49 protein-coding genes, 1 other RNA gene and 3 pseudogenes are annotated in these 57671 nt (G+C 70.7%); 42 read left to right on the top strand and 11 right to left on the bottom strand.

From position 1 onward, the window contains the following. Both M3Q23_06065 and M3Q23_06070 read left to right on the top strand, forming a co-directional pair. On the top strand, window positions 1-952 hold a 952-nt coding region (locus M3Q23_06065; GenBank protein ID MDP9341661.1), incomplete at its 5' end, for a hypothetical protein. A gap of 11 nt (window positions 953-963) precedes the next feature. Next, window positions 964-1479, top strand: a complete 516-nt coding sequence (locus M3Q23_06070; protein MDP9341662.1) for an acyl-CoA thioesterase — start codon at window positions 964-966, stop codon at window positions 1477-1479. Between the two features lie 16 nt (window positions 1480-1495). Here M3Q23_06070 and M3Q23_06075 read toward each other — a convergent pair whose 3' ends face one another. The 4 genes and pseudogenes from M3Q23_06075 to M3Q23_06090 all read right to left on the bottom strand — a co-directional run bounded on the left by M3Q23_06075 (window position 1496) and on the right by M3Q23_06090 (window position 4900). Continuing rightward, window positions 1496-2206: an anti-sigma factor gene (locus tag M3Q23_06075; protein MDP9341663.1), complete on the bottom strand. Its 711-nt coding sequence runs from the start codon at window positions 2204-2206 to the stop codon at window positions 1496-1498. Window positions 2207-2227: 21 nt separating this feature from the next. After that, a complete protein-coding gene (locus M3Q23_06080) occupies window positions 2228-2722 on the bottom strand; it encodes a sigma-70 family RNA polymerase sigma factor (GenBank protein ID MDP9341664.1) in 495 nt (164 codons plus the stop codon). After that, window positions 2667-2864 (bottom strand): annotated as a pseudogene (locus M3Q23_06085) (hypothetical protein). Before M3Q23_06085 ends, M3Q23_06080 begins: the two are co-directional and overlap by 56 nt. Window positions 2865-2959: 95 nt before the next feature. Further along, window positions 2960-4900, bottom strand: a complete 1941-nt coding sequence (locus M3Q23_06090; protein ID MDP9341665.1) for an acetate--CoA ligase — start codon at window positions 4898-4900, stop codon at window positions 2960-2962. Between the two features lie 48 nt (window positions 4901-4948). Between M3Q23_06090 and M3Q23_06095 the strand changes: the two genes are divergently transcribed. Then, window positions 4949-6379: an LCP family protein gene (locus M3Q23_06095; GenBank protein MDP9341666.1), complete on the top strand. Its 1431-nt coding sequence runs from the start codon at window positions 4949-4951 to the stop codon at window positions 6377-6379. A gap of 24 nt (window positions 6380-6403) precedes the next feature. Next, window positions 6404-6817: pseudogene (locus M3Q23_06100) on the top strand (NDP-hexose 4-ketoreductase). A 255-nt stretch (window positions 6818-7072) separates the two neighbouring features. Here the strand turns inward: M3Q23_06100 and M3Q23_06105 are convergent. Together M3Q23_06105 and M3Q23_06110 are read right to left on the bottom strand one after the other, a co-directional pair. After that, complete coding sequence (locus M3Q23_06105; protein MDP9341667.1) at window positions 7073-9301, bottom strand: methyltransferase domain-containing protein; 2229 nt, start codon at window positions 9299-9301, stop codon at window positions 7073-7075. Between the two features lie 37 nt (window positions 9302-9338). Next, window positions 9339-9887, bottom strand: coding sequence for a hypothetical protein (locus M3Q23_06110; protein ID MDP9341668.1), 549 nt, complete (start codon window positions 9885-9887; stop codon window positions 9339-9341). Between the two features lie 313 nt (window positions 9888-10200). On the opposite strand from M3Q23_06110, the gene M3Q23_06115 reads away from it, so the two are divergent. The 9 genes from M3Q23_06115 to M3Q23_06155 all read left to right on the top strand — a co-directional run bounded on the left by M3Q23_06115 (window position 10201) and on the right by M3Q23_06155 (window position 19412). Next, window positions 10201-11166 (top strand): dTDP-glucose 4,6-dehydratase, encoded by a 966-nt coding sequence (locus tag M3Q23_06115; protein MDP9341669.1) that lies wholly within the window; start codon window positions 10201-10203, stop codon window positions 11164-11166. Continuing rightward, window positions 11163-12002 carry an NAD(P)-dependent oxidoreductase gene (locus tag M3Q23_06120; protein ID MDP9341670.1) on the top strand — a complete coding sequence of 280 codons (840 nt, stop codon included), beginning with the start codon at window positions 11163-11165 and terminating at the stop codon, window positions 12000-12002. The genes M3Q23_06115 and M3Q23_06120 overlap by 4 nt, the downstream gene beginning before the upstream one ends. Continuing rightward, complete coding sequence (locus tag M3Q23_06125) at window positions 11986-12915, top strand: ABC transporter permease (GenBank protein MDP9341671.1); 930 nt, start codon at window positions 11986-11988, stop codon at window positions 12913-12915. Before M3Q23_06120 ends, M3Q23_06125 begins: the two co-directional genes overlap by 17 nt. 2 nt (window positions 12916-12917) lie before the next feature. Continuing rightward, window positions 12918-14099 carry an ABC transporter ATP-binding protein gene (locus tag M3Q23_06130; GenBank protein MDP9341672.1) on the top strand — a complete coding sequence of 394 codons (1182 nt, stop codon included), beginning with the start codon at window positions 12918-12920 and terminating at the stop codon, window positions 14097-14099. Between the two features lie 3 nt (window positions 14100-14102). Beyond that, the gene (locus M3Q23_06135) at window positions 14103-15092 is read left to right on the top strand and encodes a hypothetical protein (GenBank protein ID MDP9341673.1); all 990 of its coding nucleotides are present in this window, start codon (window positions 14103-14105) and stop codon (window positions 15090-15092) included. Between the two features lie 134 nt (window positions 15093-15226). After that, the gene (locus M3Q23_06140; GenBank protein ID MDP9341674.1) at window positions 15227-15601 is read left to right on the top strand and encodes a hypothetical protein; all 375 of its coding nucleotides are present in this window, start codon (window positions 15227-15229) and stop codon (window positions 15599-15601) included. Window positions 15602-15609: 8 nt separating this feature from the next. Further along, window positions 15610-16503, top strand: a complete 894-nt coding sequence (locus M3Q23_06145) for a glycosyltransferase family 2 protein (GenBank protein MDP9341675.1) — start codon at window positions 15610-15612, stop codon at window positions 16501-16503. Further along, complete coding sequence (locus M3Q23_06150; GenBank protein ID MDP9341676.1) at window positions 16500-17543, top strand: NDP-sugar synthase; 1044 nt, start codon at window positions 16500-16502, stop codon at window positions 17541-17543. The genes M3Q23_06145 and M3Q23_06150 overlap by 4 nt, the downstream gene beginning before the upstream one ends. A 486-nt stretch (window positions 17544-18029) precedes the next feature. Further along, window positions 18030-19412, top strand: a complete 1383-nt coding sequence (locus tag M3Q23_06155; protein MDP9341677.1) for a SpoIID/LytB domain-containing protein — start codon at window positions 18030-18032, stop codon at window positions 19410-19412. A 3-nt stretch (window positions 19413-19415) separates the two neighbouring features. Here M3Q23_06155 and M3Q23_06160 read toward each other — a convergent pair whose 3' ends face one another. After that, window positions 19416-19763, bottom strand: a complete 348-nt coding sequence (locus M3Q23_06160; protein MDP9341678.1) for a DUF5654 family protein — start codon at window positions 19761-19763, stop codon at window positions 19416-19418. 191 nt (window positions 19764-19954) lie between these two features. Here M3Q23_06160 and M3Q23_06165 point away from each other — a divergent pair, with 191 nt between their 5' ends. Continuing rightward, entirely contained in the window at window positions 19955-21331 is a 1377-nt protein-coding gene (locus tag M3Q23_06165; GenBank protein MDP9341679.1) for an NCS2 family permease, read from the top strand. 70 nt (window positions 21332-21401) lie between these two features. Here M3Q23_06165 and M3Q23_06170 read toward each other — a convergent pair whose 3' ends face one another. Genes M3Q23_06170 through M3Q23_06180 form a run of 3 tightly spaced genes read right to left on the bottom strand, consistent with a single transcriptional unit; the run spans window position 21402 to window position 24978 of the window. After that, window positions 21402-22703, bottom strand: a complete 1302-nt coding sequence (locus M3Q23_06170) for a coenzyme F420-0:L-glutamate ligase (protein ID MDP9341680.1) — start codon at window positions 22701-22703, stop codon at window positions 21402-21404. Further along, complete coding sequence (gene cofD / locus M3Q23_06175; protein MDP9341681.1) at window positions 22700-23638, bottom strand: 2-phospho-L-lactate transferase; 939 nt, start codon at window positions 23636-23638, stop codon at window positions 22700-22702. The genes M3Q23_06170 and cofD overlap by 4 nt, the downstream gene beginning before the upstream one ends. Further along, complete coding sequence (locus M3Q23_06180; GenBank protein MDP9341682.1) at window positions 23635-24978, bottom strand: adenylate/guanylate cyclase domain-containing protein; 1344 nt, start codon at window positions 24976-24978, stop codon at window positions 23635-23637. The genes cofD and M3Q23_06180 overlap by 4 nt, the downstream gene beginning before the upstream one ends. Before the next feature lie 62 nt (window positions 24979-25040). On the opposite strand from M3Q23_06180, the gene M3Q23_06185 reads away from it, so the two are divergent. The 22 genes and pseudogenes from M3Q23_06185 to prfB all read left to right on the top strand — a co-directional run bounded on the left by M3Q23_06185 (window position 25041) and on the right by prfB (window position 50146). After that, window positions 25041-27554 (top strand): bifunctional FO biosynthesis protein CofGH, encoded by a 2514-nt coding sequence (locus M3Q23_06185; GenBank protein ID MDP9341683.1) that lies wholly within the window; start codon window positions 25041-25043, stop codon window positions 27552-27554. Between the two features lie 257 nt (window positions 27555-27811). Next, window positions 27812-28027 carry a WhiB family transcriptional regulator gene (locus M3Q23_06190; protein MDP9341684.1) on the top strand — a complete coding sequence of 72 codons (216 nt, stop codon included), beginning with the start codon at window positions 27812-27814 and terminating at the stop codon, window positions 28025-28027. 22 nt (window positions 28028-28049) lie between these two features. After that, the gene (locus M3Q23_06195) at window positions 28050-28298 is read left to right on the top strand and encodes a hypothetical protein (GenBank protein ID MDP9341685.1); all 249 of its coding nucleotides are present in this window, start codon (window positions 28050-28052) and stop codon (window positions 28296-28298) included. Window positions 28299-28429: 131 nt separating this feature from the next. Next, window positions 28430-31591: a glycosyltransferase family 2 protein gene (locus M3Q23_06200; GenBank protein ID MDP9341686.1), complete on the top strand. Its 3162-nt coding sequence runs from the start codon at window positions 28430-28432 to the stop codon at window positions 31589-31591. Window positions 31592-31598: 7 nt separating this feature from the next. Continuing rightward, window positions 31599-32978: a DUF5719 family protein gene (locus M3Q23_06205; GenBank protein ID MDP9341687.1), complete on the top strand. Its 1380-nt coding sequence runs from the start codon at window positions 31599-31601 to the stop codon at window positions 32976-32978. A 145-nt stretch (window positions 32979-33123) separates the two neighbouring features. Next, complete coding sequence (locus M3Q23_06210; protein MDP9341688.1) at window positions 33124-34251, top strand: L,D-transpeptidase/peptidoglycan binding protein; 1128 nt, start codon at window positions 33124-33126, stop codon at window positions 34249-34251. A 188-nt stretch (window positions 34252-34439) separates the two neighbouring features. Continuing rightward, entirely contained in the window at window positions 34440-34631 is a 192-nt protein-coding gene (locus M3Q23_06215) for a hypothetical protein (protein ID MDP9341689.1), read from the top strand. 101 nt (window positions 34632-34732) lie between these two features. Then, window positions 34733-36097, top strand: coding sequence for a phosphomannomutase/phosphoglucomutase (manB, locus tag M3Q23_06220; GenBank protein ID MDP9341690.1), 1365 nt, complete (start codon window positions 34733-34735; stop codon window positions 36095-36097). After that, the gene (locus M3Q23_06225) at window positions 36094-36264 is read left to right on the top strand and encodes a Trm112 family protein (protein ID MDP9341691.1); all 171 of its coding nucleotides are present in this window, start codon (window positions 36094-36096) and stop codon (window positions 36262-36264) included. The genes manB and M3Q23_06225 overlap by 4 nt, the downstream gene beginning before the upstream one ends. 18 nt (window positions 36265-36282) lie before the next feature. Then, window positions 36283-37365 (top strand): bifunctional phosphoglucose/phosphomannose isomerase, encoded by a 1083-nt coding sequence (locus M3Q23_06230; GenBank protein MDP9341692.1) that lies wholly within the window; start codon window positions 36283-36285, stop codon window positions 37363-37365. Continuing rightward, a complete protein-coding gene (locus tag M3Q23_06235) occupies window positions 37362-38228 on the top strand; it encodes a purine-nucleoside phosphorylase (GenBank protein ID MDP9341693.1) in 867 nt (288 codons plus the stop codon). The genes M3Q23_06230 and M3Q23_06235 overlap by 4 nt, the downstream gene beginning before the upstream one ends. 7 nt (window positions 38229-38235) lie before the next feature. After that, window positions 38236-39492 carry an adenosylhomocysteinase gene (gene ahcY / locus M3Q23_06240; protein MDP9341694.1) on the top strand — a complete coding sequence of 419 codons (1257 nt, stop codon included), beginning with the start codon at window positions 38236-38238 and terminating at the stop codon, window positions 39490-39492. 45 nt (window positions 39493-39537) lie between these two features. Continuing rightward, a complete protein-coding gene (locus M3Q23_06245; protein MDP9341695.1) occupies window positions 39538-39936 on the top strand; it encodes a class II aldolase/adducin family protein in 399 nt (132 codons plus the stop codon). Then, complete coding sequence (mtnA, locus tag M3Q23_06250; GenBank protein ID MDP9341696.1) at window positions 39933-40973, top strand: S-methyl-5-thioribose-1-phosphate isomerase; 1041 nt, start codon at window positions 39933-39935, stop codon at window positions 40971-40973. Before M3Q23_06245 ends, mtnA begins: the two co-directional genes overlap by 4 nt. Then, on the top strand, window positions 40970-41638 hold the full coding sequence (locus M3Q23_06255; protein MDP9341697.1) for a hypothetical protein: 669 nt from the start codon (window positions 40970-40972) through the stop codon (window positions 41636-41638). The genes mtnA and M3Q23_06255 overlap by 4 nt, the downstream gene beginning before the upstream one ends. A gap of 142 nt (window positions 41639-41780) precedes the next feature. Beyond that, the gene (locus M3Q23_06260; protein ID MDP9341698.1) at window positions 41781-42518 is read left to right on the top strand and encodes a ComF family protein; all 738 of its coding nucleotides are present in this window, start codon (window positions 41781-41783) and stop codon (window positions 42516-42518) included. Window positions 42519-42744: 226 nt separating this feature from the next. Continuing rightward, window positions 42745-43113: a ribosome-associated translation inhibitor RaiA gene (gene raiA / locus M3Q23_06265; GenBank protein MDP9341699.1), complete on the top strand. Its 369-nt coding sequence runs from the start codon at window positions 42745-42747 to the stop codon at window positions 43111-43113. 35 nt (window positions 43114-43148) lie between these two features. Next, complete coding sequence (locus tag M3Q23_06270; protein MDP9341700.1) at window positions 43149-43877, top strand: response regulator transcription factor; 729 nt, start codon at window positions 43149-43151, stop codon at window positions 43875-43877. A gap of 119 nt (window positions 43878-43996) precedes the next feature. Beyond that, a complete protein-coding gene (gene secA / locus M3Q23_06275) occupies window positions 43997-46666 on the top strand; it encodes a preprotein translocase subunit SecA (protein MDP9341701.1) in 2670 nt (889 codons plus the stop codon). Between the two features lie 116 nt (window positions 46667-46782). Then, window positions 46783-47448: pseudogene (locus tag M3Q23_06280) on the top strand (zinc-ribbon domain-containing protein). 159 nt (window positions 47449-47607) lie between these two features. After that, the gene (locus tag M3Q23_06285; protein ID MDP9341702.1) at window positions 47608-49008 is read left to right on the top strand and encodes an AAA family ATPase; all 1401 of its coding nucleotides are present in this window, start codon (window positions 47608-47610) and stop codon (window positions 49006-49008) included. 30 nt (window positions 49009-49038) lie between these two features. Continuing rightward, window positions 49039-50146, top strand: a protein-coding gene (prfB, locus tag M3Q23_06290) for a peptide chain release factor 2 (protein ID MDP9341703.1) whose coding sequence is annotated in 2 segments (ribosomal slippage) — window positions 49039-49104 and window positions 49106-50146 — 1107 coding nt in all. Because the reading frame shifts where the segments join, the coding sequence is not laid out codon by codon here. Between the two features lie 6 nt (window positions 50147-50152). Here the strand turns inward: prfB and M3Q23_06295 are convergent. After that, window positions 50153-52648 carry a YfhO family protein gene (locus M3Q23_06295; GenBank protein MDP9341704.1) on the bottom strand — a complete coding sequence of 832 codons (2496 nt, stop codon included), beginning with the start codon at window positions 52646-52648 and terminating at the stop codon, window positions 50153-50155. 307 nt (window positions 52649-52955) lie between these two features. Here M3Q23_06295 and M3Q23_06300 point away from each other — a divergent pair, with 307 nt between their 5' ends. The 6 genes from M3Q23_06300 to ssrA all read left to right on the top strand — a co-directional run bounded on the left by M3Q23_06300 (window position 52956) and on the right by ssrA (window position 57397). Continuing rightward, window positions 52956-53858 carry a transketolase gene (locus M3Q23_06300; GenBank protein MDP9341705.1) on the top strand — a complete coding sequence of 301 codons (903 nt, stop codon included), beginning with the start codon at window positions 52956-52958 and terminating at the stop codon, window positions 53856-53858. Then, complete coding sequence (locus M3Q23_06305) at window positions 53858-54781, top strand: transketolase family protein (protein MDP9341706.1); 924 nt, start codon at window positions 53858-53860, stop codon at window positions 54779-54781. The genes M3Q23_06300 and M3Q23_06305 overlap by 1 nt, the downstream gene beginning before the upstream one ends. 102 nt (window positions 54782-54883) lie before the next feature. Further along, a complete protein-coding gene (gene ftsE, locus M3Q23_06310; GenBank protein MDP9341707.1) occupies window positions 54884-55570 on the top strand; it encodes a cell division ATP-binding protein FtsE in 687 nt (228 codons plus the stop codon). Next, on the top strand, window positions 55560-56438 hold the full coding sequence (gene ftsX, locus M3Q23_06315; GenBank protein ID MDP9341708.1) for a permease-like cell division protein FtsX: 879 nt from the start codon (window positions 55560-55562) through the stop codon (window positions 56436-56438). The genes ftsE and ftsX overlap by 11 nt, the downstream gene beginning before the upstream one ends. Before the next feature lie 18 nt (window positions 56439-56456). Continuing rightward, on the top strand, window positions 56457-56927 hold the full coding sequence (smpB, locus tag M3Q23_06320; protein ID MDP9341709.1) for an SsrA-binding protein SmpB: 471 nt from the start codon (window positions 56457-56459) through the stop codon (window positions 56925-56927). Between the two features lie 118 nt (window positions 56928-57045). After that, window positions 57046-57397: a transfer-messenger RNA gene (ssrA, locus tag M3Q23_06325) on the top strand. The last annotated feature ends 274 nt before the right edge of the window (window positions 57398-57671 follow it).

The following is a 57671-nucleotide window of genomic DNA, read 5'->3' on the forward strand; positions in this document are numbered from 1 at the left end:
GGCCCGGCGCGCCGCGCTGGACGCGCAGGTGGCCGGCCTCCGGCAGGAAGCCGATGCGCTCGCGGAGCCGTTCGGCGGCGAGCCGCCCGACGTCGGGGCCCTCCGCGACGCCGTCCGCCGTGTGGCCGAGCTGTCCCACCGCGTCGCCGAGCTCCGCGCGGAGCGCCGCCGCCTGGATCAGGAGACCGTCGACCTGGCCCGGATCGAGGAAGCGCTGGCCGAAGCGGAGGAAAAGCTCGAGGCGCTGGCCGCCGAGGCGGAGGGTCTGTCGTTCGACGCCGAGGAGTTCGCCCAGCTGACCGCGGAACGGGACGACGCGGAGGGCTCCCTCGAAGCCGCGCAGGCGGCCGAGCGCGACGTGCAGGCCGTGCTCCGCGAGGCGGAGAAGGCGGTGAGCGTCCTGGAGGGCCGCCTGTCCGAGGCCCGGGAGACCGAGCGCCGGGTCGGCGACCTCCGAACCGAAGCTCGGTACCTGGAACGCACGGGCATGCTCCTGGACGGGTTCCGGGACCACCTGGTCACCCGAGTGGGGCCGGAGCTGTCCCGGGAGGCCGAGATCCTGTTCCGGGACCTCACCAACCACGAGTACGACGACCTGCGCATCGACGACGAGACCCTCTCCATCCAGATCGCCGACGGCGAGGCCTACCACCCGATCGAACGGTTCTCCGGCTCGGAGACCGACCTGGCCAACCTGGCCCTACGCGTGGCCATCTCCGCCCATCTGTCCAGGGTCTCGGGGGCCGACCTCGGAATGATGGTCCTGGACGAGGTGCTGGCGTCGCTCGACGTCGAGCGCAAGGACCTGTTCGTCCAGGCCATGGGCCGTCTGTCGAACCACTTCCACCAGCTGTTCGTCATCACCCATGCCGAGCAGGTGAAAGACCAGTTCCCCGCGGCCATCGAGGTCCGCAAGGTGGGCCGGCGGCGCAGCCAGGCCGCCCTCGTCTAGCATCCCCTGTCGTGGAACCGGACCTCACGCCACGCACGGTTGCGCACTCCGAGGTCATGCTGGTCCAGCAGATGACCCAGCTGGAGGCGAACCTCCTGGGGAACGTGCACGGCGGCGTGATCATGAAGCTCGTCGACAACGCCGGCGGGCTGGCCGCCATGAAGCACGCGGGAGGCCCGGTGGTCACCGCGTCCCTCGACGAGATGGCGTTCATCGAGCCGGTGTTCGTGGGCGACGTGGTGACCGTCCGCGCCTCGGTCAACGACGTCGGACAGACCTCGATGGAGGTGGGCGTGCGCGTGGACGCGGAGAACTACATCGGGACCCGCAAGGTCCACACCTCCAGCGCCTACCTCGTGTACGTGGCCCTGGACGGTGCGGGCCAGCCTCGCCTCGTCCCGCCGCTGGTGGCCGAGACGCCGGTACAGCAGCAGCGCCAGCGGGAGGCCAAGCTCCGCCGGGAGGCCCGTCTGTCCCGCAACGAGGCCATCAGGAAAGCCCGGGCCAACGAGGGCGAGAGGGCCTGAACGAAGGACGAACCGTTCATGCGGTGATCGGCGCGACGAATACTGGCGTGGTGGTGGGCTGGGGGGCGCCGGGCGCCTGCTCCACGGTCACCGCCATCTGGTTCGCGCCGGACAGGTCGAGCGCCAAGTGCACGATGGCCTGCGTCCCGGACGGGGTGAACGTCCCGCTCGGGGCCGGCGGGTTGTTCCCCCGGAACGTCCACAGCTCGTAGACCTTGCCGGACGGGGGCGTCGGAAGGCCGGATCCCACCACGAAGGCCGAGCGCTCGCCCGGACGGTACGCCAGCGTCAGCGCGCCCTGCCCGGGCCCGTGGAACTGCACGATGCGGGGACCCTGGGCCAGGAACGCGGCCAGCGCCGCGGTCTGCCCGTTCTGGCGCGGGGCGAACAGGTAGCCGCCCAGCCCGCCAGCGAACAGCAGCACGGCAGCCGCTGCGGCCGCCAGCCACCGCCGCGGGCCTCCCGGCCGAGAGACCGCAACGGCCGGCTGGAACGCCCGCCCCATGACCTGGTCCTCGAAGCCTTCCCGAACCGGAGACGGAACGAGGGCGAACGCGAGCCGGCCGGCGACCTCGTGGGTCTCCACCTCCATCCGGCGGCACTGCTCGCACGAGGCGCCGTGCTCCGCCCACAGCTGATCGAGCTCGGCGTCCTGGCCCGGGCTCGATCCGCCGAGGGCCTGCGCGGCCACCAGCTCCTCGATCCGCTCGTGCACGTTCATCGCCATCGGGTCGCTACTTTCAAGTCCTCATCGTTCCATCCACATCAGCGCCGCCCGGAGGCGGCGCATCCCGAGCAGGCACCTCGACTTCACCGTACCCAGCGGCAGCGCCAGCCGGGCCGCGATCTGTGTTTGCGACAGCCCCCCGAAGTACATCAGCTCGATGACCTGCCGCTGCTCGCCCGGCAGGTCCTCCAGCGCGCCCCGGACGGCGGCGCGTTCCTGAGGAAGGCCGATCTCCTCCACGACCACCTCCCCGGGATCCTCCGGCGGCGGCCCGGGCAGCGCGACGGACTCCTCGGCCCTTCGCCGCTGCGCCTCCTCCCGCCGCACCAGGTCGACGGCCCGGTGGTGCACCGTCGACATCAGCCACGCCCGGACGGACCCCCGCTCGGCGTCGTATCCGGCGGGATTCCGCCACACGGACAGGAACGCCTCCTGCACGGTGTCCTCCGCCAGGTGCGGCTGGTGCAGGACCCGCCGGGCCAGGGACAGCGCCGTGGGGGAGTACCGGCGGAACAGGCGCCGGAACGCCTCACGGTCGCCGCTCCCGATCCTGCGGATCAGGTCGCGGTCGCGCGCCTCCCCCAGGTCAGCGGTCGCCATGGCCGGGACCGGGATGCGTTCGCTCGACGCGCGGTGCACGAGGTGGAGGTGGTGGCCCAACGGGCTCCTTCCTGCTGCGATTCCATGGAGATTCGCAACACGAGGGGCCCCGGATCGGTCCGGTGAGGCTGATGGTGCGGGCGGGCAGGACGCTCATCCGGCCTCGAGGCTGGCGTGGATCTTGTCCACTGAACCGGGGTTCTCCAGGCTGGAGAGGTCGCCCGGGTCCTGGCCCAGCACGGTGGCCCGGATGGCCCGGCGCACGATCTTGGCGGACCGCGTCCGGGGGAGCTCGTCCACGAACACGATCCGGTCGGGCTTGAACGACTTTCCGAGGTGGTCCGCCACGACCCCCTTGAGCTCGGCGGCGAGCTCCTCGGAGGCCTCGGCGCGGGGCTTGATCACCACGAAGCACCAGATGGACTCGCCCTTGACCTCGTGGGGGACGCCGACGGCGGCCGACTCCGCCACCGCGGGATGGTGGGCCAGCGCGCTCTCCACCTCGGCCGGCCCCAGGCGCTTGCCGGCCACGTTCATGGTGTCGTCGCTTCGCCCGTGCAGGAACCAGAACCCGTCCTCGTCCACCGTGGCCCAGTCCCCGTGCATCCACACGTCCGGCCACCGCGACCAGTACGTCCGCAGGTACCGGTCCGGGTCCTTCCACACTCCCCGGGTCATGGCGGGCCACGGCTTCTTGCACACCAGCTCGCCGACCTCTCCGGGGCCCACCGGTTTCCCATCAGGTCCCCACACGTCGACGTCCATGCCCAGCGCGGGACCCCGCAACGTGGTGGCCTTGAGGTCGGTGATGGGCAGCGGGGACAGGAAGCATGCCCCGACCTCGGTCCCCCCGGAGATGTTGATGATCGGGCACCGACCCCCGCCCACGTGCTGCAGGAACCACAGGTAGGGGTCCGGGTTCCAGGGCTCGCCGGTCGATGCCAGGATCCGCAGGCTGGACAGGTCGTGCTTGCGGACGTGCTCCTCGCCCTCGGGGATCAGGGCCCGGACCAGCGTCGGCGAGATCCCGAGCGTGGTGATGCGGTGCCGCTCCACGATGTCCCACAGGCGATCGGGGGCGGGGTAGTTCGGCGCGCCCTCGAACAGGAACACCGTGGCCCCCAGCGCGCCGGCTCCGACGATCTCCCACGGCCCCATGATCCAGCCCAGGTCGGTGACCCAAAACAGGATCTCGTCGGGATGCAGGTCTGTCTGGTACGCGACCTCCTCGGTGATCTTCACGGTGAAGCCACCGTGGACGTGCACGGAGCCCTTGGGCTTCCCGGTGGTGCCGCTCGTGTAGGCCAGCAGCAGCGGGTGCTCGGGGTCGAGATGGCGGGTCTCGAACCGCTCCGGCTGCCGCGCCAGCAGCTCGTCCCACCAGACGTCGCGCCCTCGGTTCCAGGCAACCTCGGCGCCTAGTCTGGGCCAGACTACTACGCGCTGGACCGACGGCGACTCGTCAGCGGCCTCGTCCGCAACCGCCTTCATGGCCACCGCGGTGCCCCGCCGGAGCGACCCGTCCGCAGTGATGAGCACCTTCGCGCCGGCGTCCTGGAGGCGGGTGGCCACCGCGTCCGCGGCGTACCCCGAGAAGATCGGCACATAGATGGCCCCGAGCTTGGCGCAGGCCAGGGTGGCCGCGACGGTCTCGGGAGCCATCGGCATGAAGATCCCGACGGTGTCCCCCTCGGCCACTCCCAGTTCGGCCAGCCCGCCGGCCAGCCGGTCGGCCATCTCCCGCAGCTCGCGGTAGGACACCGCGCGCACCCCGCCGTCCTCGCCCTCCCACAGGACCGCGACCTTCTCGGGAGTCCGCTCGGCCCACCGGTCCACGCAGTTGTGCGCCAGGTTGATCGACCCCCCCGTGAACCACCTGGCCCACGGGATGCCGTCCGTGGCGTCGAGGACCCGTTCGTACGGCTGGTAGAACTCGATCCCGAGGTCCTTCACCACGGCGTCCCAGAACCACTCGACATCGTCCTGGGACCGTTTGACCAGCTGGTCGTAGGTGGCGATCGCGTTTGCGCGCATGAACCGCGTCACGTTGGCCCGCTCGACGTACTCCTCGGTCGGACTCCACACGATCGTCATCGACTCGGACGCTCCCTGCCACGCGATCCCGGGTACCCTTGCCCTGGCGTGGCAAAGACTATTGAACACCGCCCCGAGACGGCCCCGCAGGCCCCGCGCCGCGGGCCCCGCCGGTGGCCCCGGGTGCTCTTCCTCGCGGTGTCGTCGGTGCTGTCGATCGTGCTGGCCGCGGGCTCGGTCTGGGCGATCCAGTTCTACAAGCACGCAGACAGCACGCTCGGGCATGTGGGCCACGACGCGAAGTCCAGCGGAGAGGACACGGTCATCCACGATCGCCTCGGCCGCTGCGCGAAGGGAATCTGCAACTACCTCGTGCTCGGCAACGACTCCCGAAAAGGGTTGTCCAAGGACCAGCAGTCGATGTTCGGGAACCAGCAGACGGTCCCGGGCCAGCGGTCGGACACGATCATGCTGGTGCACGTCGACGCTCGCCTGCAGAAGGCCGTTGTGCTCTCGTTCCCGCGGGACCTGTGGGTGGACATCCCGAACCAGGGATTCGGGAAGATCACCTCCGCCTACGAAGGGGGGCCGATTCGCGTCGCACAGGTGGTCAGCCAGCTCACCGGTCTCGAGATCAACCACTTCCTGTCGGTCAACCTGGCCGGGTTCGAGAACGTGGTGGACGCGCTCGGCGGCGTCCCGATCTGCATCGACCATCCGCTCGTCGACACCCAGTATTCGGGGCTCAACCTCCCTCACGCGGGCTGCTACAACCTCAGCGCGTTCCAGGCCCTTGCGTTCGTCCGGGCCCGGCACGTGCAGTGCGAGAGCGGGATACCGGACTTCAACCGGATCGGCCGGCAGCAGCAGTTCCTCCGCGCCGTGTTGGCCAAGATCCTGAGCCCGGGCATGGTGTTGAAGGCGCCGGGGCTGGTGGACAAGGTGGCGGCGAGCCTGCTCGTCGACCGGCACATGAACCTGGCCGACATCATCTACCTGACCCGCCAGCTCCAGGGGGTCTCCACGGGCGCCGTCGACTTCCGTTCCGTTCCATCGGTCCCGTCCACGGTGGACACCTCGGCCGGCGTGGTCGACATCGTCAAGCTCGTGCAGCCGGATGCCTCGGAGCTGTTCCAGCGGCTGAGTGAAGGCAAGTCGCTCGGGAACCTGGGCAAGTCGCTCCAGCTCACGCCGCCGTCGCCGGCCACCATCAAGGTTCGTGTCTTCGACGACGCGTCGGCGGGTGCAGCGTTGAAGGTGCAGGACTTCCTCACGAAGTCGGGGTTCGACATCCAGTCGCTCGCGAACTCCAACACGCTCGGGGTCTCGGGCCCGGTGATCCTCTACAAGCCGGACACGCTGGCCCAGGCCGAGGTCGTCCAGGGGTTCCTGACGGGGGTTCCCGTGAAGCAGGCGCCGAAGGGGGCGCTCGCCGAGGCCGACGTGGCCGTGATCATCCCGGCGTCGTACGCCGGTTCAGGGGTGGCCAGCCCTAACCCGACCGCCACGCCATCCAACCCGGGCGCCGCCTGCGGGTAGACGCCGAGGCGTATCCTCGCCTCGATGTTCGAACGATTCACGGATCGGGCGCGACGCGTGGTCGTCCTCGCGCAGGAAGAGGCGAGGCTGCTCGGCCACAACTACATCGGGACCGAGCACCTGCTGCTCGGGCTGATCCAGGAGGGCGACGGCGTCGCCGCGAGGGCGCTGGAGGCCCTCGGGGTCGAGCTCCAGGCCGTGCGCCGGCAGGTGGAGGAGATCATCGGCCGGGGGCACGAAGCCTCCGCCGGACACATCCCCTTCACCCCCCGTGCCAAGAAGGTGCTCGAGCTCGCCCTTCGAGAGGCGCAGAAGCTCGGGCACCACTACATCGGCACCGAGCACATCCTGCTCGGGCTGATCCGGGAGGGCGAGGGGGTGGCGGCGCAGGTCCTCGAGAAGATGGGTGCCGGCCTGAACGTGGTTCGGCAGAAGGTGAAGGGGCTGCTGGGCGCTGAGGCTCGCCCCCTCGTGGAGGGTAGTGTGGCCTCCACGGCCGGCGAGGTGGAGGCCGGGGAACACACCAGTACGCCGAGGTGCTCGCGGTGCCAGGCCGACCTAGCGGAGCACCTCAGGTTCACCGAGCTCACGGTCTCGGAGCACCAGGGCGAAGGGACCCGAGACGTGGTCGTGTCGTTCTGCGACCGCTGCGGGACCGCGCTCGGGGTCTGGGGCGCCTGACCTGAAGCAGGCTCAGCTCTTCGGCCGGTGCACCAGCGCGGCGCAGAGCACGCCCTTCGCCGCGGGAACGCCGTCGCCGTAGGACAGCAGCCCCATGGTCCGCGGGTCAGGCACGGGTTCCCAGCCCTGCTCGGTGAGCTTGAAGTGCTCCTGCTCGGCGGCCGTCATCCCCGCCCGTTCGAGCAGCTCGTTCCACGACTCGAAGTCGTACTGCTTGAACCAGCCGCGCTCCTCGCGCCGCCCGAAGGGGACCGAGATCAGGAGCCGTCCGGTCGGGGAGAGGATCCGGGCCAGCTCCGCGAGCGCGACCGCGTCCTGGCCGTGCTGGCGTCGCTCGAACGGCAGGCCGTACTGGGTGTTGTCGTGGCCAATGTGCTCGAGCGTGGAGATGCACAGGACCATTTCGAACGCGCCGTCCCGGTAGGGAAGGCGGCGGATGTCGGCCCGGGCCCGGTGCATGTCGGGGACGAAGGCGGTGGCCAAGTCGACCCCGTGCAGCTCCGGAACTTCCAGGTCGAGCAGGGCGGACAGGTACTCGCCGGAGGCGAAGGCGTAGCCGACGTCGAGGACCCGCCGCTCGTCGCGGACCCGCGACAGGACCCACGGGATCTCCACGACCCGTTCGGTGGTGTCGGGTGGGAGCGGCGACCCCTCGCGGACGGTGAACGGCTCTCCCGAGCCCGAGCCCGAGCCCGAGCCCGAGCCCGAGCGCGACCGTGAGCGGAGCACGTCCTGGACCAGGTCCTCGATGACGATGATCTCCTTGAACTCCCGGCTTTCCAGGATGCGCTCGGTGATCCGGGACCTGGTGAGCTTCCCTTCCACCGTCAACGCCACGTGGGCGTTGCGGATGGCGTCCTCCTCGGCGGGCCGGCGGAGCGCCATGCGATACAGCATGTCCACGAACACTCCGAGGCCGGTTCGGGTCAGGGAGTGGCCGGTGATCTCGTTGATCTTCGGGTGCAGTTCCTCGCGCATCGCTCTGATCTCCATGAACGTGGGGTGGCGGCGGTGGGACCGGGGTGGCGGCGTGGACGGCGGCTGCGGTTCGGGCAGGAGGAGATCGGTGGGGGCCGAGAGGCCCGAGATGGTCCGGGCGAACTCGAGGTACTGGTCCCGGCACCGGTTCGGGTCGAGGACCTCGGCGGCGTAGCGGCGGCCGCGTTCCTCGACGACGGCGCGAAAGGCCGGGTCGCGGGCCAGCCTGAGCAGGTGCTGGCCTACCTGCTCGGTCTGGGGCCCGTCGATCTCCACCTTCAGCACGGTGTCACCCGGCAGCTCCGCCCACGAGCCGTAGTTGTTCACGATCGCGGCCCGACCCTCGGCCAGCGACCGGGCCAGCGTCCCCGAGGACTCGCCGGCCGAGGGATAGCGCAGGTTGATCACGGCATCGCACGCCTTCAGGTGCACGTAGAAGCTCACCAGGTCCACGTACCCCGCCATGCGGACCGAGCCCTTGATCCCGAGCTGGTTCACCATGCGCCCCAGGGCCCCGCCCGTGTGGTCGGCGCCCACCAGCAGCAGCACAGAGTCCGGGAACTCCGCGTGGAGCTGCGCGAACCCGCCCACCACCGCGGCGGGCTGCTTCGGCTTGGTGATGAACCCGAAGTGGCCGACCACGAACGCGTCCTGTGGGAGACCCAGCTGCTCACGGGCCTCCTGGCGGGTCATGCCCTCGACCTCCGGCGGCGGCTTGCCGGCGTGGTGCGGGATCACCACCAGCGGTACGTTCGGCGCCGCCTCGCGCATGCGCTCGGCCGTGTCGCGGCTGTGGACGACGATGCCCCGGGCCTGTTTGGCCACGTGGGCCGTCAGCGGGAACAGGAACTTCTCGAAGTCGGTGGCCAGCCAGCTGCGTCTCAACAGCGCGAGCTTCGACCCGAGGTCGCCGTACTCGCCGTGCATGATCCCCTCGTACCCCCCGGCGTCGCCCGCGTGCTCGATGGTGACGTGGGCGATGAGGTGGTGGAGCACGGCGTCGTGGAACACCGCGATCTCCGGGCGCCGCCGGGCCGCGTAGTACACGAACTCGTGATACGGGTTGTTCCCCAGATGGTAGAAGCAGGCGTCGTAGGCCTCGGGGTCCTGGAAGAACTCCGCGGGCTCCAGGACCCGCCGGGCTCCCTCGGGCCGCTGGGGCCGCTTCAGCAAGCCGGGTCTGGGGCAGAACACGTCGACCTCGGCCCGCTGGGCGACGTACGGCACGATCTCGGACGTGTAGTCGGCGATGCCGGACGGCATCGGGGGGAGGGGACTGAACCAGGCCAGCCGCACGGCGTCAGTGCGCCGCGGGCGCGTGGTGCGCCGCGGGTTCGCCGTCCGCGGACGGGGCTTCCCCGCGCAGCCGCGCCACGTCGGCCCGGAGCGCGTCCAGCTGCTCATCCAGCGACTGGAAGCGCTCCCCGGTCCTGGCGGTCAGCCCCTCGATGCGGCGGTCGAGCTCCTGGAGGATGATCTCGGTCCGCTCCAGGACGTCGTTCACCATCCGCTCGTAGAACCCGTCCCGGCGCGCCGCCACCCGGCCCTCCAGGTAGTCCAGGCGCGTCTCCCGTTCCAGCAGCTCCCAGGACAGCGCGTCCAGGTACGCCCTGGTGGCGCGGCGCCGGCGCATCTTGTTCACCACGCGATCCGGCACGACGTTGAGGACGCCGCGGCGGACCAGCGACCTGGCCGCGGAGGTCTTCCGAACGAACGCGGTGGCCACCACGCCCGGCGTGATGCTCGTGGCGCCGCCCGCCGCCTCCAGCGTGTTGATGCGCTTTCGGCGAAGCCAGTTGGACAGGCGGGCCGGCAGGAGCCGGGAGACGGTTTCCTTTGATCCGGCCATCGGGAGCCAACTGTAGCAGGCTGGCCAGCGCCGCTCCGGTGGGGCTGGCCGCGCCATCTGCGCTGCTAGACTGCCCTGGTCCGGCCTCCCAGCGGGCATCCTTCGTTGCCATGGGCGATCACATCGAGCGCGTCTTCGTGAAGCACCGTTCCGCTCGTTCGAGCGGGCCGGGGTGGCCTGTGGAGATCGTGCGCTCGCGCTATGGAGGTTTCCCCGAGCTCCCACAGGTGTACATCTGCACCACCTACCCTGGCGTGGTCGAAGCGTGGTGAAGGAGACCGTGAGGACGACCGACGGCCCGCCGGACGGGTCCCTGCACGTCCTGGTGACCGGGGGTGCGGGGTTCATCGGCTCGCACCTGGTGGACCTGCTGCTGGAGCGGCCCGGGTGCCGGGTGACGGTCCTGGACAAGCTGACGTACGCCGGCGACCTAGCGAACCTCCAGGCGCATCGGGACGACTCGCGTTTTCGGTTCGTCCGGGGTGACGTGGCGGAGCCCTCCGAGGTGACGCCGCTGGTGGTCGCGGCCGACCGGGTGGTGCACGCGGCGGCGGAGTCCTTCGTGGACCGCAGCATCGAGGACGCCGGCGCGTTCGTGCGGTCCAACGTCCTGGGAACGCACGTGGTGCTGGAGGCGTGCCGGCGGGCGGAGCGGCCGCTGCTCTACATGTCCACGGACGAGGTGTACGGGTCGGTGCCCGACGGCTCGCTCACGGAAGAGGACCCGCTGCTGCCGAACAGTCCGTACGCCGCCACGAAGGCGGGCGGGGACCTGCTGTGCCGGGCCTACCGGGTGACCTACGGCGCACCGGTGACGGTGGTCCGGGGAACCAACGCCTACGGGCCTCGCCAGCACGCCGAGAAGGCCATCCCCACGTTCGTGCTGGCGGCGCTGTCCGGACGGGCGGTGCCCGTGTACGGCGACGGGTCGAACCGGCGTCAGTGGCTGCACGTGCGGGACTTCGCGCGCGGCGTCCTGGCCGTGCTGGACCACGGGGAAGCGAGTGGCGCGGGTGGCGCGGGTGGCGTTTACAACATCGGCGGCGGCCACGAGGTCTCCAACCTCGAGCTGGCGGGGATGATCTGCGAGCTGGCCGGCGCGCCGCGGTCGCTGGTGTCCCTCGTGCCCGACCGGCCCGGTCACGACTTCCGGTACGGCTTGGCCTGGGACCGGCTCGCCGCGCTGGGCTGGAAGCCGGAGGTCGAGTTCCCGGAGGGCCTGGCCGAGACGGTGGCGTGGTACCGGCAGCGGCTGGCGGCGGAGGCGGTGGTTCAATGAGATTGCTGGTGACGGGCGCGGGGGGCGGGGTGGCCCGCGCGTTCCTGGCCCAGGTGCCCGCGCACCACGAGGTCCACGCCTTCCGCCACGAGGAGCTCGACATCGGCGACTACCACGCCGTGATGCAGACCGTCCTCGAGGTGGGGCCGGAGGCCGTGCTCAACTTCGCCGCGATGACGAAAGTGGACGCGTGCGAGACGGCGCCGGAGCTGGCCTACCGGGCCAACACGCTGGGGCCGCAGAACCTCGCGCTGGCCAGTCGGGGCTGCAATGCGATGCTGCTGCACGTGTCCACCGACTACGTGTTCGACGGCGAGAAGGCGACCCCGTACGACGAGCTGGACGTGCCGAACCCCATCTCCACGTACGCCCGGAGCAAGCTGGGCGGCGAGGACGTGGTCCGCCAGCTGACCCCCGAGCACTTCATCGTTCGCACCGGGTACGTGTACGGCGCCGGGACGGACTACCTGTCGGGAGCGGTGCAGCGTCTGGCCCGCGGCGAGCCGGCCGGCGGGCTGGTGGACCGGGTCGGCACACCCACCTTCGTCCACCACCTGGCGGCGAAAATGCTTCCGCTGGTGCTCACGGGGCGCTTCGGCACCTATCACGTGGCCGGCCCGGAGTCGGCCTCCTGGTTCGACGTGCTGACCCGGGTGAAGGCGCTGGCGGGCCTCCCGGGCGAGGTGTTCGAGCAGCGCGCCGACGAGCTGGGCCTTCCCGCTCCGCGACCCCGCGGGTCCGCGCTCACCAGCCTGTTCCTGCACGAGCTGGGCATCGATCCGCTGCCGCCGCTCGACGTCGCCCTGAAGGAGATGACCGGTGGCAGCCACGACTGACGTCTCCACGGTCAAGACCTCCGAGACGCCGAAGCTCCGGCCCATCCGCCGGTTCCGAGAGCTGTGGTCCTACCGGGAGATCCTGGCCAACCTCACCCGCAAGGAAGTCAAGGTCAAGTACACCTCCTCGGTGCTGGGCGCGGCCTGGTCGATGCTGAACCCGATCCTCGCGCTGCTGGTGTTCTGGCTGGTGTTCGGGGTCGTCCTGCCCAACACGTCGGCGCCGGACTTCCCCGTCTACCTGCTCACGGGACTGCTGGCCTGGAACCTGTTCGGTGGCTCGCTGACGCTCTCCGCCCGCTCGGTGGTGGAGAACGCGAACCTGGTGAAGAAGGTGGCGTTCCCGCGGGAGATCCTGCCCCTGGCGTCGATTGGGGCCTCCCTGGTGGACTTCGTCCTCCAGGCCATCGTGCTGGCCGTGTTCATGGCGATCCTCCGGCACCCGTTCTTCGGAGTGAACGTCGCGTTGCTCCCACTGGCGCTCCTCGCGCTGCTCACCTTCACCGTGGCGCTGTCGCTGTGGGTGGGGGCGCTGAACGTTCGGTACCGCGACGTGCAGCACATCTTGAACCTTGCCCTGCTGATGTGGTTCTGGTTCACCCCGGTGGTGTACCCGAGCGGGTTCCTGATGTGGAAGGCCGGCCACCATTCGCTGCTGGGGATCAACCTGTCCGTGGTGTACCAGGTTCTGAACCCTGTGGCGGACATCGTCATGGGGTTCCAGCGGGCCCTGTACGCCAACGTGAACTGCCCGCCCGTCATCGACGCGAGCCATCAGTGCACGCTGTACGACGTGACCGTCGGCCACCAGGCCCTCGTGCTCACGGGCGTGGTGGGGGGATCGCTGGTGCTGCTGTACCTGTTCTGGCGGACGTTCTTCCGGCACTCCGGGGACTTCGCGGAGGAGCTCTGAGCGTGTCCACGGCTCCGACCATCCAGGTCCAGGCCATCGGCAAGAAGTTCCGCCGGTACACGGAGCGGCCGACCTCGCTGAAGCAGCGGCTCACCCGGTTCCGGGTCCGGTCGGAGGAGTTCTGGGCCCTCAAGGACGTGTCCTTCGACGTCCCCACCGGCAAGACGGTCGGCCTGATCGGACCGAACGGCTCGGGGAAGACCACGCTGCTGAAGATCATGGCGGGGATCCTTCGGCCCACCGAGGGCCAGGTGGTCACGCGAGGGCGCATCGCCGCGCTGCTGGAGCTCGGCGCGGGCTTCCATCCCGAGCTGACGGGCCGGGAGAACGTGTTCCTGAACGCCTCCATCCTCGGCCTCACCCGCAAGGAGACCGAGGCCAAGTTCGACGAGATCGTGGCGTTCGCGGAGCTGGAGGACTTCATCGACAACCAGGTGAAGTTCTACTCGTCGGGGATGTTCGTCCGGCTGGGCTTCGCCGTGGCCGTGAACGTGGACCCGCAGATCCTGCTGGTGGACGAGGTGCTGGCGGTCGGCGACGAGGGCTTCCAGCGCAAGTGCCTGGACCGGATCCGGCAGTTCCAGCGGGAGGGCCGGACCATCGTGTTCGTCACCCACGCCGCGGACCTGGTCCGCCAGATCTGCGACCAGGCCGTGATGCTGGAGAAGGGCGTGATCCGTAAGGCCGGCTCGCCCGACGACGTGGTGCGGGAGTTCCGGCTGTTCTTCCTGAAGAAGGATCTGGCCTACGCCACCGACGAGGGAACGAAAGAGGTCGAGATCCTGTCGGCCGAGCTGATCCGGGAGGACGGCACGTCCGGGAACGTGGCGATGTCGGGGGAAACGCTCACCGTGCAGGTCGACCTGCGGGCCACCACGCCGGTCCAGGATCCCGTGATCTCGATCGCGCTGCACGACCAGGACAACAACTTCGTGTTCGGGACGAACACCGACTGGAAGGGCCTGCACTTCCTGCCGTTCGAGGGGAAGAAGCGGCTGCGGTTCCACCTGCGGTCGCTGCCGTTCGTGCGGGGGCGCTACTGGCTCACGCTCGGGGTCCACTCGAAGGACGCCAGCCGCGTGTACCACGTGCAGGAGCAACGGTACTCCTTCGAGGTGAAGACGGGAGCCGAGAACCCCGGGCAGGTGTTCATCCCGGTGGACGTCGAGTTCGAGGAGCTCTAGCCGGTGCGCGTGCTCGTCGTCTCGTCGTATCCGCCGCGCCATTGCGGGATCGGCGCGTACGCGGCCGCGCTGGCCGAGAGATGGCGGGAGGCCGGCGACACGGTCGTGGTGATCTCGCCACCGGACGGCGGCGGCGACGTTCGGGTGCGCTTCGACGGCGGGCGGCCGTTCGTGCGAGCGGCCCGCCTGGGAGGATCCTTCGACCGGATCGTGGTGCAGTTCCAGCCAGGGCTGTACTACCGGCCGCACGCTCCGGTGTCGAAGGTCCTGACGTCGCTCGGACTGCTGTGGCTGGTGTCCCGCAGACGCCGGACGGAGATCGTGGTGCACGAGGCCGACCGACCCATCCGGTGGCGGCCGGACTACGCGCTGCTTCGGCAGGCCCTCAAGAGGGCCAGGCTGCTGTTCCATACCGACGCCGAGCGGCGCGAGCTGGAGCGCGAGTACCGGCTGAACGCCCGGGCCCGGCTGATCGACCACGCCGAGGGGATCCGTGTCACCGGTGGCCTCTCCCGCCGGGAGGCCCGCCGGCGCCTCGAGATCCCCGCCGACGAGCGGCTGTACCTGTGCGCGGGGTTCCTGCACCCGGGGAAGGGGTTCGATCGCGCGGTGCGGGCGTTCGGGGAGGCCGGCTCGCCCGGCCGGCTGGTCATCGTGGGGTCGGTGCGCGACGAGACGCCCGGCAATCTCGCGTACGCGCGGACGCTGCGCGAGCTGTGCGCACGTACGCCCGGCGCGACCCTCGTGGATGCGTATGTTCCGGCGGAGGACTTCGACGCGTGGATCGCCGCGGCGGACCGGCTGATCCTTCCCTACCGGGTGTCGTGGTCCTCCGGCGCGCTGGCCCGGGCCCGGACCATCGGGACGCCGGCCATCGTGGCGGCGACCGGAGGGCTCCCCGAGCAGGCCGGCCCGGACGACGTGGTCTTCCGCGACGACGGCGAGCTGACCGCGCTGCTGCGGGCGGACGACCGGGTGGAGATCCATCCGTGACCCAGGCCCGCCAGGACCCACCGCGTGAGGACCCACCGCGTGAAGACCCACTTCGCCACGATCGACCTTCGAGCAAGCACGAGGAGGACTGGGACATTGAGCACGTCCACGCCGAGACCCAAGGGAGTCGCGCGATGCTGCTGGTGCTGATCCTGATCTCCGTGGGCCTGGCCGCCGCAGCGCAGATCACGCTCAAGCACGGGATGAACCAGGTGGTGGACCGGACCGGAGCCGCCTTCCGGTTCAGCGGCCCCTCCTTGAAGGCGGTCGCCCTCACGCCGGCCGTGTGGGGCGGGCTGGCCCTGTTCGGGCTCTCCGCATTCGTGTGGCTGGCCGTGCTGTCGCGGGCGGCGCTGTCGTTCGCGTATCCCTTCGCCGCGCTCACCTACGCCATCATCGTGCTGTACGACCTGTCGGTGGGGGAGCACATCTCGGGGCTGCGGTGGGCCGGGGTCGCGCTGATCGTGGCGGGGATCATCCTGGTCTCCCGGACGCCCGCGCACGGTTGACGCCCGACGTGGCCGTGACGCCGGACGTGGCCGTGACGCCCGAAGAGGCTGCGGTGCCGGACGTGGCCGTGGTGGTGGTGAACTACAACGCCGGCCAGCACCTTTCGCGATGCCTGGCCTCGGTGTTCGCCTTCGCCGGCGACGCCACCCTCGAGGTCTTCCTGGTCGACAACGCCTCGCACGACGGCAGCGCCCACCGCGCCGCGGCCGAGCACCCGGAGGTCCACCTCATCGAGAACCCCGACAACCGAGGCTTCAGCGCGGCGGTGAACCAGGGCATCCGGTGGTCCCACGCGCCGTTCGTGTTCCTGCTCAACCCCGACGCGGAGGTCTCCGCCGGCACGCTGGGCGCGCTGGCGAAGCTGGCCATAGAACGGCCCCGGATCGGCGCCATCGGACCCTGCATCCGGAACCCCGACGGCTCGGTGTACCGCTCGGGCCGGAAGTTCCCCACCATCACGGAAGCGGTCGGCCACGCGTTCCTGGGGCCGTTCCGGCCGGACAACCGATTCAGCCGCGCCTATGCGCTGGCGGACTGGGACCGCAGCACGGAGCGGGAGGTGGACTGGGTGTCGATGTCCGCCGTGCTGCTCCGCCGCGACGCTCTGGACGACGCCGGCCTGCTGGACGAGCGGTTCTTCCTGTACGGCGAGGAGCTCGACCTGTGCACCCGCCTCCGCGACGCGGGCTGGAAGGTCCTGTTCACGCCGGAGGCCGAAGTGGTCCACGAGGGCGGCGTCTCCACGGGTCGGTCCCGGCGAATGCACCTCATCCACTCGCGCAGCATCTACCGCTACTTCGCCAAGCACCGGGTCCGGGGGTGGCGCCGGGCGCTGCTGCCGTTCGCATGGTTGACGCTCCGGCTCCGGGCCGAGGTGGCCGCGTGGAGGGAGCGCCGGTGAAGGCGATCGTGCTGGTGGGCGGGGAGGGGACCCGGCTCCGGCCGCTGACGGAGACCGTGCCGAAGCCGCTGCTGCCCATGATGAACCGGGCGTTCCTGCACCGGATGCTCGACCATCTCGGCGAGCACGGGGTCCACGAGGTCGTGCTGTCGTCCTCCTACCTCGAGTCGGCCTTCCAGGAGTTCCTGGAGGAACGCCACGGCGACCCGAAGGTCACGTGGATCACCGAAGCCGTGCCGCTCGGGACGGGCGGGGCGATCGTGAACGCGCTCCCGAACGTGGACGACACGTTCCTGGTGCTGAACGGCGACATCCTGACCGACCTGGACCTCTCGGCGATGGTGGCGTTCCACAGCGGACACGGTGCGGTGGCGACGATCTCACTGGCCCACGTCTCCGACGCCCGCCCGTACGGGCTGGTGCCCACGAGAGACGGCCGGGTCATGGAGTTCCGGGAGAAGCCCGCCGAGCTCGTCCCCGGCGACGTCAACTCGGGGACCTATGTCCTGGAGCCCGAGGCGCTGGAGGGGTGGGAGGCCCAGCACATGATCTCGGTAGAGCGGGAGGTATTTCCTCGCCTCATCTCCTCTGGCGCCCCGGTGTTCGGCTTCCTCTCGGACGCCTACTGGATGGACCTCGGGACCCCCGAGAAGTACCTCCAGGCGCACTTCGACATCCTGGAGGGGAAGCTACGGGGCATCCGCGTCCCCGCGACCCATCGGGCCGACGCGGCCGGTGTCGACCTCCGGGCGCACCTGGGACGGTGGGTGGTGCTGGGCGCGGGCGTCACGGTCGGGCCGAACGCGGAGATCGACGACTCCGTGCTGCACGCTGGTGTCTCCGTAGAGCCAGGAGCGCGCGTCTTCCGCTCCATCCTCGGACCAGGGGTGGTGATCGGAGCACGAGCCGTGGTCACCGGGTCGGTGCTGGCGGAGGGCGCTCGGGTCGAGGACGACGCCCAGGTCACGGACGCCAGGGTGTCGGCGGGCCAGGTGGCCGGCCTGGAGCCCATGAGCGAGCGCCCCATCGGACCCGCCTAAAGCTCCCGAAACGGACAGACGATGTGGTACGTTGCCGGCGCCGCCGGCCCTCCAATCATGCGAACGCGCCTCGGGATCGCCGTCGTCATCGCCGCAGTCGCGGCCCTCCTCCCGGTGTCCGCAGCTTCAGCGGGCGCGGGTGGGAGAAGTTCGTCCGCGCCGGGCGGGGAGTCTTCCGCAGCTCCCGCCGACGCCGCCAAGCTGTTCACCTTCTACGGCTCGGGGTGGGGCCACGGCGTGGGCCTGTCCCAGTGGGGAGCGTACGGGCTGGCCCAGGCCGGGTGGACCCACCAGCAGATCCTGACCAAGTACTACTCCGGGACCGAGGTCGGTCCGGGTCCGAACAAGAAGGTCCCCGACGTCCTCCGGGTCGGCCTGACCTGGGACGACCCCCTCCTGCACGTCACGGCGAACGGCGGCCCGGTGCCGCTGGTCGTCGGGAGCCCCGACGCTGCCGGCACCCCCGTAGCGAGCGTTCCCAAGGGCATGACCTGGACCATCGGCACCTCCGGCGGCCAGTACCAGGTCCTCAACGCGAAGGGGAAGCAGGTCGGCGACCAGCTGTGGGGAAGCGAGACGCAGAACCTGTACGCGGTGCTCGGCGGCCCCGGCCGGTTGCAGATCACGGAAGCCGGTCACAGCTACGACAAGGGCGCCATCGAGCTCAACCTGTACTCGTCGTGCGCGGGATGCGCGGAGAACCTCCGGGCCATCGCGCTGCTCGACCCCCAGAGCTACCTGTACGGGCTGGGCGAGGTGCCCAGCGACTGGCCCATGGAGGCCATGGAAGCGCAGGCGGACGCCGCCCGGACCTACGCCTTCTACGTGGTTGACTGGCGTGGCCAGCAGCGCACGGACCACGGCCCGTGCAACTGCGGGCTGTACGACACGACCACCGACCAGGTCTACGCGGGCTGGGACAAGGAGAACCAGGGAGCTGGCTGGCTCCAGGCGGTCGACGCCACGGACGGCGAGGTCGTCACGTACAACGGTGACCTCGTCCTGGCCAACTACTACTCCTCGAGCGGCGGCTACACCGAGAACAACGAGAACGTGTGGTTCGACCAGCCCATCCCGTACCTCCGGGCCGTGTGCGACCCCGGCGACTACACGTCCTCGAACCCGATCCGCGTTTGGAACGACCAGGACTCCGCGGGCGCCGTGGGCGTCGACCTGGCCCGGTACGGCTACGACGTGGGCATCGTCACCCGCTTCGCCCACATCAAGCGCAGCGTGTCCGGGCGCATCATCTGGGTCACCGTGCAGGGGTCGGGCGGCGCCGACGGCACCTCCGTCCGCGTCTCGGGCCCGGTGTTCTCCGGCGCGCTCGGCCTGCGGGACGACAAGGTGTGGATCAACGTCGACAAGAACGTGCAGGGGCCGATCCGGACCGAGTACGACTCACTGGACTGCGCGCCCGGCATGCCCACGGGTTCGCAGCAGGGCGTGCCGGGGGGCTCGGTGCAGACCTTCGCCGACGGAGCCATCTACCGGAACGACGCCGTGAACGACTCCGTGTGGGTCCGCGAGCCGCTGTACGACGAGTACCTCGCGGCCCAGGGACCGGCCGGGCCGCTCGGGCTCCCGCGCTCCGAGTCCATCGACATCTCCGCCGGCCCCTGCGCCGGGGACGCCGTGGCCTGCACGCGCCAGACCTTCGACAACGGGCGGATCTACTCCAAGGACGGCGTGGGCGCCCACGAGGTCCACGGCGCGGTCCTCACCTACTTCCTGGGACGAGGAGGAGCGGCGGGCCCGCTGGGCTTCCCGACCTCGGACGTCACCACCGGCGCCGACGGCTCGACCAGCGCGACCTTCGAGCACGGCACGGTGACCTGTGACCCCTCCGGGAGCTGCTCGGCCTCGTAGCCGTCAGCTCTCCTTCTTTGGCGGCAGGGCGAACTGGACCGGCTCCGCGCCCATGCGGGTGGCCAGCCGTCCCAGGAAGATGATCGCCAGCACCGCCAGGAACGTGATCAGCACGGCGTAGATGAACAGCCCGGCGACCCTGGCGCCCCGGCCGAACCCTGCCAGGGCCGTGGACAGCGCGGTGTTCCAGGCCAGCGCCACCACAACCCCAAAGGCCGTGGTGACCACCGAGATCACGGTGACGATGAACTCCCGGGAGAACCGGCTGGCCTTCTGGGCCACCACGATGATCGGTGAAGCCTGCTCGTCGCCGTCCGGCGGAGGTGTCACGCCTGTCGATTCGTCGCTCATGTCCGAAATCTCCTTTCCTGGTGTCCTGGAATCCGTCGAGGAAGCGGGCCGGCCCGAACGATAGACACCGCGATCCTTGCTTGCAGCCGGTCCGATTCCCTATATTCCCCCTGCCTTCCCCGGGTCGTCGGTCGCTCGAGGCAGCTCGAGGAAAGGAGCCGCGCATGGCGACAACCGCTTCAAGGCCAGGGTTGACGTCGAGACTGGACAGCTACTTCGGGATCACCGAACGCGGCTCCAACGTTCGGACGGAGCTGGTGGCCGGTCTGGCGACGTTCCTGACCATGGCCTACATCCTGTTCGTCAACCCGCAGATCCTGGGCGCGGTGAAGGACGGGCAGGGGACGGCGCTCCCGTTCGACCAGGTCCTCACCGTCACGGCGCTCGTGGCCGGGGTCATGACGCTCGCCATGGGCTTGTTCGGCAAGTACCCCTTCGCGCTGGCGGCGGGGCTCGGGCTGAACGCGTTCGTCGCGTTCACGCTGGTGGCCACGAATGGGCTCACCTGGCCCCAGGCCATGGGCGTGATCGTGACCGAGGGGCTGGTGATCACGGCCCTGGTGCTCACGGGGTTCCGGGAGGCCGTGCTGAACGCCATCCCCATGGACCTGAAGCGAGCCATCGGGATCGGCATCGGGCTGTTCATCGCGTTCATCGGCCTGTCGAACGCGGGCATCGTGATCCAGGGGCAGGGCACCCCGCTCACGATCAACCCGGACCTGACCACCTTGCGCATCCTGGTGTTCGTGATCGGGCTGGTCATCACGGCGGCGCTGGTGGCCCGGAGGATGAAGGGGGCCCTGCTGGTCGGGATCGTCGCCACCACGGTCATCGCGACGATCATCAACTACGGGTGGGGCCACAAGATCCTGTTCGGGAAGGGCACGGGCATCGGCCTGCTGCCGGACAAGTGGATCAGCGCTCCGCACTTCAACCTGGTGGGGAAGTTCTCGTTCGACTTCTTCAGCGCGCTGGGGTTCTGGACGGCGGTGGCCATCGTGTTGTCGGTGATGCTCTCCGACTTCTTCGACACCATGGGGACCGTGGTGGGCATCGCGGGCGAGGCCGGCCTCCTGGACAAGGACGGGAAGCTCCCGGGGATCAACCGGGTGCTGCTGGTCGACTCGCTGGCGGCGGCGGCCGGAGGGGCGGCGTCCGCCTCCTCCAACACCACGTTCATCGAGAGCGCGGCCGGCGTCTCCGAGGGCGGCCGCACCGGCCTCACGTCGGTTGTGGTTGGGTTGCTGTTCCTGGTCTGCCTGTTCCTGTCCTCGCTGGCGGGCGTCATCCCCGCGGAGGCAACGGCGCCCGTGCTGATCATCGTGGGCTACTTCATGATGACCATCGTCAAGGACATCAACTGGCAGGACCCCGGCATCGGGATCCCGGCCCTACTGACGATGCTCCTGATGCCGCTCACCTTCAGCATCACCAACGGGGTGGGGGCAGGATTCCTGTCCTACCTGGTGATCGCGGTGCTCCGGGGAAGGTGGCGGGACCTGCACCCGCTGATGTGGGTCGTGTCCGGCGTGTTCGCCTGGTACTTCATCCACGGCGTGGTGGGCTGACCGCCAGAGCATCCGAGCGTTCGAAGCCCCAGGCCCCACGCCCGGGGCTTCGCGCTTCCCGAGCCGGCCCTTACGACCAGCGCACGTGCTCGTCGATCGGGGGCGGGGGCCGGGGGGGTGGCTCGGCCGGCGGGGGCGGCCCGACGGCCACCGAACCCAGCGGGATCCACCCGTCGTCCAGGCCCAGCGCCTTGCGGGTCTCCTCCTTGCAGAACAGCGTGGAGGACACCCAGCAGGAGGCCAGGCCCTGGTCGTGCAGGGCCAGCAGGAGGTTCTGGATGGCGGCCCCGCCGGACAGCAGGAACATCTCCCGCTCGGCGGACGCCCGGTCCGCGTCCCGGTAGGTATGAGACCCGCGGAGCCGAACGGCCGGGACGATCAGCACGGGAGCCTCGCCCAGCAGCGCGTCGGACTTCCGGAGGCGGCGCTCGATGACGTGCTCGGGCGTCCCGTCGCCCCGTAAGTCCGCGGTCCAGGCCTCGGCCATGGCCGCCAGCAGCCGGCGCCGGGAGGCCTCAGATTCCAGGACCGCGAACAGCCACGGCCGGGTGTGGTGCGGAGCCGGCGCCGTGCACGCGGCCCGGACCGCTTCCTCCAGCGCCTCCCGCGGGACCGGTCCCGCTCCGAACGACCGGATGGACCGGCGGGCGTGGATGGACTGGAGGGGCGATTCGCGGAACAGGTCCTCCTCGGGGGGGCGCACCAGTGCCAGCGCGCCGGCCGGTTCGCCGGGACCGGCGGGCTGGAGCCCCCGGACGATGGCCACGGGAACCCGAGCGGCCTTCCCCATGACCAGGCCGCTCGCGGCGGCGGCCTCGTCGGCGACGGCGACCACGGTGGCCTCCAGGACCCGTCCGGTGTGGTCGAGCGTTCCCCGGAGGTCCACCAGCGGCTCCATTCCCGCACAGCCGATGGCCACGTTCACCACACCCCGGCGCCACGCTCGCCCGAACGTGTCGGTCACCACGACGGCCACCGGCCCGCCGGCGACGGCGGACAGCGCGACCCGAATCCGCGCGGCCGAGCCGTCCGGGTCCTCGGGGAGCAGGGTCAGGAAGCCCTCCGCCACGTTCGAGGCATCGACCCCGGCGTTCGCGCACACGAACCCGTGGCGGGTCTCCGCGATGACCAGGTCGCCCCGACGGGCCACCACCCGGCGGGTCTCACGCTCGACCCACGCCGCCCGGCCGTCGCGTTCGGGAACGACCCGGCCCTCGGACTTGGACACGATCTTCTGGGTCACCGCCACCACGTCGCGGGGCCGCACCGTGCCCCGGAGCGACACCGCCAGCGTGGCCGGAAGGTCGTCGCCGGCACGGATCTCGGGAAGCCCGCGGATCGGGATGACCTCGACCCCTCGCCCCCCGTTCACAGCAGCGAGAGGGCGTAGCGGGCCAGGGCCTCCGCCCTCAGGTCGTTGGCCATGATCGTGTCGGTCACCCCGACCCCCATCCCGAGCGCCTCCACCCGGGCGGCGAGTCCTTCGTCGGCCCGGTCGATGACCCAGGCCGCCAGGAGGTCGCGGTAGTAGCCGGCCACGCCGGCCGCCGACACCTCGACACCGGCCACCGGCAGCAGCTTGTCCGCCATCCCGGCGAGCGGCGCTCCGCCCACGATCCCCGAGACCCCCACCACCCGGTCCTTCCTTGCGGCGACGGCTTTCCGGATCCCGGGGACCGCCAGGATCGGCGCGATGGACGCGATGGGGTTCGAGGGCGGCAGCACGATCGTGTCGGCCTCGGCGATCGCCTCCAGCACCCCCGGCCCCGGCCGCGCCGCCGTCCCACCGTAGCGCACCGCCTTCACCTCGTCCCGCCCGCCCCGCTCCACCCAGTACTCCTGGAAGTGGACCTGGATCGCCTCTCCGCCCTGGTCCGCGATCTCGACGGTGGTGGGCGCGGGATCCTCGGTCATGGGCAGGACCCGGGCCCGGACCCCGAAGCGCGCACACAGCTCCCGGGTCACCTCCGCGAGCCCGAGCCCGGCCCTCACCCACGAGGTCCGCAACAGATGCGTGGCGAGGTCGAGGTCGCCGAGGCCGAACCACGCCCCCTCCGCGCCCAGCCGCCTGAGCTCCTCGGTCGCCCGGAAGGTCTCCCCGGCGCGCCCCCACCCCCGCTCCCGGTCCATCGCGCCCGCCAGCCAGTACATGACCGAGTCCACGTCGGGAGCGACGTGCAGGCCATGCACCTCGATGTCGTCCCCGGTGTTGACCACCACGGTGACGTTTTCCGGCCGGACCGCGCGCACCAGTCCCCGAAGGAACTTCCCGGCCCCCACCCCTCCCGCCAGCGCGACCACGTTCACGAGACGCTCTGGGGTCCGACGGTGAACAGCTGCCACGTGCCGGGGACGCCCTTCAGGGTGTGGGCTCCTCGGTTCTCGAAGACGATGCCGGAGCCGACCACGAGGTCCTTGACCGTGCTCGAGACCAGGACCTCGCCGGGTCCGCCGAGCGCCGCCACCCGTGCGCCGATGTGGACGGCGATGCCGCCCACGTCGTCACCGATCAGCTCGATCTCACCGGTGTGGAGGCCCGCGCGAATCTCCAGCCCGAGTCCCCGCACCGACCGCCCGATCGCGATCGCACAGCGGACCGCGCGGGCCGGGCCGTCGAAGGTCGCCAGGAAACTGTCTCCCGCGGTGTCGATCTCGCGTCCGCGGAACTTCTCGAGCTCCCGCCGCACCAGGACGTGGTGCCGTTCTAGGAGGTCTCGCCACCGCCGGTCCCCGAGGTCCGCGGCCCGCGCCGTGGACCCGACGATGTCGGTGAACAGGACGGTGGCGAGGACCCGGTCGGGCTCGGGCACCGGCCGCACCCCGGTCAGGAACTCCTGGATCTCGGCAAGGAGCAGGTCCGTGTCTCCGGCCCACATGTAGTTCTCGGACCCGGGGATCTCCACGTACGCCGCGCCGGCGATGTGCTCGGCGACGTACCGGCCGTGCGCCGGGGGGATCCTGGCCGCCTCCGACTTCTGGAGGACCAGGGTGGGAACCTGGATCGCCGGCAGCACGTGCCGCACGTCGGACTCGTACATCATCCTCAGCATCGCCACGGCTGCCCCCGGGCTGGCCGACTGGCGCTCGTATCGCCCGAAGCTCGCAGACAGGGCCGGATCCTTCAGCAGCTTCGGTGCGAGGAAGGTCATCGTGCCCCCTCCGGGCCCCCAGGAGGATCGGAGCTTCTCGAGGTCCCGGAGCAGTCCCTCCAGTGGCCAGCCCAACGGGTAGTCGGGAGCCCACGAGATCCGCGCGCACGGATCCACGCCTACGATCGCCGTCGTTCGGTCCGGGTACGTCGCGGCGAACAGCAGCATCATGTACGCCGCACCGATCCCGCACAGGAGCGCGGTTCGCTCCGACCCGACGTCGTCCAGCACTGCCCGGAGGTCGTCCATCCACTCCTCGAGCAGATGCCCGTCGAGGGCGATCGGATCCGAGATGCCCGTGCCCCGCTTGTCGAACACGATGACCCGTGCGAAGGCCGCCAGGCGCTCGAGGAGCCTGGCGAGCGGGGGGAACTCCCACTGCGCTTCGACGTTGCTGAACCACTGATCGATGACCACCAGGTCGATCGGCCCTTCCCCGACCACCTGATACGCGACGTGCGCGTCGCCATTCCTCGCGTATCTCGTCTCGGGCGGCATGGGCGAAGTCTCCCCGTCGCCGAGGAAGGTGGCAATACGGACCAGTGCTAGGCTCGCTCTCGATGGCGACCGCCACCGGACACGCGCTTCGACGGGCCCTGGCACGGGCCGAGGCGGGGAAGGCGCTCACGACGGCCGAGGTCGAGGCGCTGCTCGGGGCCCGTGGCGACGACCTCGAACGGCTCCTGGGCGTCGCCGGGCGGCTCCGGGACCTCGGCCACGGCCGCACCGTCACCTACTCCCGGAAGGTCTTCATCCCCCTCACCATGCTGTGCCGGGACCACTGCCACTACTGCACGTTCGCGAAGCCGCCCGCCAAGCTCGACACGCCGTTCCTCACGCCCGAGGACGTGGTGGCCATCGCCGAGGCCGGCCGCAAGCTGGGTTGCAAGGAAGCCCTGTTCACCCTGGGAGACCGGCCGGAGGAGCGCTACCCGGTGGCGAAGCAATGGCTCGCGGAGCGCGGGTATCGCTCCACCCTCGACTACGTCCGCGCGGTGGCGATCCGGGTCATCGAGGAGACCGGGCTGCTGCCGCACCTCAACCCGGGCGTCATGTCGTGGGAGGACATGGCCCGGCTGAAGCACGTCTCGGCGTCCATGGGGCTGATGCTGGAGACGTCGTCGGAGCGGCTGTCCGCGAAGGGAGGGCCGCACTTCGGCTCCCCCGACAAGGTCCCGGCGGTCCGCCTGCGCACCATCGAGGACGCCGGCCGCCTGTCGATCCCGTTCACCACCGGGATCTTGGTGGGCATCGGCGAGACGCCTCGCGAGCGCGCCGAGTCGCTCACGGCCATTCGCGACCTCCACCGCAAGTACCGCCACGTCCAGGAGGTCATCGTCCAGAACTTCGTGCCGAAGCCCAGGACGGCCATGCAGGCGCACCCCGCCCCCGATCACCAGGAATACCTGGCCGCCGTGGCCGCCGCCCGCGTGGTGTTCGGACCGAAGATGAACGTCCAGGCCCCCCCGAACCTCTCGGACGAGGGCTACCCGAGGCTCCTCGACGCCGGCATCAACGACTGGGGCGGCGTGTCCCCGCTCACCCCCGACCACGTGAACCCGGAGAAGCCCTGGCCCAGGCTCGACGCCCTGGCGGAGCGCACCGCCGAGCGTGGATACGAGCTCCGGGAGCGGCTCACCATCTATCCGGAGTACGCCCTGAAGCCGGATCCCTGGATCGCCGGGAAGATGCAGCGGCCGGTGGCGGCGCTGGCCGCGGAGGACGGCTTCGGCCGCGAGGGGCACCGGCCGGAGGCCATCGCCTGGCAGGACCCCGATGTCCAGTGGAAGCCCCGGACCATCGCGCTGTCGTTCGCCAAGGCCGGCGACGCGGGCCTGCGCGACGACGCCATGGCCGTGTACGGGGACTTCGACGCGTTCGAGGTGGAAGCGACGCGGGCCTGGGGTCAGCGGACCGTCGACCCGGCCCACCTGAAGGGCGAGATCCGGCGGGCCCTGAAGAAGGCCACGGCCGGCCGGCCCGACGACATCACGGACGAGGAGGCCGTGGCCCTGTTCCAGGCCGAGGGCGAGGCCCTCGACGCGCTGTGCGCCGTGGCCGACGACCTCCGGCGGGACGCCGTCGGCGACGAGGTCACCTACGTCGTGAACCGCAACGTCAACTTCACGAACGTCTGCTACACGGGGTGCCGGTTCTGCGCGTTCGCCCAGCGGGAGGTCGATGCCGAGTCCTACACGCTCCGGCTGGAGGAGGTCGCCGACCGGGCCGAGGAGGCCTGGGCCTACGGCGCGACCGAGGTGTGCATGCAGGGGGGCCTGCACCCGAGCCTCCCCGGCGAGTTCTACTTCCAGCTCCTCGACGCGGTGAAGGCCCGCGTGCCCGACATCCACGTGCACGCCTTCAGCCCGATGGAGGTCCTGAACGGGTCCACGCGGCTCGGCATCTCGTTCCGGGAGTTCCTGGAGGAATGCCGCCGGCGCGGTCTCGGGTCCATCCCCGGCACGGCCGCGGAGATCCTGGACGAGGACGTGCGGTGGGTCCTGACCAAGGGGAAGCTCCCCGCCGACACGTGGGAGGAGATCGTGAAGACGGCCCACACCGTCGGGTTGCGGTCCTCCTCCACCATGATGTACGGCCATGTCGACGCGCCCCCGCACTGGGTGGCCCACATCCGCCGGCTGGCCCGGATCCAGGACGAGACCGGCGGCTTCACCGAGTTCGTACCGCTGCCGTTCATCCACCAGAACTCGCCGATCTACCTGGCCGGCAAGGCCCGCCCCGGTCCGACCCACGACGACAACCGGCGCGTGCACGCCGTGGCCCGCATCCTGCTGCACGGCCGCATCCCGAACGTCCAGGTGTCGTGGGTGAAGATGGGCGTGCAGGCGTGCCAGCTCATCCTGCGGGGCGGCGCGAACGACTTCGGTGGCACGCTGATGGAGGAGACCATCTCGCGGATGGCCGGAGCGGAGTGGGGGATCCGCATGGAGCCCTGGGAGATCGAGGGGGCCATCCGCGGCATCGGTCGCACGCCGGCCGAGCGGACCACGACGTACGGGCGAGTGCACCGGGATCGTCCCGTCGTTCCGCCGGACGGCGTCGCCGTCCGCTGACCGGCCCGAGACACCCCACGATCGTCTCTTTCGCCTCGTCCCTTGGCAATTAGTCAATCTGCCATACCAAATTATTCAAGCAGATTGACCATGGAAAAAGTTCCGTGAACCCCTTGCAACGACCTTGCAACGCGCGCGAGGATCCTGTCTTGGAATGACGGCCGAACGAGTCGAAAACTTGCACTTGCGTTTTGGGAGCCCCTTCCGTCAGAATTACACGAGTGTGATTCCGGGAGGGGATGGCCGTGCATCACTTCATCCCGTGGCAGGATCGGGCCCGCTGCCGCGAGCAGGATCCAGAAGTGTTCTTCCCCGAGAAGGGGGGCTCCTCGCGCGAGGCGAAGCGGATCTGCGCGGATTGCCCCGTTCGTATCGAGTGCCTGAACTACGCCCTGCGCCGGGACGAGCGCTACGGGGTGTGGGGCGGCATGAGCGAACGAGAGCGGCGACGCCTGAAGCGCATGGCGTCATGAGCTTCACAGGAGGAGGTGAATCATGCCAGTAGCGAAGAAGTCGACGGCCAAGAAGTCGGCAGCGAAGAGGTCAACCGCTGCCAAGAAGGGTGCGGCTACGAAGGCGAAGGCGGGAGCGAAGAGGTCAACCGCTGCCAAGAAGGGTGTGGCCACGAAGGCGAAGGCGGCAGCGAAGAGGACAACCGCTGCCAAGAAGGGTGCGGCCACGAAGGCAAAGAAGTCGACGGCCAGGAAGTCGGCCGCAAAGAAGTCGACGGCGAAGAAGCGGTAGCCGCGACGGTATCCACGCCGATGCGGAAGGGGGGACCGAGCGGCCCCCCTTCCTGGCGTCTGGGGCCGGTTCCCCGGCAACGGGGGCGAAGCGTGCTACGCTCGCGGCCGCCTGAAGAGGCGCCCCTGTTCATGACCCAGCTCTCGAGCACCACTTCCGAACGTTCCACTGGCACCACCCGCCACCGGGATCCAGCGGTCCTCGCCATCCTCGTGGCCCGCAACGGCATGCCGTGGCTGCGCGACTGCCTCCGGGCGCTGTCCCGCCAGACCTTCCCCCGCCTCGGCGTCGTGGCGGTGGACATCGGCTCCGCCGACGGTTCTCGGGAGCTGCTGGAGCGGGCCCTGGGGCCGGACCGCGTCCTCTCCATGCCGGAAACGCTCGGGCTGCCCGCCGCGGTGCAGGCCGCCCTGCGCGTGGACGCCGCGGGGCGGGCCGACTACGTCCTGATCCTGCACGACGACACGGTCCTGGAACCCGACGCCCTGGCCCGGCTGGTGGAGGCCGCGGAGCGGGTGGAGGGGGTCGGCGTGGTGGGGCCCAAGGTGGTCGACCTGGAGGACCCCCGCATCCTGCGCGACGTGGGCCGGTCCACCGACCGGTTCGCCGACCCGTACTCGCCGCTCGAGGAGGGCGAGATCGACCACGGCCAGTACGACCGGGTCCGGGAGGTCATGTTCGTGTCCTCCTGCGCCATGCTGGTCTCCCGGGCGGCCTGGCACCGGGCCGGCGTGCCGGACGAGCGGTTGTCGCCGGCGCACGAGGACCTGGACTTCTGCTGGCGGGCCCGGCTGGCGGGGTTCCGCGTCCTGATGGCCCCCGCGGCGCGGGCCCGGCATCACGACAGCGTCGACGACGGGACCCGGTACGGGCGAGACGCCGACCGGCCCCTGTACCACGAGGAACGGACCACGCTCGCCTCGATGCTCAAGAACTACGGGTTGTTCTCGCTGCTGTGGATCCTGCCGCTGTACGTGATCCAGTCGGTGGTGAAGTCGGTGGCCTGGGCGGTCTCCCGGCGGTTCGGGGACGTGTACCAGCTGCTGGCGGCGTGGGTATGGAACCTGGTCCACCTGCCCAGCACCGTCCGGCGGAGGATCCGCGCGCAATCGGTCCGAAGCGTTCCCGACCGCGCCATTCGTCGGTACATGGCGCCGGTGACGGTGCGGCTCCGGCACTGGGCGGAGTCGGCCGGAGGACGCTTCCGTGGCGCTCAGGAAGTTGGGGCCGGGGATCGGCCCCTCGACGAGCAGGAGGAGCTCGAGCTGCCGTCGCTGGGGACGCGCACGGTCTCCGTCGTCCGAGCCCATCCCGCGGCGACGGCGTGGGTGCTGTTCGCGGCCGTGGCCGCCCTGGCGTACCGGCAGCTGGTGGGGCCCGGGAGCCTGGAGGGCGGGGTCATCCCGATGTTTCCCGCACACCCGTCGGACTTCTTCCGGGAGCTCGACTCGGGGTTCCGGACGACGGGGCTGGGCGGGGCCCAGGCGGCCAGCCCGGCCCTGGCCATGCTGGGAGGTATTTCGGCCGTCCTGTTCGCCAGCACCGAGCTCGCCGCCAAGGCCCTGCTGATCCTGCTGCCCCCGCTGGCGGGGCTCACCTTCTACCGGGCCACGGTGCGGCAGACCGGGCAGCGGCTCCCGGCCGTGGTGGGGGCGTCGTGCTACGGGCTCTCCTCCGTGCTGATGTGGGCGTTCTCGCAGGGACGCATCGGGACGCTGGTGCTGATGGCGGTGCTGCCGCCGCTGGCCGCGCGTCTTCGCGCCGCGTTCGGGCCCGGCGCCCCGTCCCGCACCACGCGCTTCGTGGTGGAGACCGGGATGATCCTGGCGGTGGGGGTGGCGTTCTCGCCCGGGACCCCGCTGGCCTTCGCGCTCGTCGCACTGGCGTTCCTGGTGTTCCCGGTGCCCGGGGGCCGAAGGGTTCGCGGGCTTGGACTGACCGTCGCCACCGTCCTGGTCGGCGGCGCCCTGGTATTCCCGTTCGCCATCACCCTGGCCCAGGGGCAGGGCGTGGGGCTGTCCTCGCTGGTGGGGCGGCCGGAGTTCGCGTCGCTGGCCCGGCTGGCCCCGGACGGCGGTCCGGGCTCCTGGGCGGTGGCGTGGTTCCTGCCCGCGGCGGCCCTCCTGGGGTTCACCATGGTGGACCGGACGGGTCGGCGTGCCGCCGTGCGGTACCTCGTGATCGGGGTCGCCGCCGTGTACCTGGCGTGGCTCGCGGCGGCCGGGTACCTCCCGCACGCGGTGTCCAATCCCGGCGCGTATCTGGTGGCGGCCGCTCTGTCGTATTGCACCCTGGTGGCGCTGGGGGTGGCCGCGGCCATGGGGATGGAGCGCCGGGCCTTCGGTTACCGCCAGCTGGCCGTGGTGGTCCTGGCCGCCCTGCTGGCGGCGGGGCTCGGCCTCCAAGCCGCGGAGGCGGTGCGCGGGGGCTGGGACGTGGGACGGTCCCAGCTGCCGCCGGCGTGGCCGTTGGTCGCGGGGGCCCAGCCGGGCTCCGACTTCCGGGTTCTGTGGGTGGGCCGGCGGAGCGGCGACCCGTTCCCCGCTCCGGGCGGCGATCCGCAGGGGACCGTCAGCGCGGGCGGAACCACCGTCAGCTACGCCATCACCGGACGGAACGGGGTCACCGCGCTCGACATGGGGCGTCCGGAGCAAGGGGATGCCTACGCCTACGTGGACCGGGTCCTGGCGGAGATGCTGTCCGGGTCCACGGAGCACGGTGGCGCGCTGCTCGGACCGCTCGGGGTCCGGTTCGTGGTGGCGGACGAGGCGGGGCTGCCCCCTCGCGCCAAGCGCCGGCTGAACGCCCAGGTCGACCTGGACCTCCTCCCCGCGGGCGGCTTGGTCATCTACAGGAACGAGCGAGCCATCCCGCCGGCGGCGACCACGCTCCAGCCCGAGTACGCGCAAGCCAGTCGGGGTTCGGACCTGCTGGAAATCGAGACGCTCCCGCCATTCGATGGCGGCTCCCTTCGAGAGATCCCGGGGGGTTTCGAGGGAATCGTTCCCGGGGCCACGCGGGGGTCGCAGCGACCCCTCGTGCTGCTTGCGGATCAGTTCTCACCTGGGTGGCAGCTGCTCGGGGTCGGGGCGAGCATCGACTGTGCGGGTCTGTGCAGGGTCCCGGTGACCAGCTCCTTCGGATGGGCCACGGCCTTCCATACCGGCGGCGTCAACTCGTTTCGAATCACCTTCGCCGACCAGTGGAAGCGGACCGCGGAGATGGTCGGGCTCGGGGTCCTGTGGGTGCTGGGGCTGTGGATCACCCGGAAGCCTTCCCGGGGACCGCGGTGAGGCGGGCATGAGGGCTCGTGGCGGGTTCCTCGCCATCGTCCTGATCGCGGGGCTGGTGGGGGGCGGCGGGCTCTACCTCCAGCGAGAGGTCGGAGTCCGGCCGGCCACGGCGGTGGCGGCGGGCGCGGCGCCGTCCGGCGCGTGGCTGTGCCCGCACGGAGGCGGGGCGTCCGGTTGGAAGGTGTGGCTGTTCGTTACGAACCCGGGCTCGACGCCGGTCCAGATCCGGGTGCAGAGCTTCGGCTCCAAGGCGCCGTCGGACCCGCAGACGCTCACGATCGCCCCCCGGGCCCGGGCTCAGGTCGAGGTCCCCGCCACCGGGCGGGAGGCATCGTCGCTGGTCGAGTACTTCGGCGGGTGGGTGGCCGCGGGGTGGGTGGCGGTGGCCGGGGGCGACGAGTCCGGCACCGCGGCCGAGCCCTGTCTGGCCGAAGCGGGCCGGACGTGGCTGCTGCCGGACGGGACCACGGTCCAGGGACAGGACGCGTGGGTCGTGGTCATGAACCCGTTCGCGTCCGAGGCCGTGTTCAGCCTGACCCTGGTCACGGAGCGCCGGACCGTCCGGACCAAGGACTGGTCGGACTTCGTGCTGGGAGCCCGTCGGAGCGTCGCGTTCCACCTGAACAGCAAGGCGCTGGGGGAGCGGACCGTGGTCGCCGACGTGGACGTCTCGATCGGGCGGGTGGCGGCGAGCTCACTCGGCATCGCCGACGCCGGTGGCATCCGCAGCGCCGTGGGAGTGCCGGCCGCCACCGATCGGGTCTATCTCCCCGGCGGGGGCGACAGCGGACACAACGAGCTGGCCGTGGTGGATCCGTCCGGCCGGGGCGTGCACTACGAGGTGAACGTCCTCGACCCGCGGGGCCCCCAGCCCGCCCAGGGCCTCGGGCGGGAGCAGCTCGGGCCCGGCGTGGACCGCACGTACGACATCACGGCGGGGGACCCCGCCACCATCGTGGTCTCCGGCACCGACGGCCAGGTCGCGGCGGCTCGCCGGACGCTCGGCACGCGGGGGGACCAGGGGTCCACCGGCGGCGTGTCGAGCCCGGCACCCGCCTGGGTCATTTCCACCACAGCCGCTACCGAAGCCGACAAGGTGGCGGTGTACCTGGTCAACCCGGGGACCGACACCGTCCGGGTGCAGTGCTGGCTCCTGGGGGGCGGAGGCCAGGTCGGGCCTCCCATCACGGTCGAGGTCCCGGCGGGGGTGATGGTGACCGTCCCCACCGAGTTCAATCCGGACCGGCCGCAGGGGTCCGTGGTGGCCGTGGCCGCCAGCGGAACCTTCATCCCCGTGGAGGTGTCCTACTCCGCGAGCGGGACCGGGTACGCCGTCGCCGTCGGGGTCCCGGTTCCGGCCCGGTTCATCCCCAGTCCGGGCGCCTGAGCCATCTCCGGCGGGGAGTCATCTCGTATGAGGGGACGACCGGGGCGGGTCGCCGGGCCGTTTTGCGCCGATATGTGAAGGGGTAAGCCGAAGTGTCGATTACAATCGCAGCGAAAGGCCCCTGTACCGGTCGGAGGTTTCGGACGTGAGCTCGGGAAGGCATCGCAAGCGAAGGCTGCGCGGTCGCGGCCCGATCATCCTGGTCGTCATCCTGGGCCTGCTGGCCGCGGGGGGCGCGGGCTCGGCCTACGCCGCCTTCCAGTACGACCAGGGTCGCGCCACCAGGATCCTCCCCGGGGTGAGCGTCGGCGGCGTCGCCGTGGGCAACATGACCCGGGAGCAGGCCATCGGGGCCCTGGAGCGAGGGACCGACCAGGCCCTGACCCGAAAGCTCACCATCGAGGCCGGCAAGCGGTCCTGGCAGCTGCCGCTTTCCGCTCTCGGCCTGTCCGTCGACGTCACGGCCGCCGTGGACCGGGCGCTGTCGCTGTCGAGTTCCTATTCCTGGGTGTCGCGGGTGTACCACCGCCTGTCCCACAAGCCGGTGAACCGCTCCATCCCGCTCACGTTCGACTTCAAGGGCGCCGCCATCAAGACGTTCCTGGCCACGGTGGGCCAGGACATGGCCAGGGCGCCTCGCAACGCCGCCTACACCCTGGTGGACGGGGTCATGAAGATGGTCCACTCCCACGACGGCCGGTCGCTCGCCCCGTGGCGGAGCTGGAACCTGCTGAAGCAGGCGGTCGTGGGGCAGCACACCGACTCGCCGGTGACGCTCCCGCTGCTGGCGGTCCAGCCCAAGGTCACCGACGACACGGTGGGCAAGGCCATCGTGGTCAACCGGACCACGAACTCGCTCCAGCTGTTCGACAACTTCAAGGTCATCCGGACCTACCCGGTGGCCACGGCGAGGTTCGGGTTCGAGACCCCGCCCGGCCAGTGGGAGGTCGTCAACAAGGTGGAGAACCCCACCTGGTACAACCCGTGTCTCGGCCAGCCGGGATGCTGGGCGGCGAGCGAGCCGCCGACGATCCCGCCGGGCCCGGGGAACCCCCTCGGGACGCGCGCCCTGTACCTGAACGCTCCCGGGATCCGGATCCACGGGACGCCGGAGGACAGCTCCATCGGCTCGTACGCGTCGCACGGCTGCATCCGGATGCACATCTCGGACTCCGAGGCGCTGTACCCGCTGGTTCCGATCGGCATCCCCGCGTTCATCGTGGGCGCCCCGCCGTGGGGCGACACGGGCAACCCCGGCACCCCCGGCACGTAGCCCGAAGGAGCCGGTCGCAACCCGCCAGGCCGGCCAGTGGTCCGACCACGGCGTGCCTGGTGTCCCCTCTTCGCCCCACGGTCTGTGTCGGCCGGCGGGCCGACCATGTGGGCCAAACGCCCGAACGGGGAAATGATCGGTGGGTGCTATGGAGCCGAAGGTGGTCCCGTGACGAGAATCACACTGTCATGGCCCCTACTCCAAGACACCACGCCAGCTGCCCGTCCTGCCGGGACGGCGACATCATCACCATCTCGATGACCGTGAGTGGATCGGACCTGGCCTTCGCGACGTGCCACCGGTGTGAAGCCAAGTGGTGGTTCCGCGACGGCGAGCAGCTTCCGCTGACCTCGGTCATCGCCCTGGTGGGAAGCCGCTAGACCCGCAGCACCGAACAGCTCCACAGCCTCCGACGGCGACCGGACGCCCCGCAATGGGCGAGCGGTCGCCGTTCTGCATCCCCGGTAGGATGCGGGCCACCGTGTCCGAACGCGACCTCGGCTCCATCTTCAAGGCCTACGACGCGCGGGGCGTGGTCCCCGACCAGCTGGACGACGACGTGGCCCGGCGGGCGGGGGCCGCCTTCGCGGAGTGGTCCGGCGCGTCCAGGATCGCGCTGGGCCGCGACGCCCGGCCGTCGTCCCCTTCGCTGGCGGCAGCGTTCACGGAAGGGGTCACCTCTCGGGGCGCGGACGTGATCGACCTCGGGCTGGTGTCGACCGACCTGCTCTACTTCGCCTCCGGCGACCTGGACGTGCCGGGGACCGTGATCACGGCCAGCCACAACCCCCCGCAGTACAACGGGCTGAAGTTCTGCCTGGCCGGTGCCGCCCCGGTCGGCGAGGAGAGCGGGCTGCGGGAGATTCGGGCCCTGGCCGAGCGGGACTCGTATCCGCCTTCCGCCTCCTGGGGCCGGGTGCAGCGCCGCGACATGCTGGAGCGCTACGTGGAGCACGTCCTCGGGTTCGTGGACGTCGCCGCGATGGCCCCCCTCACCGTGGTGGCCGACACGGCGAACGGGATGGGCGGCCTGGTGGTCCCGGCGGTCATGGAGCGGCTCCCCGTGAAGCTGGTGGGCCTGTACCTGGAGCTGGACGGGACGTTCCCGAACCACCCGGCGGACCCCATCAACCCCGAGAACCAGCGTGATCTCAAGGTGGCCGTCCAGGAGCACCAGGCGGACGTGGGAATGGCCTTCGACGGCGACGCCGACCGCATGTTCCTGGTGGACGAGCGAGCCGAGGGCGTGAGCGGCTCGCTGGTCACGGCATTGGTGGCCAAAGCGTTGCTGGAAGCGAACCCGGGGGCGACGGTGGTCCACAACCTCATCTGCTCATGGGTGGTCCCGGAGGTCATCAAGGAAAACGGCGGCGTGCCGGTTCGAACCCGGGTGGGGCACTCGTTCATCAAGCAGGTGATGGCCGAGACCGGCGCGGTGTTCGGCGGCGAGCATTCGGGCCACTACTACTTCCGCGACAACTACCGGGCCGACTCCGGGCTCATCGCCGGCGTGATCGTGCTCCAGGAGATGTCCCGGGCCGGCCGGCCTCTGTCCGAGCTGCTGGAGCCGTTCCGCCGCTACCACGACTCCGGGGAGATCAACTCCGAGGTCACCGACCAGCAAGGCACGGTCGACCTGCTGGCGCGGCGCTACTCGGACGGCCGGCAGGACCGGCTGGACGGGTTGACGGTGGAGTACGACGACTGGTGGTTCAACGTGCGGTCCTCGAACACCGAGCCGCTGCTCAGGCTGAACGTGGAGGCCCGGACGCAGGAACTCCTGGAGGAGAAGACGGCGGAGGTCCTGGAGCTCATCCGGGGCGAGGGCCAAGGAGGAACGACATGATCGACGAGGAGCTCCTGAACATCCTGGCCTGCCCGAACTGCCGCGGCGAGGTCGAGTACCACGAGGCCGAGCAGTTCATCGAGTGCCTGAAGTGCCACTACAAGTATCCGGTCCGCGACGGCATCCCGGTCATGTTGATCGAGGAGGCCGAGAAGCCCGCGGGCTGAGGGACGGTTCCCCTGTCCTTGTCCAAACGCATGATCGACCTCGACGACACGGGGGCCCTGGCGGCGGCCGATCCGTCCGGGATGCTCGGCGCCGTGCTGGGCTTGCCCGACGACTGCGAGCGCGGGTACGAAGTCGGCCGCGCCGTCGAGGAAGTGCCCACCGGGGAGTCGCTCTCGGCGCTGGCCGTCTGCGGCATGGGGGGCTCGGGAGTGGCCGGCGACGTGGTCCAGGCGCTGTACCGAGACCGCCTCGGCATCCCCGTGGCGGTGGTGAAGAGCCCCGAGCTGCCCGAGTTCTGCGGCAAGGACACGCTGGTGGTGTGCTCCTCGTATTCCGGGAACACCGCCGAGGTGCTGGCCTGCTTCGAGGTGGCCGCCCGCCGGGGATGCCGCACCATCGCCGTCACCTCCGGCGGCGAGCTGGCCCGCCGGGCCGGCGAGGAGGGTGTTCCCGTGGTCCCCCTGCCCGGGGGGTTCCTCATGCCGAGAGCCGCCATCGGGGTGCTGGTGTTCGGGACCCTGGGCGCGCTGGAGCGGGTCGGCGTGACCCCGCCGGAGGAGCCCGAGGTCGAGGCGACGGTGGAGGCTCTGCGGCCGCTGGCCTCCTCCATCGGGCCGGACCGCCCGCAGGAGTCGAACCGGGCCAAGGCGCTGGCGGCGAAGCTGGCCGGCCGCTTCCCGGTGATCTGGGGCGCCGACGGGATCGGGGCGGTGGCCGCCTCGCGGTGGCGAAACCAGCTGGCCGAGAACGCGAAGGTGCCGGCGTTCGCCTCCGCCCTGCCGGAGCTGGATCACAACGAGGTCGTCGGGTGGTCGGAGGGCACCGGCGACCGGTTCCTGCTGGTGACGCTCCGCCACGAGGGGGAGCATCCGGACGTGGCGGGGCGCTTCGGCGTCTCCGTGGAGGTCGTGTCGGCTTCGGGAATGGAACACGCGGAAGTGCGGGCCGAGGGGGCCTCCCCGCTGGCCCGGCTGATGTGGCTGGCCATGCTGGGCGACGCGACGAGCGTGTACCTGGCGTACCTACGGGGGGTGGACCCCACGCCGATCGAGGCCATCGCACGGATCAAGGCGGCCCTGGAGCGGCAGGCGTCGCCGTGAGAGCCGGAGAGGGCGCGGATCTGCCGTCGCCGCCGGGCGAGGACCTAGCCGCGAAAGCCCTGGCGGTGATCCGGGAACGGACGTCCCTTCGGCCCGTGGCCGGGGTGATCCTGGGATCGGGACTGGGGGCCGCTGTGCAGGGCGTGGAGGAGGAGGCCGCGTTCCCGTACCCGGCCCTGCCGGGGTTCGCGGCGACGACCGTCCCCGGGCACGCCGGGCGTCTGGTGCTGGGACGGCTGGCGGGAACGCCCGTGGCGGTGTTCCTGGGGCGGATGCACTATTACGAGGGCAACCCGATGGCGCGTTCGGCGCTGCCCGTCCAGGTGTCCCGGCTCCTGGGCGCGGACACGATGGTCCTCACGGCGTCGGTGGGGGCGCTCGACGCGTCGTTCGCGCCGGGGACCGTGGTGGTGGGCTCGGACCACATCAACCTGATGGGGGAGAACCCGCTGCGGGGGTGGCGCCGGCCGGACGGCTCGCCGCCGTTCGTGGACCTCTCGGCGGTGTACGACCCGTGGCTGGCCGCCGTGGCCGTGGAGGAGGCCCAGTCCATCGGGGCCCCCGTGGGCCGGGGCGTATACTTGGCCGTCTCCGGCCCCAGCTACGAGACGCCGGCCGAGATCGAGTTCATGCGCCGGGCGGGCGGCAGCGTGGTGGGGATGTCCGTGGTTCCGGAGGCGGTTCCCGCGCGAGCCCTCGGGATGCGCGTGCTCGGGCTGTTCTCGGTGACCAACGCGGTGGGCGGCGAGGTGTCGCACCAGGAGGTCATCCGGGTGGGGACTCAGATGGGATCGGTGATCGGACGGCTGCTCGCCGGGGTCCTGCCCCGGCTGGCCGGGACCGGCGCAATCGACGAGGGGTAGGTGAGGCATGGACTGCGACGTCAAGGACCTCGGACTGGCGGAGAAAGGTCGAGGGCGCATCGACTGGGCCCAGAGCGAGATGCGGGTGCTCGGGCTGATCCGGGAGCGCTTCGAGAAGGAACGGCCCCTGGAGGGGATGCGCATCGCGGCGTGCCTGCACGTCACCAGCGAGACGGCGAACCTGGTGGAGACGCTCCAGGCCGGAGGGGCGGACGTGGCCCTGTGTGCCTCGAACCCGCTGTCCACCCAGGACGACGTGGCCGCGGCGCTGTGCGAGCAGAGCGGGATCTTCGTCTACGCCATCAAGGGTGAGGACGGGGAGACCTACTACCGTCACATCCGTTCCGTCCTCGACCACCATCCCAACATCACCATGGACGATGGCGCCGACCTGGTGGGCATCCTGCACAAGGAGCGCCGGGAGCAGCTTCCGGAGATCCTGGCCGGGACCGAGGAGACCACCACCGGCGTGATCCGGCTGCGGTCCATGGCCGAGCACGGCGTGCTGGCCTACCCGATCGTGGCTGTGAACGACGCGAACACCAAGCACCTGTTCGACAACCGGTTCGGGACCGGCCAGTCGACCATCGACGCCATCCTGCGGTCCACGAACCTCCTCCTCGCCGGGCGGACCGTCGTGGTGTGCGGCTACGGCATGTGCGGCCGCGGTGTGGCCTCCCGAGCCCGGGGGATGGGCGCGGCGGTGGTGGTGACCGAGGTGGCTCCGCTCCCGGCCCTGGAGGCCGTCATGGAGGGCTTCCGGGTCATGCCCCTGCGGGAGGCCGCCCGCTTCGGCGATGTGTTCGTCACGGTGACCGGGGACACTTCGGTGATCCGTCGCGAGCACCTCGAGGTGATGAAGGACGGGGCGGTGCTGGCCAACTCGGGGCACTTCGACGTGGAGATCGACAAGGGGGCGCTCGCGGACATGGGCGGGGAGCCGCGGCGGGTCCGCGAGTTCGTGGACCAGTATCAGCTCCCGGACGGCCGTCGGATCTCGCTGCTGGCCGAGGGGCGGCTGGTCAACCTGAGCGCGGCGGAGGGCCACCCGGCGGCGGTCATGGACATGTCGTTCGCGAACCAGGCGCTCACCGTGGAGTGGATCGCCAAGCAGGAGTCCAGGCTGGCGCCCGACGTGTACTCCGTGCCGGCCGACATCGACGCGGAGGTTGCCACGCTGAAGCTCCGGGCCATGGGCGTGGAGATCGACGAGCTCACCGCTGAGCAGGAGGCCTACCTCCAGTCCTGGGAGCAGGGGACCTAGTGCGTCCGGCGCCCCGGATGGAGGCCTAGCCGGCCGGCGCGGCGCATGGGACCGGCCGACGCTCTCCTCGGCGAGTTCCGGACGGCCGGCCGGACCCTGTTCTCGCTGGGCCTGGTCAAGGGGGCCAACGGGAACCTCTCCGTATCCGACGGAAACCGCCTCGTGATCACGCGGGCTGGGTGCTCGCTGGCCGGGCTGTCGCCGGACGACGTCCTGGAGGGAAGCCTGGACGGGCCGCCGGCGGGGGCGTCGTCGGACCTCGCCCTCCACCTCGCCGCGTACCGGCAGCGCGGTCCGGGGGCCGTCGCACACGCGCACCCGCCGGGAACCGTTCCGGAGGAGGTCGGACCGGGAACGCCGCACGGAAGGTACGCGCACGCCTCGTCGCTGGCGGAGGCGGTGGCGGAGCTGGTCCGGGAGGCTCGCGACGGAGGGGCGACGTGAAGCCGGTCGAGTGGGACGACGGCGTCGTGCGGATCCTCGATCAGACCCGGCTCCCCGAGGAGGAGGTCTACCTCGCCTGCCGCTCGCCCCATGACGTGGCGGAAGCCATCCGGACGCTTGCGGTGCGGGGCGCTCCCGCGCTGGGCGTGGCCGCGGCCATGGGCGTGGCCCTGGCCGCCCATCGGTCCGAGGCCCGCGGCCCCAGGGGCCTGGTCCACGAGCTCGAACGCGAGGCCGGCCGGCTCGTGGCCACCCGCCCCACGGCGGTGAACATCGCCTGGGCGGTGGGCCGGGTCCTGGCCGCCGTCCGGGCGCGGGGATCGATCGACGAGATCCGGCGTACCGCCCTGGACGAGAGCCTCCGGATCGCCCTGGAGGACGAGCAGGCCTGTCTGGCCATGGGAGCCCTGGGAGCGGAGCTGGTTCCGCCGGGAGCGAACGTGCTCACGCACTGCAACACCGGCATGCTGTGCACCTTGGGGACGGGAACAGCGCTTGGCGTGGTGTATGCGGCGCACGAGGCCGGCAAGCGGGTGCACGTGTGGGTGGACGAGACGCGGCCCGTCCTGCAGGGGGCCCGCCTGACCGCGTGGGAGCTCCAGCGGATGGGCGTTCCCATGACCCTCATCGCGGACACCGCACCCGGTCACCTGATGGCGCAGGGCCGGGTGGACCTGGTGATCGTGGGCGCGGACCGCATCGCGGCCAACGGCGACGTGGCCAACAAGATCGGGACGTACCAGCTCGCGGTGCTGGCGAGCCATCACGGCGTCCCGTTCTACGTCGCGGCGCCGACCTCGAGCATCGACCTGTCGACGCCGAGCGGTAGGGACATCCGGATCGAGGAACGGGACCCCCTGGAGGTGACGGCGCCCCGAGGAGTCCGGTTCGCCCCGGAGGGGACGCCCGCGGCGAACCCGGCCTTCGACGTGACGCCGGCGCGGCTGGTCTCGGCCATCGTGACCGAGCAGGGGATCGTGCGGGCGCCGTATCGCTCGAGGCTCCGGGCGGTCGTGGGCGGGAGCCGCGCGTCGTGAGCGGCGAGTCCGCGGTCCCCTCCATCTCCATCCGGGCTCGTTTCGAGCGGTTCCCGGCCACGGTGAAAGGAGCCTTCGTGCTCCGGGGGGAGGACGCCGATCCGCATCAGGTCTCCGTCGTGGCGGCCCGGGTGGTCCGGCTGCCCGGCCCGGCGGTGCGCGACCTGCCCCTGGGCGAGGTGACGCTGGACGCCCCGCCCCATCAGGACCTCTTCGTGCCGTTCGAGGCGTCCATCGTGGACCTGGACGCGGGCTGGTACGGGTTCGAGGTGGAGCTCGAGGTGGACGGGGTCAGGCAGGTGCACCCGGGTGACCGGCGCTTCTCCGTGCCGTGGCCGCGGGGCACGATCCGGACGGGGACCCTCCGGGTCGAGGAGGACATGGAGCTGGGAGACGGGTCCGCGCGGGTCGACCGGGTGCAGTGCACGACCGACGCGACGACGGTCCGGCTCCAGGTCGACCCGCCCCAGGCCGTAGAGGTCGAGCTGCGGGCCGACGGCGACGTCCTTCCCGTGATCGCCCTGGTGTTGGACGATGCCACCGGTGAGGTGACGGCCACCGCATATCCGGTCCTCCGGCGCCACCGCCGGCTTCGGATCGAGCTCCAGGCCATCCGGGGAAGGGCGCCCATGGCGCGGGGGCAGCTCGAGATCGACCTTCCCTAGCGAATTCCGGGTCCTCGGTGCCTGCGGTCGATGCCGGCCCAGGGGAGTCCGTGGGCCGGCCGTTCGGGCTTGCGCCCGCTGTTCGCCCTGGCCACAGCGCTGCGGCGGGGTCGTGTCACTGGCCGAGGCTACGGTCCCTTCGATGGTCAGGGTCCTGCGAGACATGCTGTTTCCGCTCCGGTGCGCCAGCTGCGGCGCGGGGTCGTGGCCGTTCTGTCCGGGCTGCCGAGCCGCTCTCGTGGTGGTCACGCCGCCGCTGTGCGCCCGATGCGGCCGGCCGGCCGAGGATGCGGTGGGCCGGTGCAGGGACTGCCCACCGACTCCCGTCGAGGTCGCTCGATCACCGCTCGTGTACGAGGGTCCTGCCCGGGCGGCCCTGCATCGATTGAAGTTCTCGGGCTGGCGGGTCGTCGCGGAGGCGTTCGGGGCAGCCATGGCGGCGGTCAACGTGTTCGAAGCCGAGGCCGTGACGTGGGTGCCATTGTCGCCGGGCCGCAGGGCCCGGCGGGGGTTCGACCAGGCCCGAGCCCTCGCCGTGGCCGTCGCCGGACGGGTGTCCGTCCCGGCCGTGCCGCTGCTCGAACGCACCACGGAGACGCCGCCCCAGGCCAGACGCTCCGCGGTGGAGCGGCGCCGGGCCATGCGAGGGGCGTTCCGCTCCGCGGGCCGGGACCCTCCGGCCAGCGTCCTGCTCGTGGACGACGTCCTCACGACCGGGGCCACGGCCGCGGAATGCGCCCGGGTGCTGGTCTCGGCGGGGGCCGCCCACGTCGGGTTGCTGACGGCGGCCAGGGCTCTGTCCGGGCCGATCCCGGCACGATGCTATAGTCGGGACGACTCCCGTCTGAGTCTGTGGTTGCCCGGGGACCGACCCCGGTAGTCGATGCCAGTCGCAGGCGAAGCGACCCACGTAAGGCGAGCCTTGGCCGCCGAGCATGGTGCGACTTAGATGTAAGTCCTGCCCTGGCCGGGGTATCCCGGCCGGGAGAAGGTGCTAAGCCGCGGGAACGCGGTGATCCCCTCAGCAGGCGGGTGTGGGGCCAAAGACCAGGTCAGTCGGACGGGAGTCCTTTGCACGGCCGCGGCGCTCGAGACAGGGAGGCGGCATGGAGCTGGTGGTGAAGGGCAGGGGCGTCGAGGTCACCGACCAGCTCAGGCGTACCGTTCGCCATAAGCTCGACAAGCTGTCCCGGGTCGAGCCCAAGGCCGTCCGCGTCGAGGTCGAGGTGATCTCGGAGCGCAACCCCCGGCAGAACGGCGCCAAGCGGGTCGAGGCCACCCTGGAAACGCCCCGCGAGACGTTTCGGGCTCGAGCCCAGGCCCGCGACGTCGAAGTGGGCCTCGATCAGCTCGTGGAGCGCCTGGAGCGTCAGGTCCGCGATCACCGCGAGAAACGGCGAAACCGCATTCTGGATGGGGCCAATCGTCTAAAATCCGCTCGGACCAACCCGGGAGGACAGACAGCGGCGGAGTAGCCCGACCGGGGCCGTGGCCCAACGCCGGGGGACGGGTGGGTACGAGAGAAGTCAGCCCGCAGGACGACCAGGACCAGCTCCGCGTCCTCATCGTGGACGACCACGCCCTGTTCCGCCGCGGGCTCGAGATCGTCCTGGAGCCCGAACCGGACATCACGGTGGTCGGCGAGGCGTCGGACGGTCAGGAGGCCACCGCCAAGGCCCAGGAGCTCATGCCCGACGTCGTGCTCATGGACGTCCGTATGCCGAGGCGCTCCGGGATCGAGGCGGCCCGGGAGATCCGGGACATGCTCCCGCACGTGCGAATCCTGATGCTGACGGTGTCGGAGGAGGAAGCCGACCTGTACGAGGCGATCAAGGCCGGCGCCTCCGGCTACCTGCTGAAGGAGATCTCCACGGAGGAGATCCCCCAGGCCATCCGCTCCGTCGTGGCCGGGCAGTCCCGCATCTCTCCGTCCATGGCCTCGAAGCTGCTCACGGAGTTCGCCACGATGAGCAAGCAGGCCGCGGATCGGCGCCTGATGCCCCCGCCCCGGCTCACCGACCGGGAGACCGAGGTCCTCGGGCTGGTCGCGAACGGCCTGAACAACCGGGACATCGCCCGGGAGCTGTTCATCTCCGAGAACACCGTGAAGAACCACGTCCGCAACATCCTGGACAAGCTCCATCTGCACTCCCGGATGGAGGCCGTCGTCTACGCCGTCCGCCAGAACATCCTGGACGTCTCGGACGGTGCCGGGGGCCCCTCCCCGGCGGTCCCGTAGCCGGGCCCGACCCCATCGGGGCGACCGCACCGCTGCCGCTCGGAACCCCGGCCAACCAGGACCCCCCTCGTATAATCGAGTTCCCCATACGCGCTCGCGCACGACCGCAAGGAGCCCCGTTGGTACTCGACAAGCTCGGCGATTTCGGAGAGGGTCGCAAGGTCAAGAAGCTGGGCGAGCTCGCCCGGGTCATCGGGACCTTCGAGCCCGAGATCGAGGACCTCTCGGACGCCGAGCTCCGCGGCAAGACCGATGAGTTCAAGCGCCGCCTGGCCGACGGCGAGACCCTCGACGACATCCTCCCCGAGGCCTTCGCCTCCGTCCGGGAGGCGGCCAAGCGCACCATCGGGCAGCGCCACTTCGACGTGCAGCTGATGGGCGGCGTCGTCCTGCACCAGGGCAACATCGCCGAGATGAAGACCGGTGAAGGAAAGACCCTCGTGTCGACCCTGCCGAGCTACCTGAACTCCTTGGGCGGCGAAGGGGTCCACGTGGTCACCGTCAACGACTACCTGGCCAAGCGGGACTCCGAGTGGATGGGGCCGATCTTCCGAGCCCTGGGCGTCTCCATCGGGCTGATCCAGACCAGCATGAATCCCGAGGAGCGCCGTCCCGCGTACGCCGCCGACGTCACCTACGGCACCAACAACGAGTTCGGGTTCGACTACCTCCGCGACAACATGGCCATGCGCCTGGAGGACATGGTCCAGCGCGGGCACCACTTCGCCATCGTGGACGAGGCGGACTCCATCCTGATCGACGAGGCCCGGACCCCGCTGATCATCAGCGGCATGGTGGCCGACTCCGCCAAGTGGTACCAGACCTTCGCCCGCATCGCGCCGCGCCTGCGCAAGGACGAGGACTACGAGGCCGACGAGTCCAAGCGCACCGTCGCCGTCAGCGAAGAGGGCGTGCGCAAGGTCGAGGAGATCCTGGGCATCGAGAACCTGTACGAGCACGTGCACACGCCGCTCGTGCACCACCTCCAGAACTCCCTGCGGGCCAAGGAGCTGTACAAGCGCGACGTCGACTACATCGTCGCGAACGGCGAGGTCAAGATCGTCGACGAGTTCACCGGCCGGGTGCTGGAGGGCCGGCGGTACTCCGAGGGCCTGCACCAGGCCATCGAGGCCAAGGAAGGCGTGAGGATCAAGGAGGAGAACCAGACCCTCGCCACCATCACCATCCAGAACTACTTCCGGATGTACGACAAGCTCGCCGGGATGACGGGGACGGCCAAGACCCAGCTGGTGGAGTTCGAGGAGGTCTACAAGTTGGGGGTGGTGGACATCCCCACCAACCGGCCCATGGTCCGCAACGACCAGCAGGACGTCATCTACAAGTCGGAGGACCCCAAGTGGCGGGCGGTCACCGAGGACATCGCGGAACGGAACGAGAAGGGCCAGCCCGTCCTGGTGGGCACGGTGTCGATCGAGAAGTCCGAGCGCCTGTCCGGCTACCTCCGACGCCGCGGCGTCCCGCACCACGTCCTGAACGCGAAGCACCACGAGAAGGAGGCCATGATCGTGGCCCAGGCCGGTCGGCTCGGGTCGGTCACGGTGGCCACGAACATGGCCGGCCGAGGGGTCGACATCCTCCTCGGGGGCAACCCCGAGTACCTGGCCCGCCAGGAGATGGCCGCTCGGGGGTTCGACAACGACCGCTACCTGATGTTCGACATGGACCCCCAGGAGCGCGAGGATTACGAGGCCGAGTACGAGCCGATCTTCCGCAAGTTCAAGGGCCAGACCGACGCCGAGCACGAGGAGGTCGTGCAGGTCGGCGGGCTGTACGTGCTGGGCACCGAGCGCCACGAGTCCCGCCGGATCGACAACCAGCTCCGGGGCCGGTCCGGCCGGCAGGGCGACCCGGGCGCGTCGATGTTCTACCTCTCGCTGGGGGACGACCTGATGCGGCTGTTCGCCTCCGAACGGATCGGGCGGATCATGGACCGCCTGAAGTGGCCGGAGGACGAGCCCATCGCCGCGAAGATGGTGAGCCGGGCCATCGAGGGCGCGCAGCGACAGGTCGAAGGCGTCAACTTCGAGCGACGCAAGAACGTCCTGAAGTACGACGAGGTCATGAACACCCAGCGCCAGGTGATCTACACGGAGCGCCGGAAGATCCTGGAGGGTCGGGACCTCCGCGACGATGCGCTGGAGATGGTCACCGACGCCGTCCAGGCCACGGTGGCCCAGTACGTCTCCGCGGAGGTCTTCTCGGAGGAGTGGGACCTCGAGAGCATGTTCAACGCGCTGGCCAACATCTACCCGGTCCAGCTTCGGGTGGCGGACCTCGAGGGCGTCGACGACCCCGAGGAGGTCCTGGAGAAGATCCTCCAGGAGGCCATGGCGGCCTACGAGGAGAAGGAGGAGCTGGTCGGGCCGGAGACCATGCGGGAGCTCGAGCGCATGGTCCTGCTCTCGATCATCGACAACAAGTGGCGCGAGCACCTCTACGAGATGGACTACCTCGAGGAGGGCATCCACCTCCGGGCATACGGCCAGCGCGACCCCCTCGTCGAGTACCAGCGCGAGGCCCACTCGATGTTCGAGGAGTTGAAGGGCGGCATCCGAGACGAGTTCGTCCGCTACATCTACCGAGTGGAGCTGGTCCGCCAGGACGAGCCGGCCCGGCCCAGGCCTCAGCGCGTGCTGGTGAGCCACGGCGAGGGCGGGGATGAGGCGGGGACCGCGCCGCAGGCCCGCAGCGACAAGGTCGGCCGGAACGCGCCGTGTCCGTGCGGATCCGGGCGGAAGTACAAGAAGTGCCACGGGGCCACGGTCTGACCCGCTGGGCCACCCGGCGAGACCGCGGCCTGAACCGCTGAGCCACCCGGCGCTCTCTCGCTCCCTCGACAGCCCGCCGGACGAACGGTGAGAATGCGACCGACCCCGCCGAAGCCATGAGCGATCACGACACCGCTGTACCGTGCGCCACGTGCGGAGCGCGCATCCCGGCCGGGGCGCGCTTCTGCCCCTCCTGCGGCACGCCCGTGCCCGTCCCGGCCTCCGGGACGGCGGCCGGAGCGGGGGTCGCGGAGCCCCACACCGCCACCGGCGCGCCCATGCGAGGGTTCGAGACAGGTGGCCGCGCGGACGAGCTCCGGCCGGTCACCGCCCTGTTCGCCGACGTGGTGGGATCGACCGCGCTCGGCGAGCGCCTGGGGCCGGACGAGGTCAAGGCCCTGATCGGGGAGTGCGTGAGCCGCATGAGCCGGGCGGTCGAGGAATTCGGTGGAACGATCCAGGCCTACATGGGGGACGGGATCTGCGCCTACTTCGGCGTGCCGGCGGCCCACGAGGACGACCAGGAACGTGCCGCCAGGGCCGCGCTGCGCATCCTCCAGTTGGTGGGGGAGTACGGCCGTGACATCGAGGCCGGGTGGGGGATCGCCGGGTTCAACGTCCGGGTCGGCATCAACTCCGGACCCGCCGCTGTGGGGACGGTGGGGGCGGCGGACCCGCAGGAGGTGGCCCTGGGCGACACCACCAACGTGGCCGCCCGGCTCCAGTCCGCGGCGCTCCCGGGCACCGTGGCCGTGGGCGACGCGGCCGCCCGCCGGCTGTCCCAGCACTTCGTCCTGGAGCCGCTCGGGGAGCTGGCCGTGAAGGGGCGGACGGAGCCGGTGCTGGCGTGGCGGCTGGTCGCGCCCCGTTCCACCCTGGAAGCCGGTCCGGCCACACCCCTGATCGGCCGGGACGGCGAGCTGGCCCGGCTGGCCGCGGTGGTGGACGAGCTGGAGGCCGGCCGGGGGCAGGTCCTGGTGGTCACGGGCGAGGCCGGGCTGGGAAAGACCCGCACGCTCGCCGAGCTCCGGCGGGTGGCCGGCGATCGGGTGACGTGGCTGGAGGGCCGCTGCCTGTCCTACGGGGGCGAGCTGCTGTACTGGCCGTTCGTGGAGATGATCCGAAGCTGGCTGGGAACCTCCGAGGGTGAGGCGGAGGTGGCCGTGCGGATGCGCCTGCGAGCCCGCATGGCCCCGCTCCTGGACGCCCAGCACCCCGACGCGCTCTCGTACCTGGGCCGGCTCCTGTCGGTCCGGTTGGAGGCGGAGCCCGAGCGCGACCTCCACCCCCCCTCCGCGGACCGCCTTTCGGCCGGCATCCGGGGCGCGTACCTGGCCTGGATCGAGCGTCTGGCCGCCGAGCGTCCGGTGGTGGTGGCGGTGGACGACCTCCAGTGGGCCGATCCGGCCACCCGGGAGCTGGCGGAGGACCTCCTGGCCGTGACCGACCGGGCCCCCCTTCTGGTGGCGGCCTCGCTCCGCTCCGATCCGGCCTCGGAGGGCTGGACGTTCCGCCTGAAGGTCCTCTCCGAGTTCATGCACCGGGCGGTGGAGCTGCCGCTCACCCCGCTGGCCCGGGAGTCGGCGGAGCGCCTGGTCGACGCGCTGATGCCGATCGGCATCCTCGATCCCACCACCCGATCCGAGATCGTGAGCCGGGCGGAGGGGAACCCCCTGTACGTCGAGGAGCTGCTCCGGGCGGTACTGGAGAGCGGCGTCCCGGACCGGCGGCGGACCTGGACGCTTCCCTCCTCCACGACCGGCCTCATCCCCGCCAGCCTGGAGGGATTGTTCATCGCCCGGATCGACCGGCTCTCTCCCGGAGCCCGCCGGCTGGCCCAGGCGGCGGCCGTGGTGGGGCGGAGCTTCCCGGTCCGGGTCCTGGAACGGCTCCACGACGGCAACGTCCAGGCGGACCTGGCGGAGCTCCTCCGGGCGGAGATCGTGCGGGAGCTCCGCCGGTATCCCGAGCTGGAATGCACGTTCCGCCACGGGCTGGTGCAGGACGCGGCACTCTCGACGCTCACTCCAACCAGCCGCCGGGAGCTGTACGGGCGGGTGGCCGACGCATTCGAGAACGACGTGTACGCAGCGGCGGTGGAGGAGCACCTCGAGGAGCTGGCCTTCTACTACTACCGGAGCGACCAACCGGCCAAGGCGCTCGCGTACCTGGAGCGAGCCGCGGAGCGGGCGGAGTCGCTGGACGCGCGTCCTCAGGCCGCCGAGCTGTGGACCCGGGCCGGGAAGGTGGCGTCCCGGTTGGGAGACGAGGAAGCCGGCAAGCGCGTCGAGGCGCGGCTGGCGCCCCTCGACGCCGGCGGCTCCTGGAAGGGCTACGCCTGAGGAGTGGCGCCGCGCCGGTACCATATCGGCGTGAGCGACGGCACCGAACGCATCGAGAAGCTTTCCGCAAGGATCGCGTCGGCCAAGGAGTACCTTTGACGTCGACGCCAAGCGCGCGCGGGTCGGCGAGATGGAGCAGGCCGCGGCCTCGCCGGACCTGTGGGACGACCCGCCTCGGGCCAAGGATCTGACCACCCGCCTGGCCCGGTTCCGGGCCGAGGTCGAACGCTTCGACTCCCTGGCAAGCCGCTTGGCCGACGCCCGGGCCATGGACGAGCTCCTTTCCAATGAGGACGACAAGGAGCTCGAGGCCGAGCTGCGCCGCTCGCTCCAGTCGCTGGAGCGCGACGTCGACCGGCTGGAGCTCGAATCGCTCCTCTCCGGCGAATACGACGACAACGACGCCGTGGCCAGCATCCACGCGGGCGCGGGCGGCACGGAGTCCCAGGACTGGGCCGAGATGCTCCTGCGGATGTACGTGCGGTGGGCAGAGCGGCACGGATTCCATGTGGAGCTCGACGAGGTGCTCCCGGGGGAGGAGGCCGGCATCAAGAGCGCCACGTTCATCCTGTCGGGGCCCCACGCGTACGGCCTGCTCTCGGCGGAGCGGGGGGTCCACCGCCTGGTCCGGATCTCGCCCTTCGACGCCTCCAGCCGACGCCACACCTCGTTCGCCAGCCTCGACGTGATCCCCCTGCTGGAGGAGGACGCCGAGATCGAGATCGACCCCAAGGACCTCCGGATCGACACGTACCGGTCGTCCTCCGCCGGCGGACAGCACGTGAACGTGACCGACTCGGCGGTGCGGATCACGCACCTGCCCACCGGCATCACCGCCGCCTGCCAGAACGAGCGCTCCCAGATGCAGAACCGCGCGGTGGCCATGCGCATCCTGACGTCGCGGCTGGCCGAGCTGATGCGGCGAGAGCACCTCCAGAAGCTCGAGAACCTGCGGGGCGAGCGTCGCGACATCGAGTTCGGCTCGCAGATCCGTTCCTACGTGCTGCACCCCTATCAGCTGGTCAAGGACCACCGGACGGACCTGGAGATCGGTGACGTGAACCGGGTCCTGGACGGGGACCTGGACCCGCTCATCGAGGCCTACCTGCGGCAGCGGGCTGCACCGGCCGCCCGGTAGTCGATCTCAGCCGGAAGGGGACGGGGCGGGCTCGACGGGCGCCGGCGAGGCGGGCTCGTCATCGGGCCCGTCCGGTCGGGGACCGCGCCGCCGGCGCCCCCGGCCCAGCAGCGACATCAGCAGCGACACCGCCAGCCCGAGCACCAGCAGTCCCCACACCGCCGCCGAGGCCACCAGGCCACGGGCGATCGGAGGGTCCCGGTACACCAGCTCGATGGTGTGGTGCCCGGCCGTCACCGGGATGGCCTGGAGCAGGTAATCGGCCGCCAGCACCTTCGATGGCTTGCCGTCCACGGTGGCCGTCCACCCCGAGTCGAACGCGTTGCGCACCACGACCAGCGAGCTCCCGGGGGTGGCGACCTGGATGCGGATGTGCTCGGGGGAGAGCTCGTGGAACGTGGCCCGCCCCGGGCCGCCTCCGGAGGGGGCGATGCCGGGGTTGACCAGCACGACACCCTGCTGCGAGGGGTCGAACTGCGGCTGGAGCACCCGCCGGAGCACCGCCGCGCCGTCCGGCGCCACTCGCCACCGCCGGATCACCGACACCATGGGCTGCCAGTCCCGGAGCCGGTACAGCGTGAACCGCCCCTCCCGGGTCACCGGCGTTGCCCGGAGCGGGAGGGTCAGCCCCGTGGGCGCGATCAGGTACCGGATGGACAGCAACCGGACGTCGCTTACGGACGGATTGCGAATCACCGAGGCGTTGTAGAACAGCGGCGTGCCGTCGTTCGTGGCCCGGATGTACGACCAGTACCGGGTCAGCTGCACGGGGTCGTAGCCGAGCACGTCATGAAGGCCGAACAGCATGCCTCGCCCGTTCTCGAGGGCCGGCCAGGAATCCGGGTCCTGGGTGAACAGGTAGCCCTTCAGGTAGTAGGTGGTGGGCGGCGCCCACGTGATGTACCGCCCGCGCTGCCCCTGGAGGGCCCGCGCGATCCGCCCCGGCCGCAGGTAGTCGTCCACAGGGACGTCGGGCCACCGCAGCGGCCCCGAAACCAGGTTCTGGCCGCTGTGCTCGAGGCCCAGGAACACGGTTCCGCCGGCGTAGGCCTGGGAATAGATCGCGCTGCCCAGCAGCTCCACGGCGAGGACCCCCACCACGGCGAGCCCGGCCCACCGTCTCCCGCGTCCCAGCGCCATCAGCACGCGGAACGCTGCCGCCGCACCCGCCAGCAGCAGCAGCATCCGGACCGGGTGGGCGCCCAGCAGCACAGGCAGGACCAGCCAGATGCCCACCCCGGCGCCGATCCACGCCGCCGCCCGCCGCGCCGGCAACGGGCGCTCGATCAGTCCCTGGATCCCCAGGGCCCCCAGCACCGGCACCGCCAGCAGCAGGAGGTACCGAAGGCGTCCGGGGTTGTGCAGGTACACGTCGCCGTACGGCAGCGACAGCACCAGCTTGCGGTACCACAGCGCCCGGACGAAGAAGTTCAGCGTCAGCACGTACGAGGCCAGGCCCACGATGCCGAACGCCACGGCCAGGTACCGCTTGCTCCGGACCCGGAGCGCGGCGGGGATGGCCAGCAGGATGATCGCGCCCACGTAGCCTCCCGGGGCGCTGCCCAGGGCCAGCGGCCACCCGCTCCACACGCCGGACGGCGCGAGGGGCTGGTCCGCGATCCCGGCCAGCCGCGCCACGGCTCCCCCCACCGAGGCGTAGCCGCCCCGGAGGCTGGTACTGGGAAACAGCGCCATCCGCGGGATGAACAGAGCCAGGTTCGCGAACGGCAGGAACGCCATGAACAGCAGTGCCAGCGCGACGGCCGGGCCCAGGGCCTGTCCCTCCCGCACGCGGCGTACCGTTCGGGCCACCACGTACACGGCGACGGCCAGGCTGGCCATGGCCAGGCCGTGGCTCATGTGGGCGGCGGCGACCTGCCCCCAGGCCACCGCTGCCAGGGCCAGCCAACCCAGGCGGGCCGGCCACCGGGTGGCCGACAGGAAGCCCGACGCACCGACCAGGGCGAACGGCGTCCACGCCAGCATCCCGGCGAACGGCAGCGACAGTCCCACGTTGGAGGCCGCGATGAGCATGCCCAGCGATAGCCCTCCGGCGGTCGCGGTGACCCGGTGCAGCCGCTCCTTGCGGAGGAACCAGTACAGCCCCAGACCCGCCATGAGCGGCTGAAGGACGATGAACATCCGGAGCGCCGTCCCGCACGACAGCGTGCTGAACAGGGCCATGGCCGGCAGGTACAGCCACCCGGATTGCGGGTCCGCCGCATACGGCATGCCGGCCATCTGATGGGGGTTCCACAGCGGGATGTGGCCGTGCGCCAGGCTCTGCCCCAGGAAGCAGAAGTGGGGAAGCCAGAACGCCAGGATGTCGGGGTGCTGGTTGGACAGGTCGTTGCGGAAGGCCAGGCCGCGCATCGCGAACACGACCAGCACCACGATGAGGGCGGGGCCCGCCACTGCGGCGAGCACGGTTCGGGAACGGTTCGATGGTGGCGGCTCCGGGGCCCGGGGAGGCTCCGACGGCCGCGTCAGGACCGCTCGCACCGTTCGATCACCTCATCCGCGTTCGCCACGTCGACAGCCGTACTCCGGTCGAAGGCCCGCTCCCGCAGGCAGGGCACCGCGCGAGTGGGGCAATCTTACGTTCGGGAGTCGAGACGGCCGCCCGCCGCCCCGGGTTCGCTCCGCGTCGCCGGCCGGCCGTAGACTCTTCACTGACAACAGTTCGTCGGTGCCCGTGCCCGAGTTTCCCGGAGATGGCCGGAATGAAACGCATTCGTGGCCACGGCGGATCCGGGCACCCGAAGGCACTCGGGCGGACGCCGCCGAGTGCCCGGTCGAGGGAGATGCCATGGAACAGAGGACGACCGTCGAGGATCGCCAGGCCCTGGTGGACCGCCTGACCGAGGAGGCCCGGCAGCTGCGGATCACGGACATCCGCATGCTGATCAAGGCGGGGTCGGGGCACCCGGGAGGAACGCTCTCCGCCGCCGATCTCATCGCCGCGCTGTTCCTGCACAAGATGGGCCTGCGCCCGCAGGAGCCGGAGTGGCCGGACCGGGACCGGTTCGTGCTGTCCAAGGGCCACTGCGTGCCGATCGTGTACGCGGCGCTGGCCCGCCTTGGCTATTTCCCGGAGGACTGGCTGTGGACGCTGCGCAAGCTGGGCTCGCCGCTCCAGGGGCACCCGGACCGGGTGCGCTGCCCGGGCATCGAGGCGGCCACCGGCTCGCTCGGCCAGGGCCTGTCCATGGCGGTGGGGATGGCCATGGCCGGGAAGCTCGACGGCGCGTCCTGGCGGGTCTACTGCATGCTGGGCGACGGCGAGTCCCAGGCCGGCCAGATCTGGGAGGCGGGGATGCTGGCCGGGAAGCACGGCCTCACGAACCTGACGGCGATCCTGGACCAGAACCAGGTGCAGCAGAGCGACCGGGTCGTGAACATCCTGGACATCGACCCGGTGGTGGCGAAATGGCGGGCCTTCGGCTGGCACGTCCGGGAGATCAACGGGCACGACATGGAGGAGATCCTCGACGCGCTGGACGAGACCGAGTCGATCGGCGGCCAGCCCACGATGATCGTGGCGCACACCATCAAGGGCAAGGGCGTGTCGTGGATGGAGCTGAACCCGGATTGGCACGGCAAGGCCCCGAGCGAGGAGGAGGGCGAGATCGCCATCGCCGAGCTGGAGGGCACGATCGACGCCGACGAGTCGCGAAAGCGCTTCGAGGCCCTCGAGGGAGGTGGCCACTGATGGCCAAGGCGACGCGCGAGGCGTTCGGCGAGGCGCTCGTCCGGGTCGGGGCGGACCCCCGGGTCGTGGTCCTCGACGGGGACCTCATGAAGTCGAACTTCACCTACCTGTTCAAGGAGACGTACCCGGAGCGGTTCATCGAGGTGGGCATCGCCGAGAACAACATGGTGGGCGTGGCCGCGGGCCTGGCGCTGTCCGGGAAGATCGCGTTCGCATCCTCGTTCGCGTGCTTCCTGGCCGGCCGCCTCGAGGTCATCCGCATGTCGGTCGGCTACAACGAGGCGAACGTGCGGCTGGCGGGCACCCACGCGGGGATCGGGATCGGCGACGACGGGGCCTCGCAGATGGCCCTGGAGGACGTCGCCGCCATGCGGGCCCTGCCCAACATGACCGTGATCCAGCCCGCGGACGCCGTCGAGACGGAGCGGGCCGTCGAGTACCTGGTCGAGCACGAGGGACCGGTGTACCTCCGCCTGACCCGGCAGAAGGTGGCGGACGTGAATACATCCGGCTACCGGTTCGAGCTGGGGAAGGCGGTCGTGCTCCGCGAGGGCTCGGACGTCGCCGTGGTGGCCAGCGGGGGCACCGTGCAGGAGGCCCTTCGGGCCGCCGACGCGCTCGGCAACGACGGAATCTCCACGCGGGTGATCAACGTCCACACCATCAAGCCGATCGACAAGCAGACCATCCTGGAAGCCGCCGGCGATTGCGACCACGTGATCTCGGTGGAGGACCACAACGTGCTCGGCGGGCTGGGGTCCGCCGTGGCCGAGGTCCTGACGGAGGCGGGCAGCGACGCCCGGCTGACGGTGCTGGGGGCGAAGGACTACGGGCAGTCGGGGACCGGCGAGGAGCTGTACGAGGAGTACGGCATCTCCGCGTCGCACGTGGCCGCGGCCGCCAGGACCGCGCTGAAGGTCTGAGCGGGCCGGGAGCCCAAACCGAACCCGAACGCCCGGATGGTTTCGAAGCCATCAGGCCTTTGTTAGACTCGCCGCCGTCCCCAACCTCTTCCCTGTGCGCCCATGATCAAATGCGAACACGTCACCAAGATGTACAAGGATTCAGTCTCCGCGCTCCAAGACGTCAACGTGGAGATCAACAAGGGTGAGTTCGTCTTCATCGTGGGGCCCTCCGGCTCCGGGAAGTCGACCTTCATCCGGCTCCTGCTGAAGGAGGAGGAGCCCACCTCCGGCAACATCTATGTGGCCGGCAAGAACATCGGGAAGCTGACCCGGTGGAAGGTCCCGGAGCTTCGCCGCAACATCGGCACGGTGTTCCAGGACTTCAAGCTCCTGCCGAACCGCACGGTGTTCCAGAACGTGGCCTTCGCGCTGGAGGTCATCGGGAAGCCCAAGCACGTCGTGGACCAGCGGGTCCCCGAGATCCTCGAGTTGGTGGGCCTGGGCGACAAGCTCAACAACTACCCGGACGAGCTGTCCGGTGGCGAGCAGCAGCGGGTCAGCGTGGCCCGCGCGTTCGTGAACCGGCCCCTGATCCTGCTGGCCGACGAGCCCACCGGGAACCTGGACCCGGCCACGTCGGTGGAGATCATGAAGCTGCTGGACCGCATCAACCGCATCGGCACCACGGTGATCATGGCGACCCACGACAACGCGATCGTAGACGCCATGCGCCGGCGGGTCATCGAGCTCGACTCCGGGAAGGTGGTCCGCGACCAGTCCCGAGGGGTGTACGGCTATGGCACGTAGGGTCGACTACTACTTCCGCGAGACGCTCTCGGGGCTGCGACGAAACGGCCTGGTGGCGTTCGCGGCCGTCTCCACCATGTTCATCTCGCTGTTCCTGCTGGGTGGCGCGCAGCTCATCGGGCGGCAGATCGGCCTGGTCATCGACCAGCAGACCGAACGGGTGGAGGTGGCGGTCTACCTCAACGACAACATCAGCCAGGCCGACTCGGACCGGATCCTGGCCAAGCTGAACGCCATGCCCGAGGTGGACCAGGTCCGCTACGAGTCGAAGCAGCAGGCCTACGAGCGGTTCAAGGCGCTGTTCGCCAACCAGCCCGACCTGGTCAACAACGTCTCGCCGAGCGCGCTGCCGGCGTCGTTCCGGGTGAAGCTAGCCGACCCGTCGAAGTTCGCGGTGATCGCGGCGCAGATCCAGGGGCAACCCGGGGTGGAGACCGTGGTCGACGAGCGGGCCGTGCTGGACCGGCTGTTCGCCGTGTCTCGCGTGCTCCGATGGGGGGCGTACATCGCCACGGCGGTGATGCTGATCTCCTCGGTTGCGCTCATCGCCAACACCGTGCGCATGGCGGTGTTCGCGCGGCGCAAGGAGATCGGGATCATGCGCCTGGTCGGCGCCACGAATTGGTTCATCCGGATGCCGTTCCTGATCGAGGGCCTGGTGGAGGGCCTGGTCGGGGCCGCCCTGGCCATCGCCGCGCTGGCGGTGCTCCGGCGGGTGTTCTTCAACTCCATCCACCAGACCATCGCCTTCCTACCGATCGTGCGAACGCAGGACCTCCTGTCGCTGATCCCGCTGCTGCTGGTGGTGTCGGTGGTGGTCGCGCTCATGGCCAGCGCGCTCGCCATGCGCCGGTTCCTCGAGGTCTGACGGGGGGCGCCGGACCCGGTGCCGAAGGCTGCGGAGCAGGGCCAGCGCGTCGTCGCCACCAACCGCCGGGCCCGGTTCGATTACGAGATCCTGGAACGGCTGGAGGCCGGCATCGTGCTGACCGGCTCCGAGGTGAAGTCCCTTCGGCTGGGCCGAGCATCGCTGTCGGAGGCGTTCGCCCGGGTGGACGGCAACGAGCTGTGGCTCGAGAACATGCACATCCCGCCGTATGAGCAGGGCGAGAAGCGGGGCTACGACCCCAAGCGGCGGCGCAAGCTCCTGTTGCACCGCAACGAGATCGACCGGCTGTTGGGCAAGACCGCGGAGAAGGGCCTGGCCCTGGTGCCGATCCGGGTGTACTTCGCGCACGGGCTGGCCAAGGTCGAGATCGGCCTGGGGCGCGGGAAGCGGGCCTACGAGAAGCGCCAGGCCACGCTGGAGCGTGAGCACCGCCGCGAGATGGAGCGGGCGACCTCCCGCCGGCGCTGAGCCGCGGCCCCGGACCACTGCCGATGGGGGCCTTGGGTATCCTGGGCCGGTTTCGGAACGTCGCAGGGGCGTAGGACCTCCCGGTATACTGGAGAAGGTTCGCCTGACAACTCCATACGGGGGTGCATTGGCTTCGACCTGGGTGGTATCCGCCTGGGGGAAGCGGGCCGAGGTCCCCGGATGCCTCGTTAAAAGCCGGGACAACAAACAAGCGCCAACAACTACGCGCTGGCTGCCTAGTTAGCTAGGTAGCCGTCCGCCCAGGACCGCCTGTGGCCGGGGGTCGGACGTCATCAGCAGGCTCACGACGGCAGCTCGGCCCGGTGGCCGCCGTCGGACATCGCAGCCGGGCTGGCCGAGAGGTCCTCCGCCTGTGGGAGCCTCGAGGCGAGACCTGACCGCAGGCTACGCCCGTAGAAGACCCAGATGGTCACCTTGGGACGGGGGTTCGAATCCCCCCACCTCCACCAACGCAATGAATTCGAACCCGGCTCCCCACCCTGGGAGTCGGGTTCGGTTTCGATCAGGGCCAGCGTGTTGATCGACGTCACTGCTCGGTAGTGGGGACGTCCGATGTCGACGGCAACAGGCTCCAGCCGGATCGGCCCGAGGAACTGCCTGAGCAGGAGCGCGGAAGGCCCTGTGTTCCGCTCGAGGACGTCTTGGAGCCGGTCGAGCCGCTCTCGGATCCACTCGATGGGTGGTGCCCGGAAGACCTTCTCCCGGGTCGAGCGCAGACGTTTC

It is taken from the genome of Actinomycetota bacterium (assembly GCA_030774015.1).
Taxonomy (GTDB): Bacteria; Actinomycetota; UBA4738; order UBA4738; family JACQTL01; genus JALYLZ01.

Coding starts and splice junctions, on each gene's coding strand:
- M3Q23_06075 (MDP9341663.1), bottom strand. CDS start 2,206: ATGGCGATGAACGTGCACGAGCGGATCGAGGAGCTGGTGGCCGCGCAG.
- M3Q23_06090 (MDP9341665.1), bottom strand. CDS start 4,900: ATGACGATCGTGTGGAGTCCGACCGAGGAGTACGTCGAGCGGGCCAAC.
- M3Q23_06105 (MDP9341667.1), bottom strand. CDS start 9,301: ATGCCGTCCGGCATCGCCGACTACACGTCCGAGATCGTGCCGTACGTC.
- M3Q23_06110 (MDP9341668.1), bottom strand. CDS start 9,887: ATGGCCGGATCAAAGGAAACCGTCTCCCGGCTCCTGCCGGCCCGCCTG.
- M3Q23_06120 (MDP9341670.1), top strand. CDS start 11,163: ATGAGATTGCTGGTGACGGGCGCGGGGGGCGGGGTGGCCCGCGCGTTC.
- M3Q23_06140 (MDP9341674.1), top strand. CDS start 15,227: ATGCTGCTGGTGCTGATCCTGATCTCCGTGGGCCTGGCCGCCGCAGCG.
- M3Q23_06155 (MDP9341677.1), top strand. CDS start 18,030: ATGACCTGGACCATCGGCACCTCCGGCGGCCAGTACCAGGTCCTCAAC.
- M3Q23_06160 (MDP9341678.1), bottom strand. CDS start 19,763: ATGAGCGACGAATCGACAGGCGTGACACCTCCGCCGGACGGCGACGAG.
- M3Q23_06180 (MDP9341682.1), bottom strand. CDS start 24,978: ATGCCGCCCGAGACGAGATACGCGAGGAATGGCGACGCGCACGTCGCG.
- M3Q23_06185 (MDP9341683.1), top strand. CDS start 25,041: ATGGCGACCGCCACCGGACACGCGCTTCGACGGGCCCTGGCACGGGCC.
- M3Q23_06195 (MDP9341685.1), top strand. CDS start 28,050: ATGCCAGTAGCGAAGAAGTCGACGGCCAAGAAGTCGGCAGCGAAGAGG.
- M3Q23_06200 (MDP9341686.1), top strand. CDS start 28,430: ATGACCCAGCTCTCGAGCACCACTTCCGAACGTTCCACTGGCACCACC.
- M3Q23_06205 (MDP9341687.1), top strand. CDS start 31,599: ATGAGGGCTCGTGGCGGGTTCCTCGCCATCGTCCTGATCGCGGGGCTG.
- M3Q23_06215 (MDP9341689.1), top strand. CDS start 34,440: ATGGCCCCTACTCCAAGACACCACGCCAGCTGCCCGTCCTGCCGGGAC.
- M3Q23_06225 (MDP9341691.1), top strand. CDS start 36,094: ATGATCGACGAGGAGCTCCTGAACATCCTGGCCTGCCCGAACTGCCGC.
- ahcY (MDP9341694.1), top strand. CDS start 38,236: ATGGACTGCGACGTCAAGGACCTCGGACTGGCGGAGAAAGGTCGAGGG.
- M3Q23_06245 (MDP9341695.1), top strand. CDS start 39,538: ATGGGACCGGCCGACGCTCTCCTCGGCGAGTTCCGGACGGCCGGCCGG.
- M3Q23_06260 (MDP9341698.1), top strand. CDS start 41,781: ATGGTCAGGGTCCTGCGAGACATGCTGTTTCCGCTCCGGTGCGCCAGC.
- raiA (MDP9341699.1), top strand. CDS start 42,745: ATGGAGCTGGTGGTGAAGGGCAGGGGCGTCGAGGTCACCGACCAGCTC.
- M3Q23_06300 (MDP9341705.1), top strand. CDS start 52,956: ATGGAACAGAGGACGACCGTCGAGGATCGCCAGGCCCTGGTGGACCGC.
- M3Q23_06305 (MDP9341706.1), top strand. CDS start 53,858: ATGGCCAAGGCGACGCGCGAGGCGTTCGGCGAGGCGCTCGTCCGGGTC.
- ftsE (MDP9341707.1), top strand. CDS start 54,884: ATGATCAAATGCGAACACGTCACCAAGATGTACAAGGATTCAGTCTCC.
- ftsX (MDP9341708.1), top strand. CDS start 55,560: ATGGCACGTAGGGTCGACTACTACTTCCGCGAGACGCTCTCGGGGCTG.